Origin of the sequence: Ruegeria sp. Ofav3-42 (assembly GCF_022347725.1) — a bacterium.
Classification (GTDB): domain Bacteria; phylum Pseudomonadota; class Alphaproteobacteria; order Rhodobacterales; family Rhodobacteraceae; genus Ruegeria.
In genome coordinates this window covers 1-56444 of record NZ_JAKRGB010000013.1, presented here as the reverse complement: position 1 = coordinate 56444, position 56444 = coordinate 1, and the positions used below count along the sequence as shown (strand labels likewise).

Here is a 56444-nt window from a genome sequence, read left to right as displayed (position 1 = left end):
TACCCCTTTCCCGGAGTTCCACAGTACGAATTGCGCCGTGCCAGAGGTAAACAATATGTATTGGCCGGTGGCGCTGTTGAAAATGTCACGCTGGCGCTGGCGTCTGACATCTGCCGAAGCAGTGGAGAGTTGGGGCGCAACCTGATGGATCATCCCTACATGATGACCTGGGGCTCGGCGCCTGAACCTGTGGGGCCGTTCCGTGGCCCGGGATCGACATCCAGTTATGCGAATTTCAGGGATGGAACCTTTCGCGACAAGACGGCGGCGTTCCGGCTGGAAATCGGCAATTGGGGCTGGAAGTTCGCTGCGGGTGCGCCGAACTCGGATGTTGAGCGTCTGGTTGAGCAGGAAAACCTTTATGGCAAGGCCCTGCGAGACAAGCTCTACCATGACGTCCAACGGCAGGTCCGGATTGGCACCCTGGTTGAACAGCTGCCGCGTGCCACGAACCGTGTCACCATCGACCCTGCCTATCGCACACCGATGGGCGAGTTTCGTCCGGTGATCAGCTACGATCTCGACGATTATTCGCGCGCCGGACTGGCCGCATCTTATGACACATGCGCGCAAATATTCCAGCGATTGGGTATCAGGAACCACACGGCCTACAACCCCTCGGATGCGGGGTACTTCACCTACGAAGGCCGGGGCTACACGTTCTTTGGCGCAGGCCATCTGGTTGGCACACATCGGATCGGGACGGACAAGCATAACTCGGTAACCAACGACAAGATGCGGGCCTGGGATCATGAAAACCTGTGGCTGGTTGGCGCGGGCTCGATGCCAACGATTGCCACGTCGAACCCGACGCTCACATTGTCAGCTATGGCCTACCGAGCCGCAAGAGCCATCAAAACGGCCGTTCGGAAAGGAGGTGCGGCATGACTTCGAAAGAAGAAAAGTTGCGCAAAACACGCAAGAAGCTGTGTGAATTGCTGCAGGACGCCTTGATGCTGGAGCTGACGACCATCCCGCCCTATGCAACGGCCTGCTATTCCATTCTGGAGCAGGGGCAATACGACCGGTCCGAGCCGACAATTGTGAATGCCGAGCCGATCGAAGTGATCCGTCAGGTCATGGTCGAGGAAATGCTGCACATGGTATTGGTGGCAAATGTCCTGAACGCAATCGGAGGCAAGCCCGAGCTGAACAACCCCGATCTGCTGCCCACTTACCCCGGAACACTGCTGAAAGGACGTGGACCAACCGTGCATCTGCGCCGGTTTTGCCCTGAACAGATCAAAAGCTTTCGTCTGATAGAAACGGCGCCGAAGGACACAGGCCCTGCGAAGAAAGGAGATTATCGCACGATCGGTGGGTTTTACACGTTCATCATGCTCAAACTGGAAGAAGCCTGCGATGTATTCGGGGACGACAAGATATTCACAGGTGACGCGAAGCGCCAAATCTCGAACGATGATTATTTTGGTGCCGGGGGTGAGGTGATCGAGGTAATTGGGACATCAACGCAACGTCGTGATGCGGCAATGGCAGCGATAAGAAAAATCATGGAGGAAGGCGAAGGTGCCGACATGGGAGACAGGGCAGGGGACAAAGACATCATTCCCGGCCCCGAAGGTCGCGAGGATGTCGCGCATTACTTCAAATTCAACGAAATCCTGCACAGCCGCTACTATCACCCCGACGACAGTGTGAATGAGCCGCCAACCGGAGGTGACCTGATCGTTGATTGGAGCGCGGTCTCTCCGATGCAAGACGATCCGTGCGAAAGCAACTACGAGAAAGCACCCGAACTTGCCGCATTGTCTGCTGAGTTCAACGAAGCCTGGACCGGTCTGTTGGACGGTTTGCATATTGCCTTCAACAAGGACAAATCTGCCCTGCGGGCTTTGGTCCCGAACATGTACAACATCAAATTTCTGGCGCAGAAACTGATGCGCATTCCTTTGCCAGACGGGTCTGGTGAAACTGCCGGGCCGACCTGGACGTATCTCGTCAAGAAATAGGGAGCTATTGGGGGTTTGTCGCAACAGAGATGGTTTAGCGGAGATTGCCCAGGCGCATTGCAGAGCATACCAAGTTTGGGCAAATAACCATCGCGACAATGCTGCTTCGCGATGGCCGAAACAGGAGCGCTCTGTTACAAAAAGTTGAGCAATAAGCGTTTTTTAGCTGAGACCATGCCAGACACCCCAGTTCCCTCCGTGACCCCGCGCAAGGCGGCACAGCAATTGCGATCCCAGAAAAAGGTTCAGACCATTCTGGATACGACCCTGACAATGCTAACAGAGGGTCCTGCTGACCAGATAACAACAAATGCAATAGCCGCCCGTGCCAAAATCAGTATCGGCAGCCTCTATCAGTTCTTTCCCAACAAAGAGGCTATCTTTTACGAACTGTTCAAACGCTGGTTGTTTCAGACGTTGAACGCGCTGGATGAAGCAGGACAAGCGCTTGAGGATGGGCTGTCCAAGGAAGAGTGTATCGACGCAATTCTTGAAGCTTTGGCTGGTCATCCCGAAATCAATTCGCGTGGACATTGGCAGTTGCGTCGTGCCATGGGCAGCTCTCGTGAATTGGCCGAACTTGAGGCGCAACACCTGCAGCAGATCCTGCAACGCATAATTGGGCTGCATGCAAAAATCAGCAGTCAGCCACCTGCTGAGCTCGGACAGGAACTGGCATTACTGCAAAACCAGGTAACCATCGCGTGTTTGCAGGTTCTGGCCATGACTGATGAATCGGCAAACCGAGCGCGAATTCTGGGTTGGTGCAAAAAAATGTTATTGCTGGCCTTTGATTTTCCCGAGCTTGACAGGAAGTGAGTGTATAATATTGGTGTAAAACCAATTGGTTAAATCAATAATATGAGCCAAAGCTCATTTTTCTTGTAAACCTGAGTAATTCTGTCTAGTTTCGCCGCGTTTTTAACGTTCAAACAAGGCGTTCGGTCAGAAATGTCCAGGTTCAATACAGCCTCCTCAGCGAACGGCGCGGTCACGCCAAGGGCGTCGTATCCGTTGGATAAGCAGATTTGGATGGCGCTTGTGGGCCTCTATGTTGCGCAGGCCATTCCAATCTATCTGGTTGCTGCCGCCCTGCCGCCTATTCTGAGGGCACGCGGCGCGGATCTGTCGTTGATCGGAGGGTTGGGGGTCCTGATGCTCCCCTGGGTCATCAAGCCGCTCTGAGCGTCTCTGATTGATCGGCTGTCGTGTCATCGCGGGGTCGGCCGCAAGGGTGTTATCCTGGGAACGCAGTCAATTGTTCTGTTGACGATCATCGCCCTGTCGCAGCTTGACCCGGTCGCGGACATAGGTCTGTTTTTTCCGCTTTTGCTGATCACTGCGTTTGCTTCCGCGACGCAGGATATTGCAACCGACGGGTATGCGGTCGAGCATCTGCCACCGCAATACCAGTCAGGCGGCAACGCCATTCAAAGCGGCGCGGTTGCCGCCGGCGTTTTGATCGGCGGATCGGGCACCTTGTTTCTGTATGACATCGTCGGATGGCAAACCGCCGTCCTGACTGCAGGGGTTTTGTCGTTCGCGGCTGTAGCCGTTTTTCTGGCCATTCCCGAGGCACTGGGAAAACGAGAGGCCGAAAGGGAACAGCAGAAGCCCGGGTTGCGCAATTTCTTCTCGCGTCCCGGCGCCGTGGCGATTTTTGCGTTCGCTCTGATCTTCCGGCTGCCCGAGGGGCTGATCAAGGCATTGGAACAGTCCTTTCTGGTTGATGCAGGGCTGTCTCTGTCCATGATCGGGTTAATATCAGGCGGATCCGCCGCTGCCGTTGGTCTCATGGGTGCCTATGTCGGTATGGTCGTGATCAAACGCCTTGGGCTGGCCCAATTCTTCACGGCCTTGATTGTCGCGCGTACACTGATCTTCGCGCTGTACGGAACTGCCGCCCTGTACGGTATGCCGTACGAAGCTCTGATCAGCCTGTCCATGCTGAACACCTTTAGTCGGTACATTGAGATTGTGGGCCTGTTCACCGCCTTCATGCGCGTTTCGTCGCTGTCGCAGGCGGGGACCGATTTTACAATTCTCTCAAGCGCCAATCTGCTGGTCTACATGGTCGGATCATTGGTGACCGGTATTGCAGCTCAAGCACTGGGATATGCCTTTGTCTTCTGGCTGGCTTGCGCGTTGTCAATCGTCACAGGGGCCATTGCCCTTGTCCTTCTTGCAAAATCACAGATCGGGCAGGTCGCACCCACCGAAGATCCAAATACCGCTCAGGTGCCCACAACAAGCTGAATAGCTCACACACAAAAAGGAACAATCCGATGGGACAAAAACGCGTGCTGCGCGCCAGCACCGCACTGACAGCTATGCTCTGTGCTGAGACAGCCATGGCGCAAGACAACGTAACAGAAGAAGACCTTCTGACGCTGGAACCGATTACGATTTCGGCCTATCGCAGCAACGCCGATGCCTCGACGATCCCAGGGACCGTGCAGGTGATCACATCGACCGATATCGAGCAGCGCATTCTGCAGGGAGAGTTTCTGGAACAAATCCTGTCGGATTTCGTGCCGGGCCTAAGCGTGTCGAACGGTACGGTTTCGGGGGCCAGCCAGACGCTGCGCGGGCGCAATATCCAGATTCTGATCAACGGTGTTGCGCGCACCAGTGAACTACGCGGATTCGACAGGGAATTGGCGTTATTCGACGTGAATTCCGTGGAACGGGTCGAAATCGTCAAAGGTTCGAACGCACAATACGGCAACGGGGCTACCGGCGGTACGATCAACATCGTGACCAAGCGGGCAGGTGATGTTACGCAATCCACTGTCTTTACCCGTCTGTCCGCGCAAGGTGAAAGTGTTTCAGACACATTGGGCTGGGAAGTTTTCGCATCGCATGATCGGCGCGTTGAAAACTTCGGCCTGCGGCTGGAATTGAGCGCCGAGAGCATCGGCGACCGCTATGACGGTGCAGGACGCCAGCTTCCGTCCGATCCGCTGGTCGGGCAGGGCGGCGGCGACAACAGCGATATCTACTCGCTGGGTCTGGCTGCCGACTACGAAGAAGGGTCACATCGGTTCGATCTGCGGTTTGATGCCAACCGGTTCAAACAAACCCCGGACTTTTTCACCAACTATCTGACTGATCCCGTCAGCGTCGACCCGACGCAGCCTTACACCGGTCAACCGGTCGAAGATGAGACAAAGGCGCTGACATTGCGGTATCTGAACTCGGATCTGGCCATCGGTGAGCTGGAAGTTCAGGGCTACTACACAGACAACAAGCGAACCGCAGCTTTTGTTCCGGCCGGGATCGCGAACCCGTTGTACTATCCGACTTCCCCGACCAACCCGAGGCAGAACCCGGAGGCTCAAACGCGTCTGGACACTACCACCTACGGTGTTCGCACAACGGTGCGCAGCGACCTTAGCCAACTTGCGGCTGGCGCGAAACTGACCTGGGGTGTTGATGTCGGTAAGGACGACGTTAGTCAGGCGCTATTGGATGGAACCGAAGTGATTGCACCGATGGGCCAACGCAGCGTGGCCGCCTTTGCTCAGCTTGACCTTCCAATTGGTGAGAAATTCGATTTTTCGGGCGGCGTTCGCTATGAGCGGTTCGACCTTTCAGTGAAGAACTATATGCGCCCTGACGTTGTTCAGCTGCGTCCAACAGGCCTGCTGCCATTGCCGGCCGTGAACGTCACCGGTGGTGATTTTGATTATGACGCGACAGTCTTCAACTTTGGTGGCGTCTATCACCTGACCCAAAGCACCGAGATTTTTGCTGGCTTCTCGCAGGGCTTCTCATTGCCGGATGTTGGCGCTTTTACGCGGCGCGCGATGGCACCGAGCCCCACTTTGCCCGGCCAAACCGTTTCTTTCGCAGCAATAGGACCCGAGGCGCAAATCGTCGACACCTATGAGATCGGCGCGCGTCACACCAGCGGGGCGTTCAGAATTGAAGCGTCGGCTTTCTTTGCGACCTCGGATGAAGGAACCGTGTTCAATTCGGCTACAAACGCCATCACGCAACAGAAAGAAGAAACCTGGGGCGGTGAGATCATCGTGGATTATCAGGTGAACACTGCTTTCAACCTTGGCCTGTCGGCATCCTTCACCGAAGGACGTTTTGACAGCGACAATGACGGGAAAGTTGACAGCTGGTTGCCTAACAACCGGATTGGTGCTCCGGTCAAGGCGACGCTGTATGGCGATTACGTCTTTGACAACGGTTTGCGGTTGGCAGGCGAGGTCGTCTACACCGGTTCCCGCGACAACAAAGGCTATACCGTTGTCCAGGACACAACCACGGTCAATGCGCGTGTGGCCAAACAGATTGGTTTGGGTGAATTCAGCTTTGCGGTCGACAACCTGTTTGACGCCGATCAGTTGAACCCCACAGCCAGCTCGGTTCGAACGAACCCGCTGACCCGGCAGGACATCCCGGTTGCGGCCGAAGGGCGCAGATTCTGGGCCGGTTATTCGGTTACGTTTTGATCTGAAACCCGAAACCAAAGACGGACCGTTGCTTGGCGCCGCGGTCCGTAATTGTGCGCTCGGTTCCAGCTTGTAATTCCTGAGTAAATTTGTCATGTACCTGATGGCCTAGTCAGATTCTGTGGAATCACGCCCGGCCTTTCCGGCAATCGAACCTTTTTGGCCAGCCCGACACGGCTGGCGTCACGACACAGGCACCGGGGTAAAAAGGCAATGAAAAACCTCATGAGCAATCTGCTGGCAACGGACAAGCTGGCACGGCAATACGGATGCAAGCTGAAACCCGAACTGCGCGCAGCGATTGAGGCTGATCTTCGGTTTCCGGCGCATGCGGCGTCGCCCATTCCGCAAGAGGAACGGACACTCGGTGAATTGCCAGAGAACGTTGTACGGATTGGCGTATCAGCAAAAAACAAACAGAGGTTCACAGCATGAGCGTAACAAACCTTGCCGAACCACAAGACTGTATGCAGGCCATTGGCAGCTATCCGTTTGATACGTTCGAAACCGGATTGCTGGTCGTCGCGCGGCATCATCTGGACGCGTTGCGGTGCCCTGAAACGCAAGCCTGGCATCTGGCATATTCCATCGCCGCCGAGCGATGGGGCGACAGTATCGGTTTGCCCGCCGCGCATTTGTTGGCGCGATTTGTCAAATATGTCATGCAATGCCGAAATGACGGTTTCGACTATAACGACCCGTTTTGCGAGCACAGCCGGGGTCTGGTGACTGTAGATGAGGCTACCCTTTTAAACGCGCTGCACTTCATGCGCCGCGACGACACTTCAGCCGCCCGCGACGCGGTCGAAAGCTTGACCAAAGGCCGTCTTGACCCGGATGTCATTCGGTCAGGTTTAACCTTTGCAAACCGGTTTCCTGCCGGAGCGTCATCGCAGATCGCAACTCAGTCAGGCGCCAAACTGCGCGTCGTTCGCTGACCGACGGCCGGATGGGGGCCGTTCAGCCCCATTCCGGTTTCAATGAGCGTGTCCTGTCGTCAGCGTGGCGCCAGCCTGATCAAAACGGAAAATCCAAACTTGTTGCCCGGCAGCTTTTTCGGCGCCTTCGGGAATCGACCAGCGCGGGCTACCGCTTTCATGGCAGCTTCGTCCAGCGCAGCGATGCCGGAAGACTTTCGGATGCGGTACCTCAATAGCTTTCCGTCGCGTGACACGTGCAGTTCCACTGTAACACCTCCGCTATCTTTGACGCCGCGCGGAAAGCGTTTGCTTCGGTCAATGCGCGCCCGGATTTTTGCGCCCCAAACGGCCTGCAACTTGGCGTTTTGTCCCGGATTGCCTGTTGTTGCCTCGGCATGTCCGAGGCCGGCCTGCGTCGCACCGCCCGAGCCTGCCGCAACCTCTTTCTTGCGACCCGCCGTCGTCTGTTTGGCCTTCTGGGCCTTTTCTGGTTGTGGCTCTGGTGGTCGGGGCTTTGGCCGCGCATTCGATGACACACTGATTTCAGGTTCCGGTTCAGGCGGAGGCGGAGGCGGAGGCGGCTGAACCGCGTCTATTTTGAACTCGTCTAGAGCTTCTGGTTGGGACATGGCCAAACGCATTTCCGGCCGCGATGCTGGATTCAAATCAATCTGCGGAACTGTCATCGCCATAGAAATTGGGACCTCTGGCGTGGCCAGTGCCGGTTGAACTTCTGGCACCGTGACCGGAGGCCGTTCCCAGGTTTCGACCATCTCAGCTACAGTGGCGGCCGCTGCCTGTATGGACACAATCGCGTCACCGCCGCTGCCGCCGGATTGCAGCCCCGACTCCGGCTTTTGAGCAAAGACCAGAACATGTACCCCCAGTGAGAGGGTGACAAAGACGAATATCTCCAACGCCCGTTTCATTGCGTTGCCACAATCAACTCGACCCGGCTGAAGCCAGCGGCGGTCAGGTCCTTCAGTAACTTGGCCAAAACGCTCGCTTCCAATTCGGCATCTGCGCGAAGTTGAATTACGGAATCCGTCTCGCTGACGGCAGCAATGGCCCTCAGAGCGGCCTCTCCTTCGACCCCGTCGAATGCGGTTCTGCCGGTTTTGTCCACGTACAGGGTGCGTTCCACTTCCGGTTCAGCTTCTGAGCTTGCCTGGGGCGGCGTGACATCGAACGGTTCGGGTGTGGCCAGGTTCGAGGTCATCAGGAAAAAGATAAGCAGCAGGAACACAACGTTGATCATCGGAACAATGGATTCAGATCGCTGCCTGGCTGGAGGAGGTGAGAAATCCATCATGTCACTCGACCAACACCACTGAAACAAATCCGGCTTGCCGCAGGCTCTCGGTTATCGTGACGATGCGTTGCAGAGTCGCCCCATCCTTGCCGCGAAGCACCAGCATGTCCGATGGGGACTGCACCAACGGTACCAACGCCTGCGGCAGGTCGGCGGTCGCGACACGATTCAGGAACACCCGGTCCGGATAGATGTCGATGAGGCGCGGCGGACCGTTGTATTCGCCTCCTGAGCCAGCCAAGGGCAGCGGCAGTATGGCATCCGCCCCAAAGCGGGATGCAAGCATGAAAAACACGAGTAACAAAAACACTACGTCGATCATGGGTGTCAGGCTTGGTTTTCGCCGGGGTCTTGGTGGCGGGGCGAATTGCATCGACCTACTCCGCTACCAGCCTGATTTCTTCCGGTTGCGGCGCTACAAACAACCTCGTAGCGCCGTCCTCGACATCCTGGCGAATGCGGTCAATCACCGCCTCGAACCAGGTGAGGGCGGCCGACGCAGGAATGGCAACTGCCATACCCGCAGCGGTGGTTAACAGCGCTTCCCAGATCCCGCCAGCCAACAGGGCCGGATCGGCGCGATTGCCTGCCTGCTGCAAAGCTTGAAACGCTGCGATCATACCTAGTACTGTTCCCAGCAGGCCCAACAAGGGAGCGATGGTTGCGATCAGTTCAAGAGCACGCAGCCCGGTGCTGGCTTGCGCAATTTCGCGCTTGGCGACCCGCGCTGTTTCCTCGCGGGAACGTTCCTCTGGCATGTGCCGGATCGAGCGGATCGCATGGGCCACCACTTTGGAACGGATACCTTTGCGGCCGTTGACGGTTGATAATGCCGCCTCTGCGTCGCCAGCTTCGAATTTGGCGATAGCTTGCCCCGCCTTTCCCCGCGACCATGCGCCGATCAGTGCAAGTCGCCAGATCTTCCACAAGATCAAGGCCAAGGTAATTACTGAAAGAGCAGCAATGGCCCAAATCGAAGGTCCACCATTCTTCAGGAACTCGGTTGCCTTGCCGGATGCATTCTGAGCCGTCAGCCACAGATCGGCCTCCTGCGGTTTGGCCAGCTCTGCGCTGTGGGCAAGTGCTGTTGGTTCTGCACCCTCGAATTCAAGTGTTGAGGCCGGAGCCAAGGGATCGGCTGTCGGTGCATCCGTGGTGAAGTCCGGCGCAACACCCTCAGCTGGAGTTTGCGGATCCGCCTCAAGGGCCGGCGCAGGTTGCGGAGACTCGGGAAATTCCGGTGCTGTTGGAGGCGTCGCATTCTGGGCAAAACCGGCCACAGGAATGGTCAGAAAAACTGCCAGAATTATAGAGTTCGTTTCCATAGGCGGCTCCATAAGGCCGAAGTGTATTTCAGGGCGGCAAAGTCACTTAGGACCGGCAGAGTTACCCCGGATGACAGCGCAAGTGAGTGCGGAACAAAAAATCCCGCACGGCATTAATTGGGTTTTTGTGAAGTGGCTGAATCGCGATGCGAAAAGGCGCAATCTGGCTCAGGGCTTGGAAACCCGTTTCTACACTGCCGTAAAATTCCTGTGCGATTTTGTCAACATTGGTAAGCCCTACAAGTTCATGCAAACTCTGTCTGTTCGGGAGGGTCAGTCTGCGACGCCGGATTTGCTCCAATAAGCCGCGATATAAGCACGGGCAGGGTCGCCACTTTTGGCCTTGTATGCCGCGCGCACCCGCTGAGCATCCGCTTTATCGCAAGCGAACCACAGAAAATGATCTTGGAATTCTTCAAGTGCCCTAAGGGCAAGTTCCGCCAGACTGTGCCCGTCGTTGCGATCCAGCCACATGACAGACACACCCGGTGGCGCGGTCAGCGGGTAGGCGCAGTTGGCCCCGTTTTCCGTAAGCGCCGTTACGTGTCCCAATGTGTCTGCAGGCAGAGCCTCGAGTATGCGAGCCAAAGCAGGCAACGCAGTCTCATCGGCGTACATCAAGATGCGATTGGTGTCGGGAATCCCGCCACCACCCGGTCCTACGATTGCGACTTGCGAACCAAGTTCAACGCTCTGGACCCACTCCGTCACGCGCCCACCTTCGTGGACGAATACATCGAAATCCATCAACCCCATTGCATGGTCAATCCAACGAGTCGTGTAGGCGGGCCGATGCAGAGCATTGTCGCCATTTGGCCATACCGTCGAGCCGTTCTCAGACACATGAGGCCATTCGGCATCCTCTGTGCCTTTGGGAGGCAAAACGATGCGGAAATGGATGGCGTCATCCTGAAAACTGGACAACCCGCACGCTTTCACCCTGACCCGAACAAACGATGTGCCAACGGGGGTCACCTTCTGAACCGTGGCGAATTGGAAATTGGGCGGCAAGCTGCCGGTCTCTCCTGCATCGGACCAGCGCATTTTTCCGACGGCGTCTGGCAGGAAATGAACCAGATGCTCGATCAATTGCTCCTTGAGCATGAACAGCCAATCCTGTTTGGCAGCAGTCACCTTGACGGTAACGCCAGATTGGGCGGCCTCGAAACTGTAACAACCAAACGGAGTTTCCAGTGAAACCCGCGTGTCCTCGTTTTCGAGAACTGGCAAAGCGTGTTCTTTCGCTTCATGTAGCATTAGCTGCCTTATAACGTTGTAGTCCAGCTCCGGAATGTGCGTTTCCGCGATCAGTGAAAAATCGGGCCGGATGGTCATGTGAAACTCCTCTCAGGCCGGAAAGACACAGGGTGGGCCGTGAACCGGACCGGCGGTAATGTTGCAGGGCAGAGCACAGACGCTGTCAATGATCGCCTCTTCTATCGTTGCCGCGCGCCAATCGGTGATCGGTTTGGAAATGATCATGTTGTTCGCATGAGGTGCTGTTGCATAGACCGTAGGTTTTTTTCGCGCGTCGCGCGACTGCTGCCTCTACCGAACGATCCTTAACGTTGTCGCTTGAAATGGTCGCGTCGCCCTCGAATGTAACCGGCTTCGGCGGGACCTCTTGCGATGCGCTTTGCGTATCCACAGGCTGGGCAACCTCGCCTGCTTTTCGCAAAAGTGATGTTGTTGCCAGATCCTTATGCCGCATCGGCTTTTTCCGTCTCCAAGTGCCAGCGGGTCCTGCCAGCGCGCAATGCCCCAAAAGAACACACCGAATAACCTGGGTGTTTTCACCTGTGGGTGGGCTCGCTGCCCTTCATTTTCTGGCTGGACGGATCGTCGCTGAACGGGCGACAAGGTCTTGCTTCTTCACGTGTATTTCACGCTCTGTCTGTTGCGTATGTTTTCAAAGTTTTTTTGTCAAGATTCAGCGAGGTAACTCGATTGCCTGGATCGCAGCGGGAAACAGTTGTTCCGGAACCTAAGTCATTGTGCTGACCGACGTGTATAGTGATCGAAACCTGCTTAAGCGGTCCAACAGCATTGGGGTGGCTTCGGGCACAAATCTGTCGACCTGAGCTGGCTGCACGGCGAGATCACGGATGCTCAGTGCGCCTTGGCCGCAAGCCGCCAACCTCGCCGCGCCGAATGCTGGACCGGAATCCGACCCGGCGGCTCGGGTGATCGGTTTATCGGTCGCGGCCGCGATCAGTTTCAGCAAAAGATTGGACCTGCTGCCTCCGCCTATTGCGGTTAAATCGGGCAGGTTTTTGATGGTATCGCCAAAGCTCTCGGCTGCATCAGCAAAGCAGAAAGAGATCGACTCGACAACAGCGCGGCAGACCTCCGCACGTGTCGTTGCGTCTTCCATCCCAAAAAAACCGGCCCGAACATGGGGGTTCCCGTGCGGGCTTCGCTCGCCGGTCAGGTATGGCAGGAAAATCGGGGTTCGGTCGCCTTTGGCCGTTTCTGCCAGCGCGACAACTTCGGCAGGTGACAAGCCGAGCAACCCTCCGATCCAGGAAATTGGGCGGGCACCGTTCAGCATCGCAGCCATTTGGTACCAGCGGTCCGGTAACGTGTGCGCAAAGGCGTGCACGTAGCGTTCAGGATTGGGTTTGTAGTCGTGGTCTGAGACAAACAGTTGCCCCGATGTGCCCAGTGAAATGAAGCCTCGGCCGGGTTCTGTCGCGCCGAGGGAAATCGCACCCGTTGCTGCGTCGCCGCCCCCTGCTACGACGTGCGTCCCAGCTTGCAGCCCGGTTTCCGACGCGGCTTGTGACATCACGGTTCCGACAATCTGGTGTCCGTCGAATATAGGAGGAAGCCAATTGGGTCGTACGTGGGTGGCTTTAGCCACCTGAAGGCTCCAATCGCGTGCGGCTTGATCCAACCACAAGGTGCCAGCAGCATCTGAAGTGTCTGTGGCCACTTCTCCGTGAAGGCGGAGGCCGATGTAGTCCTTCGGCAATAGAACATGAGCGATACGGGCATGGTTTTCAGGCTCATGTCGCCTGAGCCATGCGATCTTTGGTGCCGTGAACCCGGGAAGGGGAAGAACGCCTGCGATGAGGCCAATCTTTGGAAGAGTTTCACGCAAATCCTCACACTCATGTGTCGCACGGCTGTCATTCCAGAGGATCGCCGGTCTGATCGGGCGCAGTTTTGCATCAAGCAGGACAGCGCCATGCATTTGACCTGACAACCCGATGGCCTTCACATCTTTCAGCGAGATCGCTGAGTTCAACTTCTGGAGAGCCTCGCATGTGGCCCGCCACCAAATTTCTGGGTTCTGTTCTGACCAGCCTGGTTGAGGTGAGGACGTTTCCAGATTGACGGAAGCTGACGCAAGGATCTGGTCCACATCTGTACAGACGACCTTGACAGCTGACGTTCCGATATCGATCCCAAGATACATTGAACACTCATTGCTTCTGGCCAGTTGGGCGGTAGGTGTCTGGCTATTGATTTTTTATCGCGCGTAAAGAATATGAAAAGCGATGGTAAGATCAAGGCGGCAGGACTCCGCAAGCGGGAAGGCATGACCAAAATAAAGAACATGGAAGAATTCGCAGCCCTGAGTGGAATCTCGAGGCCGACGGTTTCCAAGTACTTCCACGACCCGGATAGCGTTCGGCCCACAACCCGGGCCCGCATCGAAGAAGCACTGGAACGGTTTGACTATCGTCCCAATATCTACGCGATAAATCAAAACCGAAAGCTGACCAAGAATATCGGCATCGTGGTCCCATACCTCGCTGATCCATTTTTTGCCGAGATCGCTAGGTACCTGGAGCAAAGCTGTATTGCCGCCGGATACCGACCTTCGCTTTTCAGCTCACATGGTGAACAAAAGCTTGAGAACGAAATACTCGACAGTTTGCGTTCTCTGAAACCGGCGGGCGTATTGCTTGCCCCTTTGGGACGTGCGTCGGATCGAGCTCAGATCGAAAAGTTCTGTGCCAATGTACCCACCGTTCTGTTCGACAGTAACCTAGATGGTCTGGGTGCAGCTTTTGTTGGTTCGGACAATTTTAGTTTTGTGTCCCAAACCGTGGAATACATGACCCGGACAGGCGAACCGCCGTCCTTCTTCGAGATGCGTACTCCGGCAAATCCCAATGCCAACAAGCGAAGGAAAGCCTATGTCGAAGTGATGGAGCGCCTTGGGTTCGAGCCTCATGTCATCAAAATCGATGGTCAGGGTTGGGCTTTCGAAGAGATCGGCCATCAGGGGGCTTTGAAAGCTATAGAAGAGGGCACACTCCGGACGGACTCGGTTCTGTGCAGCAACGACCGCCTTGCGATCGGGTTTCTTGCGGCCTGTTACGAACAGGGGATTCGGGTTGGTCGAAAGGACGATTGCTCCCTTCGCGTCGCGTCCAACGACGATCATCCCTTTGCCAAATTTACCTGCCCTTCGCTGACAACAGCCGCACATGACTACGACAATGTGGCTGGACGCAGTGTGGAAACACTTTTCGAACTTATTGAAAGTGGTGGGAAATTTAAAACTCGGACGGAAACCCTATTCCCGGCCAGGCTTGTACTAAGGGAATCTGCCTGAAGCTTAAATTTAACGCGCGTAAAGTTTTTATTGACGGCGCGATAACTTCTGAACTAGGCTCTCTGCACAGCATCCAAGCTCAGGGAGGACAGGGATGTATCTGAAACACGCACTTCGTGCGGCGACTGCACTGACATTCGTCGCCACCGCAGCAGCCCATGCGCAATCCATCACGATCGCGACTGTGAACAACGGCGACATGATCCGGATGCAGGGCTACACCGATAAATTCACCGAAGCGACCGGCGTTGACGTCGAGTGGGTGACATTGGAAGAAAACGTGCTGCGTCAGCGCGTGACCACTGACATCACGACCAAGGGCGGTCAGTTCGACATCATGACCATCGGCATGTACGAAACGCCCATCTGGGGAGCGAATGGCTGGCTGGTGCCACTGGAAGGCATGTCCGCAGAATATGATGTCGAAGATATTCTGCCCGCTATGCGCAACGGGCTGAGCCATGAAGGCACACTTTTTGCAGCTCCGTTCTACGGCGAGAGCTCGATGGTTATGTACCGCACAGACCTTATGGAAAAAGCTGGCTTGGAAATGCCAGACGCACCGACCTGGCAATTCATCCGCGAAGCGGCGGCAGCGATGACTGACCGCGACAATGATATCAACGGCATTTGCCTGCGCGGCAAAGCCGGATGGGGAGAAGGTGGCGCGTTCATCACCGTAACAGGCAATTCGTTTGGTGCCCGCTGGTTTGACGAAGACTGGAAACCTCAGTTCGATCAACCCGAATGGAACGAGGCGTTGACCTTCTTCGTCGACATGATGGCGGAATCCGGACCTGCAGGCTATGCGACAAACGGCTTTAACGAGAATCTCTCGCTATTTCAGCAAGGTAAATGTGGTATGTGGATCGACGCCACCGTTGCGGCATCATTTGTGACCAATCCCGACGACTCGACGGTCGCGGACAAGGTCGGGTTTGCGCTGGCTCCGAACTCGGACGGCGTCGACAAACGATCCAACTGGCTCTGGGCATGGGCGCTGGCCATCCCGGCGGGTACTCAGCAGGAAGATGCCGCGAAGCAGTTCATCGAATGGGCTACATCCAAGGACTACATTGAGTTAGTCGCGGAAAACGAAGGCTGGGCCAACGTCCCGCCGGGCGCGCGCACCTCGCTATATGAGAACCCTGAGTATCAGAAAGTGCCTTTTGCCAAGATGACGCTGGACTCGATCCTGTCGGCTGATCCGAACAACCCGACCGTAAAGCCGGTGCCTTACGTTGGCATCCAGTTTGCAGCGATCCCGGAGTTCGCGGGTATCGCCACACAGGTGAGCCAGGAATTCTCGGCAGTCTATGCTGGTCAGCAATCGGTAGAAGAGGCTCTGGAGAAAGCGCAGGCCTTCACCGCTGAAGAGATGGAAGCCGCAGGGTATTGAAGGCATCTCCTCGCGGGCGGGCAGAGGTCTGCCCCCCGCTCTAACCCTTCCACAACTCGCGTTTTTCTCGCAGGCTGGGACACGCCTGAACAGAGAGGGTTTGCGCAATGGCAACTCAACATTCCCGATCCGTCGCACGCCTGATGATGGCACCCGCAGTGATCTTGCTGCTTGGCTGGATGCTCGTGCCGCTGACGATGACGCTGTATTTTTCCTTCAAGAAATATCTGCCCCTGCGTGGCGGTGATCTGGGCTGGGTCGGGTTCGACAACTACGTCCGGTTCGTCTCATCCAGTTCCTTCTGGCCTGCGGTTCAGGCAACCCTGATGATCGTGGGCGGAGTTCTGGTGATCACTGTCATCTTGGGCATACTACTGGCGATGCTGCTGGATCAGCCGATGTGGGGGCAAGGTGTCGTCCGCATTTTGGTCATCGCACCATTCTTCGTAATGCCCACCGTTTCAGCGCTGGTCTGGAAGAACATGTTCATGGATCCGGTGAATGGCTTGCTGGCCCATTTATGGCGTTTCTTTGGAGCCGAACCGATCTCATGGTTGTCTGAAGCTTCGATGACGTCGATCATCATGATTGTCTCGTGGCAGTGGCTGCCCTTTGCAACGCTAATCCTGCTGACCGCGATCCAATCGCTGGACAGCGAACAGCTGGAAGCGGCCGAAATGGACGGCGCACCTGTGCTGAAACGTTTCTACCATATCGTTCTTCCGCATCTGAGCCGCGCGATCACCATCGTGATCCTGATCCAGACGATCTTCCTGCTGTCGATCTTCGCCGAGATCTTCGTGACCACCGGCGGCGCATTCGGCACCCGCACTCTCACCTATCTGATCTTCCAGCGTGTATTGGAAAGCCAGAATGTCGGTCTTGGATCAGCCGGAGGTGTTTACGCAATCATCCTTGCCAATATCGTTGCGATCTTCCTAATGCGCATCGTCGGCAAAAACCTGGACGCGTGAGGAGGAACGACCATGGCCCGCGCCGTCACAACCCGCCGCAAGTCATTGAACACCATCCTTGCCTGGGCAGTTGGTCTGCTGATCTTTTTCCCGATCCTCTGGACCATCCTGACCAGCTTCAAAACCGAGGCTCAGGCGATCGCCAGCCCGCCGCTGTTTCTGAACTTCGACTGGACGCTGGAGAACTACGCGATCGTGCAGGAACGTTCGGATTACATGCGGTTCCTTTGGAATTCCGTTATCATCGCGGGCGGATCAACCATTCTTGGTGTCATCATCGCGGTGCCTGCCGCTTGGGCAATGGCCTTCGTCCCATCCAAGCGCACCAAAGATATTCTGCTGTGGATGCTGTCCACCAAGATGCTGCCTGCGGTTGGTGTGTTGTACCCGATCTACCTTTTGTTCATTCGGCTGGGCCTGCTGGACACACGCGGGGGGCTGGTCGTGGTGCTGATGCTGATCAACCTGCCGATCATCGTCTGGATGCTCTACACCTATTTCCGCGAAATTCCCGGAGAGATTCTGGAAGCAGCCCGGATGGACGGGGCGACTTTGAAAGAGGAAATCCTTTACGTTCTAACGCCTATGGCCGTTCCCGGGATCGCTTCGACCATATTGCTGAACTTCATTCTGGCCTGGAACGAAGCGTTCTGGACACTCAACCTGACCGCCGTCGACGCAGCCCCGCTGACCGCCTTTATCGCGAGCTATTCCAGCCCCGAGGGCTTGTTCTTTGCAAAGCTTAGCGCGGCCTCAACCATGGCGATTGCACCGATCCTGATCCTCGGCTGGTTCAGCCAGAAACAACTTGTCCGCGGCCTGACCTTTGGCGCTGTGAAATAAGGAAGACACTTCATGGGACGCATTCAACTCAAGTCCGTGACTAAAAGCTTCGGTGATGTCGAGGTTATCCCCCCACTGGACCTGACAATTCAAGATGGCGAATTCACTGTCTTCGTCGGCCCGTCCGGTTGCGGTAAATCTACCCTGCTGCGCTTGATCGCTGGGCTGGAGGATATCACCTCCGGATCCGTCGAGATCGACGGCGAGGATGCCACCGATGTACCCCCGGCCAAGCGCGGGCTAGCCATGGTGTTTCAGTCCTACGCTCTCTACCCGCATATGACGGTGCGCAAGAATATCGCCTTTCCACTGCGCATGGCCAAGCTGGATCAAGCCGAGATTGATCGTCGCGTCGAAGGAGCTGCGCAGGTTCTAAACCTGACGGATTATCTTGATCGTCGCCCCGGTCAATTGTCTGGCGGTCAGCGGCAAAGGGTTGCGATTGGCCGTGCGATTGTCCGCGAGCCGGCAGCATTCCTGTTCGACGAACCGCTTTCGAACCTCGATGCAGCATTACGCGTCGGGATGCGGCTTGAGATCAGCGAGTTGCACGAACGCCTCGCCACAACGATGATCTACGTAACTCATGATCAGGTCGAGGCCATGACTATGGCCGACAAGATCGTTGTTCTACAGGCCGGTGTGATAGAGCAGGTCGGTAGCCCTCTGGAGCTTTACCGGACGCCGCGCAACCTGTTCGTCGCGGGGTTCATTGGTTCTCCGAAAATGAATTTCATCGAGGGTGATGAGGCAGCAAAACAAGGCGCGCATACTATCGGTGTGCGCCCCGAACATATCGCGGTTTCTGAAAGCGAGGGGACGTGGTCGGGCGTCGTCGGTGTGTCCGAACATCTTGGGTCCGATACGTTTTTTCACATTCATGAAACTGGACTGGCCGAAACGATAACGGTCAGAGCTGATGGCGAAGTTGGGTTCCGACATGGCGACCGCATTCACCTGACGCCACGCTCGGATGTGATTCACCGCTTTGACGCACAGGGGCTGCGGATCGAATGAACAGGTTGGAGGGCAAAACGGCACTTATCACCGGTGCCGCACGAGGGATCGGCCTGGCCTTCGCCAAAGCCTATGTCGCCGAAGGTGCGCGCGTGGCCCTTGCCGATATCGATATTGCCCGGGCACAGGACGCGGCCTTGGAAATCGGCACCTCGGCCATGGCGGTTGAAATGAACGTGACGGATCAGCAAAGCATAGACGAAGCAATTGCGCGCACCGCCTCTCGGTTCGGATCCATCGACGTGTTGATCAACAATGCCGCTATTTTCACGGCGGCTCCGATCACTGAAATCGACCGATCTGACTATCAGCGTGTTTTTGATATCAACGTTGCTGGCACCTTGTTCACGCTACAAGCCGTCGCGCGGCATATGATCGAGCATCAGGTCAAAGGTCGGATTATCAATATGGCCTCGCAGGCTGGGCGTCGTGGGGAACCCTTGGTCGCCGTTTATTGTGCCAGCAAGGCGGCTGTTATCTCACTGACACAGTCAGCGGGACTAAACCTGATCGCCCAAGGAATTAACGTGAACGCCATCGCACCAGGTGTGGTGGATGGAGAGCATTGGGACGGCGTTGACGCATTCTTTGCAAAACACGAAGGCAAGGAACCTGGCCAGAAAAAACGTGAGGTCGCAGCTGCGGTCCCTTATGGCCGTATGGGACGCGCAGAAGATCTCACTGGCATGGCGGTTTTCCTGGCTTCGGACGATGCAAAATACATCGTTGCGCAAACCTACAACGTCGACGGCGGAAACTGGATGAGCTGATGGATCCGTTGGCAAGCGCACATACACCAGTGGAGTTGCGGCTTGACCGCCTTGCAGGCATTCCAGCGAGCGTAAAAACACCCCTTTACGGACGCGAGATCTTATCGCCGGGTATAGTTCACATAGGTCTTGGCAATTTTCATCGCGCACATCAGGCATGGTACATCCATCAACTGATGCAGTCTGGGTTGGCGCACGACTGGGCCATCATCGGGGCCGGTGTGCGGATATATGACTCCGAAATGCGGGAGAAACTGATCCGACAGGACTGTTTGACCACTTTGGTTGAACTCGACCCGTCCAGCATCACAGCCGAGATCATCGGGCCGATGATCGACTACCTGCCAATCGAGCCGGGTAATGCATCTTTGATCAGAAAGATGTCTGATCCGGCAATTCGAATTGTTTCCCTCACCGTTACTGAAGGCGGGTACTTCCTTGATGCCAAGACCGGTGATTTTGATGTTGATCACGAAGAAATCCGCCACGATGCGCAAAACCCAGAACGGCCCATCACGGTGTTCGGTGCCTTGGTGGCCGCGTTAAAACATCGACGTGCTGCCGGGCTCCGACCGTTTACTGCGCTGAGCTGCGATAACCTACAGGGCAACGGGACCATTTTGCAAAGCTGCGTTGTCGAACTGGCGCGCCTGTCCGATCCTGATCTGGCGGATTGGATAGATTGCAATGGTGCTTTCCCGAACTCGATGGTGGATTGCATAGTTCCCGCGACCACGGATCAGGTCCGGGCACAGTGCCGCGCATTGGGAATTGAGGACCTCGCACCAGTCTCGCATGAAAATTTTCGGCAATGGGTGGTCGAAGACAAGTTCTGTGCCGGGCGCCCACCCTTGGAAAAAGTCGGTGTGGCGATAACGAACAACGTTCATGCCTATGAAACTCTTAAGTTGCGGATTCTGAATGGTGGGCACCAGATTTTGGCGAATGTCGGTGAAATTTTGAACGTCCCGACAATTTCTGATTGCATGCAGGATCCGGAAATCTCAAAGTTCTTTCGAAAGGTCCAAGCCGAAGAAATTTTGCCTCATGTCAACGGAGTTCCTGAAACAACGCCTGGTGAGTACCTGGACCTTGTGGAGCGCAGATTTTCGAACTCTGCGATCCATGACACGACGCGTCGTGTGGCCTTTGATGGCTCTGCCCGGCATCCCGGTTTCTTGCTTCCTTCGCTTCGCGATGCGTTGTCATCCGGCGCGTCCCTAGAAGGTTTGGCACTGGTTGAGGCACTCTGGTGCCGGATGTGTGCCGGAACGCGTGAAGACGGTACTGAAATTGCGCCGAACGATCCCATCTGGGCCGAATTGCAAGTTACGGCTCTTGCAGCCCGCGAGAACCCCGAACTGTGGATCTCGGCTGCAAACCTGTACGGCGACACCGGTCAGGTCGCTAGCTTTGCCACGGAGTTTACGAACTGGTTGCCGATGATTTGGCAACAGGGCAGTCGGGCAGCAATTGAATGCTATCTCAGGTCAGAGTGATGCGGTTGGCAACGGTAGGCAGGTTGGCGAAATGTGCCCGTCGATACCCATATTCTGTAGGGCAGGCTTGATGTTAAGGCTGTCGATCTACACGGCTCGTCTGTGCAGTCTATCGCCAGACAAACTGTGCTTGCCGTGCAATAATCGTTGATCTCATGTTTCTTGGGATCGAAACCATTGATGTCCTGTGCCTACAACCGCCCCCACAGGGCTTCGGTGTAGGCACGCGTACAACGCTCCTCAAGCACAAGAAGATAGGTGCGATCCTGTACTCCGCAAGTTGAAGCCAAAGATCGCGGGTTGGATCAAACAGAAAGGGGCGTTCCATGACGTGATATCTTGGAAATAAGGCGGCCCGAAACCACTCGCGCTAATCAAATAGCGAGGCGGAAATCGGAGTAGAGCCGCGATTGATATTGTTGGGCGACGCAGTTCCAGGCCTCGCGACGCCGGGCAGCGAGAAGTTCACCCGGCGCGGTGCATGCCGAGGCTATTCGATCGGCAAAAAAGTCTTAAGTATCAAATACATCGTGCGGTTATTCCTAATTGCCCGTTTGGATGCCGACAAGTGAAGCTTCTGTAACGACGGACGGTTCCCAAGCCTCGTTTGGACCCGCTTTCCCGATTATGCTTGGTGTAGACTAGAGCCCTGTAAAATAGCTCTGCTGATAAGGCCGTATCAAGTTCGACCGACGTTTCGTTACCCGCACCAGGTTGGTCATTGGCCCGTGGGTCCAACTTTCACATTACTCAGTTGTATTTACTGCTGTGCCAAGTTTTTTGATGGCCATCCGATGTGCCACCAAAAGTGAATTGGCTTCACTGGGTCGGCCAGCTCTGATGGTGATCGAAAGCGGGCTCACGTCGCAAAGGCCAAGCCAGCGAAAAAGTCAGCAACGATCAGAAATCCGGCGTCCCCCGACCAGAACCTTCTTGACGGGCCGGCAGGATTTAAGCAGACAGAAAGCGATGGTTCCCCACGCCATTGGGCCAAGGGGATGAAAAGGGAATTCGGTGCGGACATTTGTTCAAATCCGAAACTGCCCCCGCAACTGTAAGCGGTGAGCAATCCGTCAACGCCACTGGATCTCAATCGATCCGGGAAGGGACGGCACGCTTTGATCCGCGAGTCAGGAGACCTGCCATCGTTGAGTTGTAACCAACCGGGCGGAGGGCCCGAGGAGGATGAGATGGTGGATATCTTCGGGCTTGCGCGCCGCGCCAACCTGCCTCCTGCACAGAGGCAGAGATGGACGCATATATCTATCTGATTTCAGCAAGTTACGTCAGTCAGAAACGGTTCCGAGAGCTGTCTTGCGCTTTGCTGGATGCGGCACCTGTCGAGTCGCGCGCCGTCAGACTGGACGGGGCAGGGGACGGGCTTTGGCATGCGCTGGACGACCTGAAGACAGCAGGCGCCACCCGGATCGAGTTACGACCAATTGGATTGCCATTCTCGCAGAGCCTTGAAAAATGGCTGCCGAACGCCGCGTCCAGTTGGTTGGCCCGACAGGGCACGACTGCGCCCGCACTGTATTTTGCACATCCCTTGCAGACCGATCATAGCGTCATTCAGGCTGCAGCGACGGCCAAAGTCGCCTTGAAGCCACTGTCGCCGAAGCCTTTCGGCGAAATTGGTAATGGGTGGGACAGCCCACCTGCGTTTCGCCATCATTTGCTCGTCTGCGCCGGGCCAAGATGCCATCTGAAAGACGCACCCAACTTGGTCGATGCGCTGAAAAACGAGCTTGGCCGAGCGGGACAGAGCTCTGACTGTCTGGTCACCACCACCGGCTGCCTGTTTCCCTGCAACGCGGGACCGGTGATTGTGCACTACCCCCATGGCAATTGGTACCGGGTGGAAAGCCTGAGCGAGATTCGAACCTTTGTTTCGCAAGCTTTGTGCGCTGGAACCATTCCCGACACTCTTCTCATTCATCAAACAGGAGACATCCATGAACCTGCTTAAATATCTTGTGCCCCTGGGGTTCGTCGCCGCAACTGCTCAGGCCGCTCCTGTGACCGTGCAAAGTTGCGGTACCGAATTCACCTTCGAGAAAGCTCCGGCGCGGGCGATCACTTTGAACCAACAGGCGACCGAGGTGATGCTGGCGCTTGGGTTGCAGGAATCGATGGTCGGCACCGCCTATCTGGACGATGAAATCCCGGCACAGTGGCAAGAAGCATTCGTTTCGGTCCCGGTCCTCGCCGAGAAATACCCCGCAGCCGAGGTTGTACTATCCAACGAGCCGGATTTTCTGTTTGCAGGTTTTGGCTCTGCGTTTTCCGAGGACAATCTGGGGGCGGCGCAGAAATGGCATGATCTGGGTATCGGCACCTACCTGGTCGACGCGTCGTGCGGTGAAGCCCATCCCAAGAATGTACCGCTGACCATCGAGCCAATTCTTAATGATATCAAGGCAATCGGGAAGGTTTTTGATGTTAATGATCGCGCTGAAAAGCTGATCTCAGAAACGAAGGCACGTATTGATGCGGTTCAGGCAGATCCGGCTGGTGCGGGCCGATCGGCGTTCATCTACGATAGCGGCGACGAAACGCCTTATTCGATCGGGTGTTGCAGCGGACCGGCACTGGTTGCGAAAACCGCAGGTTTGAACAGCATCAGCGCTGACGTCGAGGGCACATGGGTCGATCTTGCCTGGGAACGCGTGGTCGAGGCAGACCCCGATGTGATCCTGCTGATCGAAGCGGGATGGTCCTCGGCGGCGGATAAGCGTGCGTATATGGAAAACGACCCGGTTCTGTCCGAACTGACTGCTGTCAGGGAAGGGCGGTTCGTAACGGTGCCGTTTTCTGAGACATTGCTGGGAATGCGCTTTGCTGACGGTGTGGAAAACCTGAACGCGCAGCTGGCAGACCTCAAGTAAATGCAATCCCGGTTTCTGGTCCTCTTTCCCACAGCGATGGTCGCAATGTTGTTGGTCGCCATCGCGGGTGTTCTGTGGGGCACCGCAGATATAAGCTGGTCGGATCGCTTTGCCATTCTGATACGTGCCGAAGACGCCCCGCGCGGACTTTCGCTGATCGTTTGGCAATGGCGCATTCCCCGTGTGCTGGCGGTTGGACTGATCGGGGCCGGGCTTGCCTTGGCGGGCGCGCTGATGCAGACGGCATTGCGTAACCCTATGGCGGACCCATACCTGATGGGACTGTCTTCCGGAGCGTCCGCCGCAGCTGTGGCCGCGATCATCTGGTTGCCGGCTTCGGTGACCGAAGTGTTGGGTGTTCCCGTGATCGCCTTCACCGGAGCCGCAGTGGCGTTCCTGATGACGCTAGGCCTGTCCCAACAACGCGGGCACCAGATTGATCCGCTGGTCGTTATTCTGGCGGGCGTTGCGGTGTCTTTGATGTTCCAGTCGGTGACGGCCTTTTTTCTTTATATCGGGGATCCGCATGTTACCCGTAACGCGTTGGGTTGGCTGATGGGTACCGCCGCGGGAACCGAGTGGAGAGAGCTGCCGCTTTTGGCGCTGTCGCTTGCAGTAATCGCCAGCCTCTCGTTGCTGCGTTCCGATGCCTTGGACGCAACATTGCTGGGGGAAGAGCACGCGCAGGCGCTGGGTATTCGTACTGGACGTCTTCGCGTGATGATCTTTGTGGCGACCGTTGTTCTGACAGGTCTTGCCGTTTCTATTGCTGGCATTGTGGGTTTTATAGGCCTGATCGTGCCGCATATGGCGCGGCTGCTGGTGGGTGCACGTCACAAGGTTTTGTTGCCTTTGTCGATGGTTCTGGGTGCGATTGTTCTGATGGCTGTCGATCTGTTGTGCCGCACACTACTGGCTCCGCAGGAGTTACCTCTTGGCGTTTTGCTTGCATTGTTCGCAGCCCCACCATTCATCATCATTTTGCGAGGGTTGCGCCGTGCAAGCTGATTTTGCGTTGAATATCCGTGATCTTTCGGTCGAAGTTGGTGGGCGGCCCTATGTCCGCGACGTTTCTCTGGCCATTCCAAAAGGTGAAATACATTGTTTGCTGGGTCCGAACGGCTCCGGTAAAACGACTGTCTTGCGGACGATCTATCGTGCCTTGCGCCCAAGTGCTGGCACGATCGTCGCAGATGGCCGGGGTATAGACGAATGCAGCCATCACGAGTGGGCGCAGAAAGCCGGGGCTTTGGTGCAGAGTTCGGGACTGCTGGCCGGGCTGACGCCCGAGGATATCGTTGAAATCGGTCTTTCTGTTCTGGGATTAAGCGGGGCTGACCTGGCCCGACGCAGAGACGAAGCGCTTGCACTGGTTGGGCTAAGTGAAAAGCGAGGCCAACCTGCCGACCGTTTGTCAGGTGGCGAATTGCAACGGTGTTACTTCGCCCAGCTATTGGCCAGTGATCCGGAAATCTACATTCTCGATGAGCCGACCAACCATCTTGATTTGCACTACCAACTGGTGCTTTTGAACGAAGTCAAACGGCGTGGCCGAACAGTTTTGATGACACTTCACGATCTCAACCTCGTTGCACGGTACTGCGATCATATTCACCTGATGAGCGGTGGTAAAATCGTTGACCGGGGCAAGCCCTCAGACGTTCTGACACGACAAAATCTGATGACCCATTTTCTGGTGGATGCATACTTTGACGCGCAGTCTTTGGTGATTGCCGGACCGGTTGTGACTTAATCACGAAGTGCAAGCGCAAATTTCATCGGTCTTCTAGTTCGTTTCTTGCTCTAACATTCTGATGCTCTTCATCACTTTCTCGACATGCGCGGGGCTTCGAAAGATTCCGGTCAGCATTCTTTCAACGTCCACATCGGGCCAGGATTTCTTCAACTCGGCATGTTTGCGCGCGGCGTCTTCGATGCGCCCAAGCTCAAAAAGGGCGGCCGTCTGATACACGAAGGACGGCGCGCTTATCGGGTCCCCGGAGTCTGCGGCTGCCAATAGGGACTCCAGAGATACCTTGTAGTTTCCCAGATGGAAGTTCGCAGCACCATAAATATTTCGGTTGGCTAAGCGCTTGTTGCTGCCGCCAGTGTTCATGGCTTTTTCGGCAACGCTGGCGGCTTCGGCGAAATTGCCCGAAAACAAGGCGATCGACCCGTGAACATCCAGGACGTTTTCGTCGTCGGGTGCAAAAGTCACCGCCCGGTTCGATATTCTGACAGCTTCATCATATTCTCGGTTCGAAAACTTGACCCAAGCCTGAGCGGACTGCGCCCACGGGTCCGTGGGTGCCAGACGCAGCGCGTTTTCAGCCATGGCCTGTGCCTCACCAACCAATGCGTTTTTCTCCGGGCCCGGAGGCGTCATGATTGCAAGCGTTGCAAGGGTCTGGGCAGCGCCTGCGTATCCGCCAAAATAATCCGGACCAAGCTCAATCGCATGACGGAATATTTCCGTTACCAGCTTTTGCCGGGGGCGGTCAAAAATGGGGAAAATCATACTTCTGGCTTGCTCCGCCAGATTGACGGCTTGCAGCGACGTCGCTGACTGTTCCCGCAGGGCCTGACGTTTCAATGAGTCATGCGACGGTGTCGACGACAAATCCTGAGCGCGGTCTTTGGTCAGGCTTGTCAGAGGGCCAAACCCAACAGCGACACCAATAGCGGTGCCGATCACAAAAGCCAACGCCGCGAAACCAATAGTGCGTTTAGATGAACCTTGGCTCTTGCGTTGAGGCGCCTCAGCCCTTTCGAAGCGTGGTCGGTACCCTCCTGTATCAACAAAAATCCTGACAGGGTCGGCGGAACCTGCCGTGTCGTAATAGTGGTCAAGGTTTTGCCTCAGCCTGCGCGCGTCCACCCTGACGACATTGTCGGTGTCGCCTGCCTCAGACGGATCGCGGCCATACACATCCTGGGCAATTGTCTTGCCCATGATGAGGTCGCCGCGACCGGCCAGTTCTTCGGTCACTACATATGTCAGGAAGGCGCAAAGCCGGTCCAAATGGGAAAAAAGCTCACTGTCGCAAACAGATTGCAACGCCTTTACTTTGTCAGCTTCCTGAATGCCGGTTTCCATGAAAAACCTGTATTTTTAAGGCACTACGAACACATGCACGTATCATGATGCACTGAATTCTATCGTGAGTCACCCCTGTGTCACGGTGAATCCGTTACCGGCGCATAAGAAATGCGGAACACTGGCTTTGCATCGCAATGGATGTGCGGTCGCCATCACAATAATTCACTTTCGAGCATTCCGGCGACTTTGGCGAAATGGGAGAGCAAGAAATGAAAAGGCGAAATCAGCTATTGAAATACTCAGCTTACCTGGCGGCCGGGATAACCTTTGGCATCTGGTTGGCCGCCCCGAATGGGGGGATAAAAATCCTTGGCGAAACCTTTGGCCCTTCTATGGCCTTGGCTCAGGAGGCGACTCCCGAAGTGTCCCCGGTCAAGGCGAGGGAGAGAGATACGTATTACCCAAACAGTGAAGACCTTCAGCCCGACGAAATGCGGGTGATTGCTTGCGGGACGGGCATGCCGACCACACGTGCGGCGCAGGCCGCGGCTTGTTTCCTTGTCGAACTTGGAAACGGCGACAAGTTTCTGTTCGACATTGGATCGGGGTCAGCCGAACGGATCTCCTCGCTTCAGATTCCGTATAACTACCTGGACAAGGTGTTCATCGGTCATTTGCACACCGATCATTTCGGGGCATTGCATGACCTGTTCATCGGTGGAGCTTTGATGGGGCGAAATGTACCTTTGCGTGTCTGGGGGCCAAGTGGCGCTGTCCCGGAACTGGGGACGGCCTACGCTCTGGACCGCATGCAAGAGATGCTGACTTGGGACCTGGCAGGTCGGGCCGGAAACGTCGATTTCCGTGGGTACGTCATGGATGTGACCGAGTTTGACTACAAACTTGAGAACGAACCCATTTACGAGGATAATGGCGTTGTCATTCGGACGTTTCCGGCCATCCACTCGATCGATGGCTCAGTAAGCTACGCGCTGGAATGGAACGACCTGAAGTTTGTTTTCAGTTCGGACACTTACCCTAATAAATGGTTCGTCGAATACGCCAAGGATGCCGATTTGGTGATCCATGAATGTTTCATCGCGGTGCCTGAACTGGTCAGCAAGATGAAATTTACACCGGAATCGGCTCTGCAAGTGGGAACTCAAGTTCACACCGCGCCAGAGGCGTTCGGAAAAGTCATGAGCGAGATCAAACCCCGAATGGCGGTTGCCTATCACTTCTTCAACGACTTCGACACCGTCAACGGTGTGTATGAACGCATTCGGTCTACCTATGACGGTCCTCTAAGTCTGTCCGAAGACTTCATGGTTTGGAACGTGACCAAAGATGACATCCGCGTGCGGATGGCTGCGACTGAGGAACGGACATGGGCACCACCGCTGGCGGCACCGGCAGAGGCCCCAAAGGCAGAAGACAAGACGGAGATGGCTGAAAGTCTTGGTGTGGAAACGCTCGACTTCAGCGACTTTGTTGCGGGTGGCGTGCTGGATGTCGACGACGTATTGCGGCCGATTTACGAAGAGGCCAGCGAAGCCGTAGGTCAGGAATTTCCATACCCGGAAAAGTCGGAACCCAAATGATCCCAAGTCAGCTAACCGGTGCCTGATGGCACGCCGATCCGGCACCGGTCTCTGTGCTTCTTGTTACAAACACACCCTCGGGTTCGGAGCGGGAAGCACAGAGCAACTCTGTTCAGGAGTGTGTCCGAATGAAGTATCTCATGCGATGGGCTGTATTGGCTGTTGTGACGATCTTGCTGCCACAGACGTCTCAAGCCGACCTTTTGCCGGCAAATGGCGCAGAGACGGCTGCAAACTTTGCCGAAATCTCGGTACTCGAAGACAGGGTACGCATCGCGCTGGAAATCGATTTTGATGACATGCCTTTGTTCCTGGCGCGGGCAGAGCAGGGTACGGGCCCGGCGGACAATCTGTCGGAACGGTCGGGTAAGGCATTCAAAGTGTTTGCCGACGGAACGGCACTTGTTCCAGAAACCCGGTTGGTCGAAGTCCGGCCAAGGAAAGAGCGTGTCGTAGCCTTCAGGCCAAGCTACGGGCTGTCGCCACAAGATCAACGCTCACCCCAGGTCGTCTATGTCGTCCTGGAGTACGGGTTTGAGCAAAAACCACGGACGATCACCTTCACACCGCCACTTACGGACAAAGGTGTGCCGACTGCGGCGATAGGCGTCATTTTCGATCATCTTGGTGTGGCTGTCACAGACTATCGCTACCTGTCCCGATCAGAGGTTTTTTACCCAAACTGGAAAGACCCCTGGTACAGCAAGTTCGAGAACCCGAACCTGACCCGGCACCACAAATCCGCGCTTATGTCCTTTGTTACGGTCGAGCCGCGTGAAGTCCGGCACGAGGTCATCTTTCGCCTTCGCGATTTGGAGGCCTGGACTGACGTGGAACTTGGAGATGCGACCTCACTGAACGCCACCACGATGGAGCACATCAAAAAACTGGCTATTGGTCTGTTTTCAAAAAGCAATCCGCTGATCATTGAGGGTCAAGCCGCTCGGCCGGCCTCGGCCCGGGTTGAGCAACTGTCTGTCGGTGTCGACGGATTGAAGGTCCTAGATCAACCGGCGCAAACGGACCGCGCAACCGCTATTCTTGGCATCATACTTTCGTATCCCCGCGATGCGTTGCCTCAAAACCTGTCGATGGCGTGGAATTTGTTCACGGAAGATTCAGATACCGTACCCGTCCAGATTTCCGATCCGGCAGGCGCTGTACCCGGCCAAGTAACCACAGGCGCGCCAGAAATCTCTTGGACGAACTACATCCTCAATTGGAGCGATCCCGGTACGCAACCAATTGTAATTCCCATATCGCAGTCAATCGATGTTCCACTGCTCTCATTAAGCCTTTTTGCGCTCGCGTTGCTAGCCACCGCAGTCGCGCTAAGAAAGTACCCTCATCATTGGAAAGGCTGCGCTGCGGTCCTGCTAACAACCGCCATAATTTCTGGTGTCTTGAGGTCGAGCACGGTCGAATTCAGCCTCCCGGTCAAAGTTATTCCCGATGGCGCAACGGCGTCACAAATCACCGAAGCCATCGTTTCAAATCTGGCCGCCGCACGCCTTGAAACAGAAGATTCGAAAGTTTCGCACGCCCTGAGCAGCTTTGTTGCTTCTCAGCACACGCAAGAAATCAAAGTGGAATTGAACCGAGGCCTGACAGTCGCGTTGCCGTCCGGTGCGAATGCTCGGGCCAAAGACTTTGGCAACATTGTCGTTGAGGATGTGAAGCCGTCAGCGAACGGCGGCGATCAGATATTAGCCCGATGGGACGCATTGGTCAGTGGCGGTCACTGGGGGCACATGCACCAGCGAGTTGTTTCGTACCGGGCCGTTCTGGACGTCGAGCAAATTGAAGGCGCGTGGTTCCTTTCAGGGCTGACGATCCTTGAGGCCCGAATGAAAAATCAGGCTTTTCTGCAAGGAGGCAATTCATGAGACCGTTTGTTTTCCTGATTGCAATGGCCTTTCTGTCGGCCGGCAACGCCGCTTTTGCGCATTTCAAGCTGAACCAGAACGTGCGGGTGCATCATGTTGTACATACTGACGAGGGGTTGGATGTCTTTCTGCGCCTGCCGATGTCCTATGTCGCCGCCGAGTTGGTCGGGCCAGAAGGTCCGGACGGGCAGCCCGCACCTGCGCCCTACACACATAATCAGATCGAAAACGGCGTGCTGATGCACTACGTGGATCAGGCAGCAGTGCAGAACGATCCGAACGGGTTGGCGGCGCTCGCCGAAGGCACGCTTACGCTTACGGTAGACGGGCAGGCACGGGCCGCTTCGATACTGACATTGAGATTGCATCCTCTGGGATCGGAGCCGGGTTTTGCAACTTTGGCAGAGGCGCAGAGCGCACTGGGCAATGGGGATGTATTCGCCGCTGCGGATGAAACCTATGTGGGCGATGTAATGGTGGACCTGCATCTGCGCTATTCCACCGGGCCGGTCAGTACCTACAGCCTGGCCTATACCTCAAATCCCGGTCTGCCGGGGCAGGAGGATACGGCGAACCTGATATTGGATTACGACGGAGATCAAACACGGACATATCGCGCCACGGGCCTGATGCATGACCCGGTTGTTGTGTCAGGTTCAGCCGCTGCTGCGGCCTCGACCTTTTTGGTTGAAGGCACCCGCCACATCCTCGAAGGCCCCGACCATGTGCTGTTTGTGCTGTGTATGATCATCGGTGCGATGAACCTGCACAGTCTGTTGGCGCGGGTCACCGGCTTCACTCTTGGTCATACGGTGACCTTGATCCTTGGCTTCTTTGGCATTGCGCCCAGTGGTGCCTGGTTCATACCAACGGTTGAACTTTTGATTGCCCTGTCGATCATCTATGCCGCCGTTATGGCCGTCCGACCGCCAGAGCAGGGGCACGGAGATCTGAGGGCCTTTGCCATCACCTCGGGTATCGGATTGCTGCACGGGTTCGGTTTTTCCTTCATGCTGCACCAGATCCTGCGCGTGGATGCACCAAATGTCTGGCACAGCCTGCTGGCCTTCAATGTCGGTGTCGAAGTCGGGCAGTTGTTGATCGTGCTGCTGGTCTGGCCGTTGGTTCTGTTCTTGCGCAAGCAGCCGGGGCCTATCTGGACCGGTTCCCGCGCCGTCGTCGCCACCGTCGCCAGCCTGATCGCGATGATCTGGGTGGTCGAGCGGGCGGAGTTCTTCCTGTGACGTTCTGCCAGGGCAAACACTGTGATTGGATTTAGAAGCGGTCGGATTTGGCTATCATGCTTGTCCTTCCGAAGGCTGCCACCGCTCAGCCGCCGGTTCGCAAACACGAAGTTGATCGACGGCGCGGGCTGCTATTTGATCGACGATACCGGATATATCGCGCAGTCCCAGATAAAACGGAGGAACCGGGGGCATAATAACTGCGCCCATTTCCGCAGCGAGGGTCATGTTTCGTAGGTGCGCGAGCGTCAATGGCGCTTCGCGGGTCAACAAAACCAGAGGCCGGCGTTCTTTAAGTTGCACACTGGCCGCGCGCGTCAACAGGTTGTCGTCCAGACCATGCGCGATCGCGGCCAGAGATCGCATGGAACAGGGCGCGACAATCATCCCGGACACAGGGACCGAGCCTGATGCGATGCTCGCGCCGACATTTTGATTGGCATGGCAGCGGGTCGCCAACATGCAAAGTTCGTCAAAAGCATCAGCGCTGCATTCCTGCGCCAGTGTGAGTTTTGCGGCCGGACTGACAACCAGATCCGTTTCGACATTCTGCGCCAACAGCAATCGCGCCACTGCCAGACCAAGGACGGCTCCCGATGCTCCGGAAACCCCCAATACGATGCGCGACGAGGTCATTGGCGCAACTCTGGCAGAACGCGTTCGATCAGCGTTTCGGCAAACGCGAAATCCGCATCCGAGGTGTGCATGACCTGCCCCCAATCCCTACTCGTTTCGCTGCCGATTTTTGTGGTGGCATCTATGCCCATCTTGCCCGCCAGTCCAGGCTGGGGGGAGGCGAAATCGAGATAGTCCATGGGGGTACTCTCCAGTAACATCACGTCCCGGGACGGGTCCATGCGCGTCGCCAGCGCCCAGGCAATGTCGTCCCAGTTTCTGGGGTCGATGTCGGTGTCCACTGCCACAATCAATTTGGTGTAGCTGAACTGCGGCAGCATTCCCCAAAGCGCCATCATCACCCGCCGCGCCTGTCCCGGATAACGCTTGTCGATACTCACAACCGCTATGCGATAGGAACATGCAGCCGGCGGCAGCCAGAGGTCGTGTATCTCCGGGATTTGGGCGCGGATGGTGGGCAGGGCGAGGCGGTTAAACACCTCTCCGATGATCGCGGGCTCGTCCGGTGGGCGGCCGGTATAGGTGGATAAATACAAGGGCGCTTCACGGTGGGATATTGCGCTGACATGCATCACCGGAAATGGCTCTGCGGGATTGTAATAGCCGGTGTGATCGCCGAATGGGCCTTCGGGGGCGGTCTCGGTTGGTGCCACCCAACCTTCCAGAACGATTTCAGCGTCCGCCGGGACCAGAAGCGGCACGGTCTTGGCGGGCACCATCCGTGGGCGTGAGCCGTTCAATGCGCCTGCAAAGGTCATTTCCGATACGTTTTCCGGAAGCGGCAGCGCCGCCGAGAGCAGCGTCGCCGGATTCGCGCCCAGAACGATTGCGACCGGCATCTTTTCGTTGTGCGTTGCCCAGCTGCGATGATGCGCGGCCCCGCCGCGATGTGGCAGCCAGCGCATGATCAGGCGGTTTTGGTCAAGTACCTGCACACGGTAGATGCCCGCATTGTAACCGCTAACGTTATCCGCTGCGCCAGCATAGGGGCGGGTAATCACCACCGGCCATGTAATAAGCGGCCCTGCATCGCCCGGCCAATGCGTCTGAACCGGAACCATCGATAAATCAACGTCGCTATCAATGTGCACTACGCTTTGAACGGGGGCCAATTTGATGATTTTGGGCCGGGTCGCGAGCGCTGCTTTCAGCATTGGCCAACGCGAAAAAGCATCGCGTAGCCCATCAGGTGGGGTAGGGGCCCGAAGCGCGGCCAAGAACTGTCCCAACCCGTCCAGCCCGTCCAAATTTACACCAAGTCCGGCCGCAACACGTGCGGTTGTTCCGAAAATGTTCACAACGACGGGGATGTCGGATCGTACGTCTTGATTGATCAGCGGGTGATCAAACTGCAAAACCGGCCCTTGCGCTTCTAACACGGCCCGATGCACTGCGGTCATCTGATGGCGCACCGAAACCGGATCGGGAATTGTGCGGAACTGATCCGTTGTTTCGCACCAGCTCAGGAAATGGCGAAGCGCGGGGTATGGCGGCAGAGTGCGAATGAGAAAGCTCCGTAAAACTCCCGCCCTCCTAGCAACAAGATCGCGGGGCAGAATTGACAACAGTCAATTCCCCCAAACAGCGCGCACCGTAGGAAGGCAGCCATAGTCAGCTTTGTTGAGGCAGCAGGAGGTCTGTTTGTCCGATCCTCAAATTCCGATGCCGTATTGTCCTGCCGTGTTGGCGGCGGGCCTGCGCGCATTGCCGCTTGCACCGTTGTCGCTTTCGCTGACGGTGTTTGCGCGCAAAATCGCAAAGAGCAATCCCGGCCTGTTCAACCGCCTTGGCGAATATGACCGGACGGAGTTCGTTCTTGATCCGGTCGATCTGCCGATTGTCCTACGCCTCAATCCAAATGGCGGGCAGCCGAAAGTAAAACTGACCAGGCGACACACGGTTGCGTCCGCCCGGATATCCGGCCCACTGGCGGCGCTGCTCGGGTTGGTGCACGGCGCATTTGACGGAGATGCCCTGTTCTTTTCACGTGACCTGGTGGTCGAGGGCGATACGGGTGCAGTGCTGGCTTTGCGCAACGCCATAGACGATGCGGAGCTGGATTTGGCTGCAGAGGCGGCCTCGCTGTCAGGACCTTTTGCGCGTCCCGTACAAAATCTGATTGCGTTTGCGGAAAACCGGACGGGCCTTTGCCTGACGCGGCCAGAGGATTCAGCGATATGGTAATGGAAATCGTCTGCCCGGCAGGCACCCCCGCTGCTTTGCGCGCCGCCGTTAAAGCGGGGGCGCATACAGTCTATTGCGGGTTTAACGATGAAACCAATGCGCGCAACTTTCCCGGTTTGAATTTCAATCGGACGGAATTGCGCGATGGGGTGAACTTTGCGCATCAGCACGGCGCAAAAGTACTGGTTGCCATCAACACGTTCCCACGTGCAGGCGACGAAGGGATCTGGCACCGCGCGATCAACGATGCCGAGATCTGCGGCGCAGATGCGGTCATTCTGGCAGATCTCGGTTTGCTGGATCATGCGTCCCGTAATCACCCGGCACTGCGGCGACACCTTTCAGTGCAAGCAGCGGCTGCCAATGCCGATGTCATAAATTTCTATGCCGAGACGTTTGGTGTCAAACGGGTGGTCCTGCCGCGCGTCCTGTCTGTGCCCGAGATTGCTGCGATCAATACTGAAACCGATGTTGAGACCGAAGTTTTTGTCTTTGGCGGGCTATGCGTCATGGCCGAGGGGCGTTGTTCGCTATCGTCTTACGCCACTGGACTATCCCCGAACATGAATGGCGTCTGCTCGCCCGCCAGCCATGTGGATTACACCGAAGATCATGGCGTATTGGACGCCCGCCTGGGTGGGTATCTCATTCACCGTGTCGACAAGGGTGAGCCAGCGCCATATCCGACGCTGTGTAAAGGGTGTTTTTCCGCGGGAGAGAAGACTGGGCATCTGTTCGAAGACCCGGTCAGCCTCAATGCTGAAAAGCTGATCCCGCAATTGCAAAAGGCTGGTGTGACGGCTCTGAAAATCGAGGGGCGGCAGCGGTCGAAGTCTTACGTCGCGCAGGTGGTCCGCAATTTCCGTGCAGCTGTAGACGCATTGGATGCAGGACGTCCGTTGCCCGAAGGTATGCTCGCGCGGTTGTCCGAAGGGCAAGCCATGACGACTGGCGCTTACAAAAAGACGTGGAGATAGCCCTATGGAACTGACCGTCGGACCCGCTCAATTCTTTTGGTCCGCTGAAACCTGGAGCGAATTTTACACTGACCTGACACAAGCGCCCGTAGACCGCGTTGTGGTAGGTGAACTCGTCTGTTCCAAACGATTGCCGTTCTATCAGGACCGAATTCCAGAAGCGCTTTCCAGACTTGCAGATGCCGGGAAGGACGTTGCCCTTACAAGCCTCGCTTTGGTGACCCTAAAACGTGAACGCAAGCTGACTGCGGAACTGATCGAGATGGGCGTCACGATTGAAATCAACGACCTGACGACGCTGGCGTATCTGCCTAAGAACACCAAGTTTTCCGTTGGGCCGCTTGTGAATGTCTACAATGAAGGCACGCTGCGGTGGCTGGCCTCTTGCGGCGCGCAGCGCGTTTGCTTGCCCCCGGAATTGCCCATTGCTTCGGTCGAGGCTCTGGCGAAAGTTTCTGCCGAATTGGATCTGGCGGTAGAGGTTTGGGGTCATGGGCGGCTACCCTTGGCGATTTCCGGGCGCTGTTATCACGCTCGGTTGCACGGTCGCACCAAGGACAACTGCCAGTTTGCCTGCGAAGATGACCCGGATGGGTTGGACGTGCAAACCCGCGATGGAAGGCCCTTTTTGGCGATGAATGGCGTGCAGACACTGTCTGATACCTATGCGTGTACCGATCATCAGATTGAAAAACTGCGAGCTGCCGGGGTCGGTGCCCTGCGCCTGTCGCCGCAATCACGCGGCTTTACGCAGCTTTGTGGGCTGTATCGCCAGCGTATCGATCAGAACCTCGCACAAGGAGAGCTGGCACGTGAAGTGCAATCCGGCGACGCGAACATCCGTCTGAGTGATGGGTTTTTGACAGGAGCCTGCGGCGCGGACTGGACCGGTGCCGACGGTCAACGCTCGTAATGCCTGTGACGTCGGCGGCAAACGGTACGCTGTCGCCACGTTGCGGTTATGCGGTGTGATCCGGTTTTTTGAATTGGCAGGCGGAATGATTGCCGAAGCTTTGACTTGAATTTTGACGGTTGTTCATGCGCCGGTGAAAGCAACGAGCGCGCTCGAGAAAGGCAAATGCTTCGATCAGCGGCTTGGTCGAAACAAATGTTGGGAGGAATTCCTTCATTCAGTATCTGCGGGTCAAAGACGCCTCATTGCGATGGCCCCATTTGACCGGGGTTGTGCGATGATCCAATACAGCGTGGCCACGCCGTTTGGGCCGGCGTCGGTATAGGGCGCAAAATCATCCTCCGCATGTCCTGTGCGACTAAGCCAATGTTGCGGTGTGTCAGGTTCTCGACCCAATACCGGACCACGGCATAGCTTTGTTTTCCGTAAGGCAGGCGGGTCAATGCAGAGTTGGTCGTGAGCCAGCGTCCTTGGCAAGAAAGTAACTGTGGCAGGGCGACCGCCGTCCGGCATCGACACCACGACATTCGATAGGAACTGTTCTTTCCCAACAGCTTGTCCGTGGCTTTGACCAGCCCTGATCGTGCAGCCCATTGCGATCAGGCTGGAATCCACATGATAAACTTGCGCTTCATCAAGTCCTCCTATCGACTTGGCTGGGCCTAAATGAGTAAGCTCGGATCCAGAGCAGAGGAGTTTGTGCGTGCCCCAGGTTGATCTTTGGCAATGGTCTCTGGACGTCCCTGAGGAGCATCTGCACCAAATCAGCGAGTCTTTGTCGATTGAAGAAATGCAACGCGCGAACCGATTTGTTAAGCCGCGCGACAGGTGCATGTATATCGCGGGCCGCACTCAGTTGCGCAGGATTTTGGGTCGATATCTGGGTCGCGATGCAAATTCGATTGAGTTTACCTACGGAACCTACGGCAAACCTCTTTTAAAAGACGGCCCTGGCTTCAATCTTAGCCATTCCGGGGGACGGGCCGTTCTGGCAGTGTGCGAGCAAACCGATCCGGGGCTTGATATCGAAAAGATCCGACCAATTGAAAACGCCGTTGCGAGGCATCACTTCTCTCCTGCTGAGTACGCCAAGTTGTCGGCCTTGCCGAACTCGGAATGGCTTCAGGGTTTCTTTCGGTGCTGGACCAGAAAGGAAGCTGTTCTGAAAATGCTCGGACATGGTCTTCACATGCCACTTGATTCCTTTGACGTGACACTTTCGCCGGACGTTTCGCCCCAGGTGACCCGGATCGAAGGCGACGATCCGTCCCGCTGGTCGTTGTTTCATCTCGAGCCTTGCGCCGGTTGGGTAGGGGCGTTGGCCCTGCGCGATGTACTCGGGTCCACCAAGCTTGTCTGGCGACAGGGTGAATCAGCGGGGCACCTTTATTCACGACATTCCAAGATTTAACCCGTGCTCGTGCTTGGCCCCAAACCTAGATGTGTTGAGATCACATGGCTTGACCGCGACCCAGGAAACATCAGAAGGGGTCATGCGACAAATGCTGCCAGCGGCTGCGCCCCGCTCTGCTCCAGAATTGCCCCCATCAATCTCCTCGTATGGGGGGGGTAAGGAGGCGCTTAAACTTGCGCCGAGGAGCCGATCGCGCAGATACAGCCTTGATACAGGACAGCCACCCGGTCGGATACTACGCGCACGACAGCAGATCGCGACTAACAAAAAAGGAAGAACGGCCGATTCCCTTTTGCAGTCGGGTCAGCAAAGCCAGCATCGCCGCCCGGCCGACACGTTCAACGCTCTCGTCACTTCATCGCAACGCGCAGCTACGGGATTGTCGGCAAAAGCGCATGCCTCTCCGACACGTTCTTTCTAGCCACCCGATAGCTGACGGGTAAAACGATCGAGATAGCGCTCGGGAAGCCGCAGGGCTTCTGACAGCCTCTTGGCCTTGTCCCGAGCTGCATGGCTCTTGAGGCCAAAATAGAGTCGAAGGGGCACGGCCAGAATCTCGCCGATCGACTGCATGAGGTTCAGCAAAGCTTCGACGTTCAGAAAAATCATATGAACCCTGTGCAACGTCGCGCGGCCGCGGTGACTTAGCGAGTCGCAAAGATTTTGCCGCATATCTGCATGAACGAACGGGCCTATGTACCGAGGAATGATGGGTGCTGGTCGTGTGCAGCCGATTTCCTTCGCCACAGAAAGGGCGGCATCCGCATTGATATCCGCGCATACGACGGTTGCGCCTTCATGCGATAACCGGGTCGCGAGGCCTTTGCCAATGCCGTTGGCCGCGCCGGTTACGACCACAGTCTTACCATTCAACTTCATCCAAAACTCCATTCAGGCGTTTAGGAATGCATCGTAAGGCATTGGCGATTAGAGAAAAGTCCCAATCGCACAGTATTTTTTACATAACATCTCTTATGCGCGTAACAATACCTTAAGGTTGAAGGGACCGTTTAATGGACAACAAACAACAGCCGAAGGAAGTAAGCAACCGGAACGCGGACAAGCGGAGCATCTGTGAGATGCTGAACGTAGTAGCGGGAAAGTGCATCCCCGCCGCTAACGAAACCGACAACGCAAACGAAATGATTGCCCTGCTGAATGCAAAGGACAGCATTCTGCGCTTGGTGAAGAAGCTGGAGCGCATCTAATGCGACAAGTGGTCATGTACTTTGCGCAGCGACTGGCGACGGTCGCTGTCGGCTGGATAGGCGCGCAAGTCATGCTGACGGCAGATCAGCAACATGCGCTTGGCGCGGCTCTGATCGCAATCATTCTGTTCTACTTCGATGCCGCAATCGACTGGTACAAAGGAAGGTCGAACTAATGGTATTCTCGCTAATCGGATCGATATTTGGGGCGCGCTCACAAAGCCGCGCAAACAAGCGCAACATCGCATCGCAAGAGCGCATCAATCGAATGAATATTGATGAGGCGCGGCGCGCGGAAGGCGTGAGTATACGCGAAGCGCACCGGGCACAAGCACTGGCGCGCAGATTTGCGACAGAGGACGCGCACCGGGCGCGATTGCAGACGCTTGCGGATCGAGCGGACCACCGGGCCTATAACGACCCGGCGGCTGTCCGGGCGCGTTTGGAAGCGGCGGTAATAAACCCGTTATCCGGGTCCGATGGCTCGGGGGGATTTGTGGCGACACCGGCAATAGCCGGGACCCCTGCCCTGCCCGGTGGTCAAGGTCGAATGGCCACGCTCGGGCGGCACCGCGAACAAGCCTTCACCGGCTGGGGCGATGCATTTAGCGAGGTGACGCAATACGTGGCGCAACACTCGCGCGTGCAGCAGGAAAATCAAAAGTTGCGCGAACGAGTTCGCAAGCTTACAACTAGACCACGTGTTCCGGGGATTTACGGGGATAGAAATGCTCGATCTGATACTGGACCTATTCACAGCGCTAATGGTTCTGCTGGCGGTGGCAGCGGTGATAATAGCGATATCGGTTCTACTCACGGCATAGCGCCGGGACGCGAAGTCGAAAAGACGAAATATTCGAGCGGGCCGGGATTCACAGAAATTTCCAACAGACTTGGAACGATGGTCGTTCCGGGTGCGGATGGCGAGCCGTGGGGAATAGACGAAGTAATAACGGCAGCGGCTGCGGTGCCGTTTAACGCAGCCTATTGGGCTGGCCAAAAAATCGGCAACTTCCTAGACAATCGACGGTATAACAACGTCGTGCGTAGCGCGGCACGCGCTCAAAAAGGCTATCAAACAAAAAGACGGTACAACCACGCAGGGCGTTCACTCGCACCGACGCGCTCAGAAATTGACGCGTATCGGATGCGGCGTCGTGTTCTGAACGGACTTTAACCTAACCAACCACAGAGAAGGAAAAGCAATGAAAATGCGTTCCATGTACATGGACGCGACCAATCGTCGTGTCGAATCGATGACCCTTGGGGGTCGCTTCAGAGGGGGCAAACTGGTCCCGGTCGGCTGTGTGCCGTTCTTGCAATCCGAAGGCGGATTGACCCGGCAAACGGTGTCGTTTGAACTGGACAAAATCGCGGGACGTGTCGCCACGGAAATGGTGGCAGAAGTCGTCTGTGTGTTTGTCCCTGCCCTCGCAATCGAAATGCTCAAAAACCCGGATGCGGAACATTTGGGCAACGAGCAAATTTTGCGGGAAAAATACCTCGCAAACGAAGCGGTGTTCGGTCTTGAAGGTGAGACGGAAATCTCCATGCGAATGGGCGTCGTGCCGCGTTCGGTAGCGGGCGTGAAGCAAGTCAACGAAATGGCCCGATTGGCGCATAACGCCGCAATCAATTTCCTCCGTCGCCGTAAGCACGTGAAGGCCACACAATTGCTGGCCAGTAATACGCAAAAAATGCGGGCGCCTTGTGCGCCGCTGTCCATTGGCTGGCAGGGTCAGAATATGATGTGAACTTAGGCTTGACTGGCGAGGCAGCACCAAACGCGGCCTCATCCAGGGTTTCCAGATATTCCCGAACAGCACGCGGTGCGGTCTTGGCATCGATCTGTGCAGCATCCCATTCCTCTTGTGATGCTGAATTCGACGGATTTATCTGACCTTTGGCTGGTGTAAATTCCTGCTGAGTCAGCATTATCCCGCAGTGTTCGTTTTCATCACCCTGAGGAACATGGTCTGCAATCGACCTAAAGCTGCCGAATGCATCCGCCGCGCCTACGGTGAGCAGCAATGTCGGCAATGGGCTGAGGCTGTGTGAAAACTCTGACTGTCCGGCGAAATATGCTGAAAACAGCCTCTATGTGCGCTCCCTCGCAATTCTGAGAGAGCTTTTGCACAGGTGCCGAAAACGAGCGCGACGAGAGGGCTCGTGGGCCGGAGTTTTCACACACCCTCGGCTCTAAGCATCAGTCGAAGCGCGCCACAGAGATTGGCTTAAGTAAGCCCAATTCTTCGCTCTGTCTGTGGCTTTGCCCACTTACTGATGACCGCGACACGGTCTTTTTCGTCTCGGCACCGCCACTTTTGAATAGCATCTGCACTTCCAAATACTTCTGAGATGCTCCTGCGAAACTTTGATGCGTTTCGGAGACTGCGAACAGCGAATTGGTATTGTTGCCAAGGCCAATCGACATTGCCAGGCGGCAATTCTGGTCTGGTCTTTCCAAGAAATTTCCACGGGCGCGTTGCAAGCTGCCATGCCCTGACAAGTTCAGGTGGGTCCAGCCAGACCAGCGCATCAGCTTTCCCAACTGCTTGAAACAATAGACTCGGCCCACCTTCAAGTATCCATGCTTCCCTTTCTAGCTCCATGGCCAGAGCTGCATCTATCTCTGGCCGTGGGCGTTGCTGCCACCCTGTCCGTAGTTTGATGGCGTCAAAGGAAACCACGGGAACTTCTGGACGGGCTGAAGCCAACTCTGACGCGAAGCGGCTTTTTCCGACACCATTTGCACCTGTGACGATGATCTTCCGCATTCATGCCTCGCTTCTGCGCCTCTGCGATGCGGAGCTTAGCGAGTGAGGCTCCGGTCGCCAACACATCGTTGTCCACCCGCTGCGCTCCTTTGACCCTCACTGTCATTCCGGAATGGGCTCATTCTATCCACAGATAGAATGTCTCAAATAATTACTGCTTAGTGCCGGTACCGATAAAAAGCTCGGGCTAGAGTGTGTGATCACATGTGCTTTTGGCTCTCTTGTGCTCGACAACGGAGTGAAGATGTTGAAATCTCCGAACGTAGAGTTTTTAGATTAATTGACCATCTGACAGAGTGTAGTTTTGCGCCAAATTATTCGATATCTTTCCCATCCGCAGGTCTTGATTGACCCTGCCAACCCCATTCCGAACTGGTCACTGAACGATCAAGGTATGAAACGTGTTGCGGCGCTTGCCGCATCAGGTGCGCTGGTTGGGACAAAACATGTCATCAGCAGTGCCGAAACCAAGGCAATTGAAACCGCGTCGCCACTGGCGAACGCGCTCGGGTGCCGGTTTGAATTTCGTGAGGCCATGCACGAGAATGACCGCAGTGCAACGGGGTTCCTCCCTTCTGAAGAGTTTGAAACTGTTGCTGATCAGTTCTTTGCCAACCCGGAAAAAAGTGTGAGGGGTTGGGAATCTGCAAAAGCGGCGCAAACCCGAATAGTGTCAGAGGTTCAAAAGTGCTTAAGGGCGTGTGAGACAGGTGACGTTCTATTTGTCGGTCATGGCGGTGTCGGAACGCTCTTGTTTTGTTATCTTTCCGGCTTACCGATCAGCCGCCAATTCGATCAAGGGCCCGGTGGCGGCGGGTGTTTCTTTGAGTTTGAAGGCCCGGGCTCAAAGCCGCGGTCAGGATGGCAACCGCTGGAAAATCTGATCGTTTCGGACAAACCAGATGAAACCGCTCAGCATCTTTCGGTGTCAACGCATTAGCTTATACAAACTCTTTTTAAACATTGGGAGGGTGTGGCATTGGCGGATAGATTCATCCTTCTGACGGGTTGTTCGGGCGGCGGAAAATCAATACTGCTGAAGGCGCTTGGTGCGCTTGGCTTCGCAACCGTCCCGGAACCTGGTCGGCGCATAGTCGCGAACGAAGTCGCCGGGGACGGCAAGGCGCTTCCTTGGGTGGACATGAAGGCGTTCGCTCTGCGCGCCGTCGAAATGGCGAAATCCGACCTGAAAGAAGCTCAGCGCGTGGAAGGGCCCATCTTTTTTGACAGGGGTCTGATCGATGCGGCTGTCGCTCTTGAGCACTCAGGCGGCCAATCTGTACGAGAGACGCTCGGCGAAAACCGCGCCTACGCGAAGCGCGTGTTCGTGGTCCCGCCCTGGAAGGAGATTTTTGTTGAAGACGCCGAGCGCCGCCATGACTTTGAAACCGCGGTTTAGGAACATCGTCGAATTACAGACGCTTTGGATGCCTTTGGATACGACATGGAAGTGTTGCCGCGCACATCGGTTGATGAGCGGGCGGGAATTGTATTGCGCGGGTGTGGCGCGCTGTGATCCCATTGGCGGTTTTGGAGCACCGCTCGCAGTCACGTCTCTGAAGGCTAGGTCTGCATTCGACGAAAAGCTGTCGAATGTAGCCGCCGCACCCAACTTGTATGTCAACGACCGGTTGGGATTCTTAGCCATAGATGACGGTTACCGCGCGGGCGATGGCCGAGAGGAAGATTTTGGGGCATCTGTCGTATCGGGTGGCCACACGCCTCCAATCCTTGAGCCGGCCGAACATGATTTCGATTAGATTGGCCGATATTGAGGCTGGTCTGTCGAATGCCGGATTTGCTGCTCCCTACAACTCTGGTTGTGCGCTCATTTTACATTCTTTGGGTGTTTGATAGGTTTCCCGTGATTGGTTCAAAAGGAAATTGCATGCGCTGTCTTGTTGTCGGTGGAACGGGCTTTTTGGGTGGCGCAATTGTTGATGCGTTGGTGGAGGGTGGCCATTTGGTCTCGATCCTCTCACGCGGGATAACAAAGGCTTCGAGTATACCGGGCGTCGAAGTGATCCAGGCCGACCGATATGAAGACCTGACACCGCTGGAAAACAAGCCATTTGATTGGGTCTTCGATACCTGTGCCTTTACCCCTGAGGCCGTAGAACGGTTGCTGAAAGCGATCGATCCGGCGATCACAAGGTACGTTCTGATTTCGTCAGTATCCGCCTACGGGACGTTCATCGAAGATGGTCAAGATGAAACTGCGACCGTCCCGGACGCCAAGCCATCAGATTTTGAAACCGCTGCGAGCCTATCCTCTGAAGATCGTGCATCCGCGTTTGCCTATGGAGCTTCCTATGGCCCTCTCAAACGTGCCTGCGAACGCAAGGCCGATGAGATGTTAGGTGAGCGCGCAACCTCTTTACGAGTTGGGCTTTTAGTTGGTGCAGGTGACTACTCTGATCGGTTGACATGGTGGGTACGCAGGTTGGATCAAGCACACGACGTACGCCAACGCGTGCCAGCACCTGCGCCCAAAGACCGTTTCGTGCAAATGATAGATGTCAAAGATGTTGCACAGTTTGCCGTACGATGCGGGAACGAAGCACTGACCGGAGTTTGGAATGTGACTGGCGAGCCCATCCCAATGGCAGAGGTCCTGTCCCAAATTGCGGAGGTGAGCAATTCCGAAGCAGAGATTGTGTGGGTCGAGGAAAGTTCCATCATGGCGGCCGACATTGCCCCATGGTCGGACATTCCACTTATGGCACCGTCGTTACCAGAGTTTCGGTGCTTTCTATCCATTGGGACTGAAAAGGCGAAATTGGCGGGACTAACCTGCCGACCGTTGCGGGAGACAATACTACCCTTGCTATCATGGGATCGAGCGAGGAGGCATGTCCCGCTTAAGTGCGGAATGAAGACCGACCAGGAAACACAATTGCTCGAAGCAAGCCCATCGTGAGTTGTGTTTGGCCAATGTTATTTGGAGGGAATTGATGAATGATCATATTTCTCGCCAAAGCGCCGCTCTTGGCTGGATAGTCGGGCTATTCGAGAAGCATCTTATCTCTTATCAGGTCGTGGGAGGGCTCGCCGTTCTCGCCTATGGCGGGACGCGTCCACTGAACGATATCGACGTATACATCGATTTTTCCCAAGCGAGTGACGCATTTTTTGAGGAAATCCGAGAAACCATCACTTGGGGTCCCGAAGCGATCAAGGAACTCGGTTGGGATCTAACATATCTCAAAGCCAATTTTCGTGGGCAGAAACTCGAAATTGCGGACTCTGGGACGAAAACCCGTATTCAAAATAGAAGCACTGGAGAATGGGTCGAACTGCCAATTGACTATGAATCTTCAGTGCGCCGGAATGTTCTTGGATATGAAATATTGGTTATGCCAGCGTCTCAGTTGTCGGCCTACAAGACTGTTCTGGGCAGGCCTTTCGACAAGCAAGATGTTTACGAACTTCAATCCCATCATTGAATGACTGATCGATGGAACAAATCAGGCTACTGCCGACCTTTGACCCAGTGCAGGAAGCGTCAAAACACATTGCCTTTTGGCGACAACGATAGTTGCCTGTTGGAACAGTGAGCCAAAAAAAAAGCAGTCATTTTTCAGAAGGCCATGCCAGTTCCTTTGCGCCCTCCAGCCGATTGCTAAGTGGTGCTGAACGACCGGACCGTGCGGTTCGCGACGCGCCGCACGAACAATGGGCTGAAGCCTTGCCGACGGCGGTTTTGGGCTCTTTTGACCAGTCCCTGCGATCCGCAGAGAACGACCGCTTCGAGCCCTTAGCACCGATGCGGTTCACACGGTTAAATCTCAATTGCATGAGTTGCGTGTTCATTGTTGATCCGGGAAAACCCAATAGCCTCATAGAACTCGTTTGCATTTTGATCAGGCGTGCGAAGCCTGATGGTGCTAAACGTGGCTTTGCTATGCTCCAGGAGTTTTTTCACCAGGTTACTGGCGATCCCTTTTCTTCTGTAAGAGTCAAGGACATAAACATGCCGGAGACGTCCAACTTTTCGGTCTGTAAATGGATCAAAGTTAATCCCACCACATCCCACCAGCACCTTACCGCTGTATACGCCAAGAAAGCACTCGCCTGTTCTGCTGAAATTGTTAGCGCCAGATTTAGCATCATTGATGAGGCGGTTAAAAAACGAATAGCCTTGCTCCGCCGCCTCAATGGCTAGCCGTTCGAGTTGATCTGAACTTGGATTCAAGGGGGATATTTTGATCGCGTCCGACATCAATCCCAACTACCACTATAATTGGTGAATGACAGCTTTTTCCGCGTCTAACCAGTTCGTGCACCGAACGGCAAAAGGCGGTCCAGCCCAGAACAGTCGTTCATGGATCTCGCGGCGAAGGTGCCGGGAGAGCCCTACCTGTTTCTTGGGTTTTCTCACTGCGCGCATGCGGCACGAAAAATGCGGCGCGAGCGAAAACCGCTATGCTGTCGCGCGGCGCAAGAACCGGCCAATCATTTACCGCGCGGCGATCATCCAGACTCGGTGTCAGTTCCAATAGATAACCCAACTGAACAATAATTGATGCGACCGGTGAGCGCCCCAAAGGCAAAAAAGGCCACGGAGCCGACTTTCGCCGCACGCGCAGCCTAGCCAGCATCGCATGTCCGCTTTGCGCAGAGATTGCTTTGCGGAGTTGAGGTTTTGGGGAATGCGCAGACTGGTTAAGGTATTTCCAGATTGGACGCAAATCGCGAGCCGCAGCTCGCTCATGGCTGTTGTTGCTTTTAATCTCTGTCAGTGGGGTCAAAGCTCAGAACCTGCTCGAGTTCGCTCTTCAACTCTGCTGGGCGCCCCTTCAGAATGTAGGTGCAACCAATTTTCTCAGCCTCAGCCGAAACTTCGGAGTCTCGATGTACCGAATATATGATCACCTGGCGATCTCGGTAGCCCATGTTTCGCGCTTTATAGGCCACAAAAAGCCCGGGATACCTCTGATAAACGGCACCAAGCTTTCCAGCTGCAGCAGACAATTCTGTTGGCATTGGAACATTCAAATCAAGTATCAGCGCGCGGTATACTTCAGCCGAAATCATTTGAATTGCTTCGTCTGCACTAGATGAAGGAAGTGGATTGTATCCTTTTGCATCTAAGTAGTCGATCAGCCATTCGATGTTGAACAGCTCGTCATCTAGAACAACTATCGTTTTGGTATCAGTTGTTTTCGCCAAAACTAGTCCCTCCAAGCACCGGGAAGTTTGAGTGTGAAGAGTAGCGCATCGCCATCTCTTTGAACAGATATTGAACCGTTGTGTTTAGTCTTGAGGAGGTGGTTGCAAATGTGCAGGCCTAGGCCTGTTCCAGACGCCACCATCTGCTTCGCGTTTGATCCTCGAAAACCAAGTTCGAAAATACTTTTCAAGTCCTCATTTGAGACTTCATGTTCTGGGAAAGAGCGTACGGTTATTACTGCCTCACTAGTTCCATTTTGGATCCACTGGCGCACCAAAACTTGCGATCCAAAGCGACTGTATTTGATGCAGTTATCAAACAAATTCATTAAAACTTGCTTAAGTGTTTCGGGGTGACCAATTACCTTGTTCTGGACCTCTCGATTCTCAAGGTCAATCGAAACTTTTCTCCTTTTGCCCTCCTCCTGATAGAACATTGCGGCCTCGATAATCACTTGAGGAACCACTATCTTCCTTTCAACTGTGGAGCTGAATGCGCTTTGTCCCGAGGCTAGGTATGCAAGGTTCCGGACCAAAGTAATGCAGTTTTCTAATTGCGCGCGCGCAGCCGCGGTTCTTTGTTCTCTTCGCTCCGGTCCAATTGTTCCGTCGATAAGGTTGTCAAGAGTGCCTACAACCCCGTTCAACGGGTTAATAATTTGGTGAGTGAAATTTGCCAGCAAGGTGAGATCTATTTCATCATCTTCTGATTTTGTCGCGTTTTGGTCTTTGTCCATATCGTTAGTCCCTGATTCGAACACGTACACGGCCATCAGGTTCCTCAACGATGTCATCGCATCGAAGCCAATGGGAAGAGTTCTTCAAGTTTTTCTGCAAGTCATTCGTCGCACCAACGCGCATTTCCTCGAAGGAGAACAACCAATCTTGCCCGTTGAATTCCGCATGTACGATTTTGCACTGCCTGAAGTGACGCATTAACGCCGTGAGTGCACGAAAACTCACGTCCTCAGGGTCAGCATAAGATCCGCTTATCTTCAACCAGGCTGGAATGCTGTTTCGAGGCAGTAAAGGGCCTTTTTGAAATTTTCCGTGCTGATTTAAGTCGCGGAGCCGGTGCTCGAGGAGTTCTGCCAAGGCAGAAGCTGCTTCTATAGCTGTTTTGGATGTGCTGCCGAATTCAATTGCGCCGTGAGCGCTTTGAACTAGCTTTGCCAGCTCTGAGGCGAATGCCGCCCCTAGACCGTTGGCCTCTCCGTCTGAATCAAGGATGCCGTGGGCAACTGCTATGTCGCGGTTGGACCGCAATATGCTCGGAAAATTATAGCCCCTCCAAACTCGTATTGCAGGTCGACGCCTTTGATTATTCCAGTCGGAAATTCGGTCTTCACACTGAGGTGACGGTGTTGAGTTGGTCACGAGAAAAAGCACGTCGGCACCAAGGCCGTCCGCATGAGAAATTTTTTCCCAAACTGTGGTCCAATTGATCGCTTTTTCGTATCTTTTGCACTCGACGTGCCATTTTTGGACACTCTTAAACCCAGTTGGATCAGAGGTGTTTAGGTATGCCTCAATGTCGCGTCCACCGTCCGCTCCAGGCGTTCGCCAGACGATATTCTGAAAGCCCAAGGAACGGACAACGTCGAACACTAGGTTTTCAAACTCCGTTGGTGTTCGATTTGAGATTTTCTCTAAGATTTCTGACTCTTGCACTGGTGTCACGCTTATCCATTGCTCAGCTGAGCTATGGTAGCGACCGAAACAACTAGGCGCAACCTATGCCAGAAAACCGCTCATCCTGACTCCCCCTCTCCAGTGCTACTGATCCGGCATGGACCTCCTACAATATACACACAAATCGTAAAAGAAATGACCGGATGGTCGTGCACAAACTTGGTTCGTGACGATGAATTTTAGGTCCGGAACCTGCGGTTCGCGTCTTGCTGTATAGGCAAAGTCACAAAGCACGACTAACGGCCGGTAAGGGCTCATTTTAGCCTCTGTCGTCTAGAACCACCGAAGGGATTAACTAGAACCACCGAAGGGATTAACTAGCTATACGCTCCACTTTATATCTACGAATACATAAGTTGATAGTTTCTAATCGTGACGGATTGACGTTGTTCAGATGCGACCGATAGATGCCAAAGTTGGGCAGTGGGTCGCCGATATCTGGACCAGTGAACCCATCATGACGAGCAATGGATCTGCCATCCAACTTGACGTCGGCAAAACCGTCACGCTGGGTACTCCACTTTACGATCACTTCAAGAGTGTGCCATCTGTTCGGAATCACTGGTTTGCCTGAGCGAACCTCACGAACTCTTCCATTGCGAAATTCGAAATCTACTTTAGGACCTTTACTCCGATAATTTTTTGGCACCTCGACAGTCAGATAGGGGTTAAACCCAACTCCTCGCTTATCACGTGGCTTAAGTTGAAAAAATATAAACTTGGCTTCCAGCCGCCCATCTGGATCATCAATGTTAGGAAGCATGAATTGGAGTCGATAAATTACAGTTCCGCGTGCACTACTTGAGTAATCTCTGAGCTCTTCGCGTTGGCGACCAGAAGATTCCGCGGCAATTTCACTTTCTCGACCATCTGGGGGTAACGTGAATTGCCAAGCTTTTTCGCCCTCAATTCGAACACGGCGGCTTTTGCCAACAGAGTTGCTTGCTCGTTTTAGTTTTTGGCGGATTTCTTGAGCAAATGCCGAAGATGGAAACTGACCGGCAATACCCACGACGCCTAAACACATCGCCTTAATGAACACCCTTCGATCCATAAATAAACTCTCCTGAACGCTATTAAGTACTCATTTAGAAATCCAAAATCTGATCTGGCAACCTTTTACCTCAATGTATGTCAGGTGCGAGCAATCATATCACGAACCAGCCCCGCTCCATATCGAGCGGCAGCATTGATCGGTTCGCGATTTGCTGCGCGAGCGAAGCAACAGAGGATAGCGAAGGTCTGTTAAGGGCTCGAACCGGTCATCTGGCGGTTTCAGTAGGTCATCGGGTCGGTTCAGACGGTTTGAAGGCCTGTTATGCGGACATAGCCGACGTTAGCTTTTTGCCAATCGGTTTCGCACCAGTTCAGATTTCATCCAATGTGTTTCGCTTTGAACATGATCGGCACGCACATATTTCCCCATACGACGTGGCATCTCGTTTTCATTGAAACCCAAAACGTCGCGAACAACAAAACCTTCTTGTTTCGACAAGTCCAATTGCTTGGCGACGCCTTCGAAAAGCCGTTCAGCATATGGGCCGCGATAGATTTCCGTAACCGGTGTAATCCCCAATTCTTCGAACCTTTGGAGGGTGTCATCCCACGGTTGGATGTGCTCATCAAGGATCCAAGAAAATCCCATGAAGTAGGACGGCAGCGCACCGTAAGCCACTGAGTGTTTTGCATAAAGGTTTTCACCTACTATGCGCTCTCCATTCTTGAGTTGCGGAGAAATACCCGCTGCGAACGCTTTGATCCAGTCACGCGAGGGATGGTAGCGACTGTCGGGGCTGCGGGCATGGGTTCCAGAGCTATGGATCGTCGTGTTTTCGCCGTCCATTTTTTCTGTGATGATGAGATCATCGACCATAAGACCATCAAGTGAAGACATGACTTTGTCGTCACTTGTTGTTCCGGGTGAGATTGGCAAATGGAATGTTCGGCCATATTTTTTCATGGCTACGCCATAGCGTGTCCGAGTAGTCGGCAGCAAGGTAACTTTGGGCTCATTGCAGACAACCGATCATTTCACTCAGACAATTGACGGACACTTGGGGTCCAAGGTCTGCAATGTGTTGTAGGCGGCCTAATGCACCCGCAGCAGCCAATTTAGGGAGCGACGGCGGCTTGGGGCTCATCTGCTTGCCCGAGCTCGCCGCAGAGAAAGTCGGTAGTGAGCCCAAAGATACAGCGGTTATAGGCCGTTATGTTTGAGCTTTGGTTAGATCTCGCGCGTGCTTTCAATCATCCACTCAAGATATTCACCGTTGGCTTGGTCAACATCAATCGAGAGAATACCGGGCGTCTCATAAGGGTGCATCCTGCGGATCGCTTCAACGACTACGCCAAAAAGCTCTTTTCGGGTCTTCAGCAGAAGTGGGACCTCCCGCGCGGTTACGATTTTTCCCTTCCAGAGGTATTTACTGCTAGTTGCAGTGTAGCGGTTCGATGAGGAAACCAAACGCTCTTCAAGAAGCCTGTCCGCGATCTGGTCAGCGACTTTCTCGGATGGGCAGTTGACCCAAATTTTGACTATCATCTGCAATCTCACAAACGCGAAACCTGAGTTCTTAGTCTAACACGGGTCCATTCCGACACCATTGTTACTCCTGCAACGTATCGCCACCTGGTCGTGCCGTTTCTGCAGCGGTTCGCGACTTGCCGCATGAGCGAAAGACCGAGGTGTGATCAAGGTCCGGTAAGGGCTCGATGTGTCAGTCGGAACACACCGCAGAGTATGACGGCACGAGCCATCTACCGGCATCTGCGTCGCGGCGAATGTCCGTAAAGTGAATTCTTCATCCGACGCTGAGCAAGGTTCGAACCAATGCGGTTTGCGTGTTCACCCCCGTCTTTGTGTAGATACGGGAGAGATGTGTTCTGGCTGTATTCACGCTGATCCCGAGCGTATCCGAAGCAGTTGTTAAGCTGTCACCACTTACAATGCGATGCGCCAGAAGCATTTGTCCTTCCGAAAGTCCAAAGACAGATTTTGCAATGCTCAATCGTTCATCGATATCATCGTCGTTTTGCGTTTCAACGAAAGTCAGCCCGTCTCTCACAAACAATACGCAGACTGCTACGCCGCCTTCATCAGTTTCCCCGAAAACGATTGGAAGTCGAAAATTCCGTCCGCTTTCAGTCATATACTTGTAATGCTGGAAGTACCCGTGCTGTTCGGCCGCTTGTTTCAAGCCAGTTTGGAGGATTTTGTCCCACGCAGGTTTTGAGCCACGCAACCTGTTGTTTGAGATTTGAAGTCCTGGATGCCTCTCAAGATGTGATCGTGCCTCCGTTGGTGCTCCCAGAATTTGCCCCTTGGCATCAACGGCCAGCCTACTTGCGTCGACGTATTGATGCCCGCGCAACACAAACGAGGCGTATAAGATGCGCCATGTGCCTTCAGTTCGCTCTAATACACGAGTTTCAAACGTATTTTCGATCCTCCCATAGGCGTTCTTGGATGTTTCATCAAAAACGACGTGAGCTAAATCACCGCTAATGGTAATAGCGACGTTGGAACGCTGAACGTTTGAAATGTTACAGACTGAACCACCTTCAATTACTTCACGCATGTAAGAACTGAGCTTATCCCATCCTTCGTGAACCGTTGCACCGAAGGACGATGATACACAGACCTCTCGGGTACGCTCGTCGTGAACCCAACACGCGGCCCAATCATTAAAATCCTGCCGCAGGAACGCTGCGGTTTCGCGTGTGATAACACTCATTACAGCGGCATTCTGGTCTGACAATTCAATGGCTTCTGTCATAGGTTTCTAGCCGTCAATCCGCTTTTTCATATTTTGTGGAGCATAGTCTAAATGCGGTTGTGGTTGCCAACCTTCGCCGCCTCCAAATGCGGAAGAATTGCAGCCAGGTACAGGAATGTCTGCAATAGAACTCATCTTCAGTTGGTGCCTTCTTGGAAAACACATCTGACGCTACCTTAACTAGTAAGGGGTCCATACATAGCACTCCGGTCTATCATCGCAGTACCTGAGATTTTGGCAGATATGAGAATATGATGTTGTCACCCGAAGTGACTACGTGCCACGGTTTTTTTGTCTTGCTACGGCCAAGCCAGACATATGCAGAAAGCTCGTGAAAGGCCGCTGCTTGCGCTCTACTGCTATTCGCCACCAGGAACTGAACGTCCGAAATGGGCCGTTTGCGACTTGCTGCACGAGCGAAGCCTCAACGTACCATTAAGGTCCGGATTGGGCTCAAACCGCCTGCTTAAAATTGGCGCAGCGGATGACTGTCTTGAGCCCAACCCGGCCATCTCGAATTTGTGCTGCGCACGCTCGCCGCATGAAAGTCGCTGCAGTCGCACTAGTCGGGACGCTGTCGCGCAGCAGGAAAACCAGTCGTTGAGGATCAGCGCAGCGAAGATCTTGGGGTAAATTACAGGTCACGGATCGAGCGCACGTTCCCTCGATAACTCAGTTAACTTAGTTCACCGCTCTGTGCGTTTGCACGGTCGATCCAGACCGAGGCAAACTCGACGAGAGCCCGATAGTCGCAGATTTTGCATTGGGCGTTGCCAAAAACTTTGGATGAAACAGTGCCCGCGTTTCCAACGCCGCACCCACTGCTGGAAATAGCCGATTCATGTCATCAGCCACATCAGGTGTTTCAATCCACGACCCATCTATGGAGCCCTTCTTGAACCGCCGGGTCTTGATCCGCCTGTGTGTCGCAAGTGTCTCAGCAGTATGAAGGGCCGAGCATCGGTTCCAGCCTACTCCTATGAGCAAGATTTTCATCGACTCGCGATCTCTGAGCTTTCCAAGAGGGGTTTGCTCTCCTGTCGCCCATTCTAGACTGTGTTCTTCAAGAAAATTATTTGCTTCCCGACCGTTAAGACAGATCGAAACTGCCGGATGGCCGCTGCGCTTTGTTCCTGGCCAAGTTATGAATGTCTCCGCAATAACCCCCATGCCCGACGTCGGCGACTTCACGCTGTCGAACCCAAGCACTGAATCTTCGATTTGGGCGATCTCATCTGGCCTCAGTGTAGACCGGTCCATTTCAGCCGGAAAGTATGCATCTCCGGAAAAGCCAGGCATTCCGACCAGTCCGGTTTCACCGACCGCTCGCAGAAGCGCTTCAATGACTGTTCTTGGGCCACCTACGACCGGACCAACCGCCTTCATTGAACCGTGTACAAAGAGCCCGTCGCCTTTTTGAACACCAAGCGAAACGAGATCAGAAACGAGGCTTTCTAATGTGTGAAAATTTGAATCCATGCTGTTGATTAACACCAACGCCGCAGATGCAAAATCAGCAATTTGGGCTCTTCGTGGTTTGATGCTCACGCAGCAAGAGACGCGGCTCAGGCATCGCGGAACCGGTCATAGCGGGCATGGCTAAGCCATTAATCTTTTGCAATTTCGTTGAACCCGCGGTCATTGGCGGAACAGGAGCCATCGTTCATGCTGCCGACGGCGAAATCTGACTGCGAGCCCTCTTTACCAGATGCTGCGCAGTCAACGAATGGCCGCTCCTTTGGTATTCATCCACCATTTGTTTTCGTTTTCTCGTTTCTCAGGTAGGGAACGGCTTGCAAATGCATCCTGGACGTAGATCACCGGTTCTTCATAAGAGTGAAGACGATGAATGACGCTCATTGCAGCATCCAACAAGTCACTGTCCTTCGTAATTGAAAATGACAGCACTCGGGCTTGTCTGCTCGTCGCGGACTCCATAGGCCCGCTGGCGGTGCTTTCTGCGCCTCGAAAGAACTGTGTCCCGATGGCAGTTTCAAGGGACACATGGTCATAATCCCCGTAGGTTAGGCGTACCTCGTCGCATAGAGCCTGCCGGATACAATCGTCATCTTCCGGTCCAAGCTCCACATGGATTACCCAGACCGGCTCCAATCGACATGCGCTAACTTGGATATGATCCAGTGATTCAGCTTGCATCGCATACATCCTGCATTTGGGCGAGGAGTTTCACAGTGGAGGCCAAAGCCGTGTCATCAATTCCAAGATGCGTGACCCAACGTTGCCGTTTTGAATTGCCGGAGATACGTATCCCGGTTTCTTTCAGAAATCCTGAAAACTTGCTCTGAACAGACGCATCCACATCGCAGAACAACATGTTGGTTTGCGGCGCTTCAACGGTAAGGCCGGGAACACGTGACAGGGCAGCGGCAAGCTCTGCGGCCCGCGCATGATCAGACTTTAATCGTGAGACATTGTTCTGCATCGCATATAGGCCCGCTGCGGCAATGATCCCGGCTTGCCGCATTCCGCCGCCCAGCATTTGCCGATGCCTGCGCGCTTTCTCGATCACCTCCGCAGACCCGACAAGGACTGAGCCAATTGGTGCGCCAAGCCCTTTGGAGAGGCAAAAACTGAGTGTGTCGCAGTAGCTGGCAATTTTCGAAACTAGACAGCCTAGCGTGGCGGCTGCATTGAAAATGCGGGCGCCGTCCATATGGATTCTCAGATCGTGTTCTGCCGCTAACTGCAAAACACTGCGCAAATAATCCAGCGGTAGAACCTTGCCGTCTATAGTGTTTTCGACCGCAATCAGCCGAACTGGCGCAAACAGGATAGAGGCTGGGAAAAGAGAAGCTTTGATGTCTTCCAGCTTCAATGTGCCATCACCTTGGTTCTGGACGACCTGCGGCTGCACCCCGGCAATCATGGCCGCACCTCCCAACTCGCGCAGATAGGAATGAGAGAGATGCCCCACGATATAGGCCTCTCCGCGCTGGCAGTGAGACATGACTGCAATCAGGTTGGATTGAGTACCGGAAGGCGTCAAAAGTGCTGCTTCTTTTCCAAAGAGATCTGCGGCGAAACATTCCAGTTCCTGAACCGTCGGATCATCATGGTAGTAGTCATCTCCCACCTCGGCTTTGGCCATGGCATCGCGCATTCGCAAGCAGGGTTTGGTGACTGTATCGCTTCTAAAATCTAGTTCGAGTTTCTGTTTCATATCGTCAGGGCCTTTGTTGATTTGAACTCAAACTGCCCGATAGCCTATGAAATAGGTGATTGAAGTTTGCGAAGTTTTGCAATCTGATTGCAATTGCATGCAATAAATGAGCAAGCGACCATGGATCGTATAGACCGCAAGATACTTAGCCAGCTCCAGAAGGACGCATCTATCGCGAACAACGATCTTGCCGATCTCGTTGGTCTGGCACCGTCAAGCTGTCTTCGGCGTGTTCGTCAACTCAAGGAAAAGGGTGTCATCACAGGTGTGATCGCTCTCACTGATCCCAAGAAAATGGATCGACCTCTCAAGGCGATTGTCACTGTCAAACTGGCTGATCACGGTGTTACCGCACGAAAGCAATGGCTGGCCGACATGAAAACGGAAGCAGCGATCTCTCAAATCTATTCAGTCTCAGGCGAAACGGACACCGTTGTCATGATGAACTTGGCTGACATGGAAGAGTTTCAGGACTTGAGCCAGAGGCTTTTCGCCGAAGACGGAAATGTGCTCCAGTATCAATCGCTATTTGTTTTGGAACAGCACAAGTTCGACTTGGCACTTTAGGCGCGACAGTAGTCATTGGTTTGCTCGTGGCGAACGGAAACTTTGTCCGCGTTTTATCAGTTCGCGGTGGATAACGCGGATGGTAGCGATTTCCGACTGACCTGAGCCCCAAGTTTCCTCCAACCTTCGGAGAGTCCTTGGGTTCGGTTTGATGGCCTTACGCGGCCAGTTTGTCCATGTTCATTTTCTCTGCAAATTCCATTGGCGTTAGGTTGCCCAACGC

The 56444-nt window shown here is 54.9% G+C and carries 58 protein-coding genes, 2 pseudogenes and 1 riboswitch (1 of these 61 running past the window's edge); of the genes and pseudogenes, 35 read left to right on the top strand and 25 right to left on the bottom strand.

The features are described from left to right. The 8 genes from MHN28_RS18000 to MHN28_RS17965 all read left to right on the top strand — a co-directional run. On the top strand, positions 1–888 hold the end of the coding sequence (locus MHN28_RS18000) for a GMC family oxidoreductase (RefSeq protein ID WP_239343958.1). It extends 1017 nt beyond the left edge of the window; the window shows 888 of its 1905 coding nt (coding positions 1018–1905); its start codon lies beyond the left edge, outside the window; the stop codon is at positions 886–888. After that, a complete protein-coding gene (locus MHN28_RS17995; protein WP_239343957.1) occupies positions 885–1970 on the top strand; it encodes a ferritin-like protein in 1086 nt (361 codons plus the stop codon). The genes MHN28_RS18000 and MHN28_RS17995 overlap by 4 nt, the downstream gene beginning before the upstream one ends. A gap of 174 nt (positions 1971–2144) precedes the next feature. After that, complete coding sequence (locus MHN28_RS17990) at positions 2145–2789, top strand: TetR/AcrR family transcriptional regulator (RefSeq protein ID WP_239343956.1); 645 nt, start codon at positions 2145–2147, stop codon at positions 2787–2789. Between the two features lie 213 nt (positions 2790–3002). Beyond that, entirely contained in the window at positions 3003–3155 is a 153-nt protein-coding gene (locus tag MHN28_RS17985) for a hypothetical protein (RefSeq protein WP_239343955.1), read from the top strand. Between the two features lie 6 nt (positions 3156–3161). Continuing rightward, positions 3162–4226: an MFS transporter gene (locus MHN28_RS17980; RefSeq protein WP_370645749.1), complete on the top strand. Its 1065-nt coding sequence runs from the start codon at positions 3162–3164 to the stop codon at positions 4224–4226. 29 nt (positions 4227–4255) lie between these two features. Further along, entirely contained in the window at positions 4256–6436 is a 2181-nt protein-coding gene (locus tag MHN28_RS17975; RefSeq protein ID WP_239343953.1) for a TonB-dependent receptor, read from the top strand. 225 nt (positions 6437–6661) lie between these two features. Beyond that, a complete protein-coding gene (locus MHN28_RS17970) occupies positions 6662–6871 on the top strand; it encodes a hypothetical protein (protein ID WP_239343952.1) in 210 nt (69 codons plus the stop codon). Further along, the gene (locus tag MHN28_RS17965) at positions 6868–7374 is read left to right on the top strand and encodes a hypothetical protein (RefSeq protein ID WP_239343951.1); all 507 of its coding nucleotides are present in this window, start codon (positions 6868–6870) and stop codon (positions 7372–7374) included. The genes MHN28_RS17970 and MHN28_RS17965 overlap by 4 nt, the downstream gene beginning before the upstream one ends. Before the next feature lie 59 nt (positions 7375–7433). Here MHN28_RS17965 and MHN28_RS17960 read toward each other — a convergent pair whose 3' ends face one another. The 7 genes from MHN28_RS17960 to xylB form a co-directional block, all read right to left on the bottom strand. After that, entirely contained in the window at positions 7434–8285 is an 852-nt protein-coding gene (locus tag MHN28_RS17960; RefSeq protein ID WP_239343950.1) for an energy transducer TonB, read from the bottom strand. Then, complete coding sequence (locus MHN28_RS17955; protein ID WP_370645745.1) at positions 8282–8668, bottom strand: ExbD/TolR family protein; 387 nt, start codon at positions 8666–8668, stop codon at positions 8282–8284. The genes MHN28_RS17960 and MHN28_RS17955 overlap by 4 nt, the downstream gene beginning before the upstream one ends. Before the next feature lies 1 nt (position 8669). Continuing rightward, a complete protein-coding gene (locus MHN28_RS17950; protein ID WP_239343949.1) occupies positions 8670–9041 on the bottom strand; it encodes a biopolymer transporter ExbD in 372 nt (123 codons plus the stop codon). A gap of 4 nt (positions 9042–9045) precedes the next feature. Further along, complete coding sequence (locus tag MHN28_RS17945) at positions 9046–9993, bottom strand: MotA/TolQ/ExbB proton channel family protein (RefSeq protein ID WP_239343948.1); 948 nt, start codon at positions 9991–9993, stop codon at positions 9046–9048. Between the two features lie 273 nt (positions 9994–10266). After that, on the bottom strand, positions 10267–11328 hold the full coding sequence (locus MHN28_RS17940; RefSeq protein ID WP_239343947.1) for a siderophore-interacting protein: 1062 nt from the start codon (positions 11326–11328) through the stop codon (positions 10267–10269). 12 nt (positions 11329–11340) lie between these two features. Further along, entirely contained in the window at positions 11341–11475 is a 135-nt protein-coding gene (locus MHN28_RS24880) for a hypothetical protein (protein WP_255733347.1), read from the bottom strand. 502 nt (positions 11476–11977) lie between these two features. Then, positions 11978–13414 (bottom strand): xylulokinase, encoded by a 1437-nt coding sequence (gene xylB / locus MHN28_RS17935; RefSeq protein ID WP_239343946.1) that lies wholly within the window; start codon positions 13412–13414, stop codon positions 11978–11980. A 123-nt stretch (positions 13415–13537) separates the two neighbouring features. Between xylB and MHN28_RS17930 the strand changes: the two genes are divergently transcribed. From MHN28_RS17930 to MHN28_RS17880, 11 genes are all read left to right on the top strand, one after another. Continuing rightward, positions 13538–14563 (top strand): LacI family DNA-binding transcriptional regulator, encoded by a 1026-nt coding sequence (locus MHN28_RS17930; protein WP_239343945.1) that lies wholly within the window; start codon positions 13538–13540, stop codon positions 14561–14563. A gap of 94 nt (positions 14564–14657) precedes the next feature. Beyond that, positions 14658–15962 (top strand): sugar ABC transporter substrate-binding protein, encoded by a 1305-nt coding sequence (locus tag MHN28_RS17925; RefSeq protein WP_239343944.1) that lies wholly within the window; start codon positions 14658–14660, stop codon positions 15960–15962. Positions 15963–16069: 107 nt separating this feature from the next. Continuing rightward, positions 16070–16936 (top strand): carbohydrate ABC transporter permease, encoded by an 867-nt coding sequence (locus MHN28_RS17920; RefSeq protein WP_239343943.1) that lies wholly within the window; start codon positions 16070–16072, stop codon positions 16934–16936. Positions 16937–16948: 12 nt separating this feature from the next. Then, positions 16949–17779: a carbohydrate ABC transporter permease gene (locus MHN28_RS17915; protein WP_239343942.1), complete on the top strand. Its 831-nt coding sequence runs from the start codon at positions 16949–16951 to the stop codon at positions 17777–17779. Between the two features lie 12 nt (positions 17780–17791). After that, complete coding sequence (locus MHN28_RS17910; RefSeq protein ID WP_239343941.1) at positions 17792–18796, top strand: ABC transporter ATP-binding protein; 1005 nt, start codon at positions 17792–17794, stop codon at positions 18794–18796. Continuing rightward, complete coding sequence (locus tag MHN28_RS17905; protein WP_239343940.1) at positions 18793–19566, top strand: L-iditol 2-dehydrogenase; 774 nt, start codon at positions 18793–18795, stop codon at positions 19564–19566. The genes MHN28_RS17910 and MHN28_RS17905 overlap by 4 nt, the downstream gene beginning before the upstream one ends. Continuing rightward, complete coding sequence (locus tag MHN28_RS17900; RefSeq protein ID WP_239343939.1) at positions 19566–21065, top strand: mannitol dehydrogenase family protein; 1500 nt, start codon at positions 19566–19568, stop codon at positions 21063–21065. Before MHN28_RS17905 ends, MHN28_RS17900 begins: the two co-directional genes overlap by 1 nt. Before the next feature lie 953 nt (positions 21066–22018). Next, positions 22019–22227: riboswitch (cobalamin riboswitch) on the top strand. Between the two features lie 87 nt (positions 22228–22314). Continuing rightward, positions 22315–23034 (top strand): ferredoxin, encoded by a 720-nt coding sequence (locus MHN28_RS17895; protein ID WP_239343938.1) that lies wholly within the window; start codon positions 22315–22317, stop codon positions 23032–23034. Next, the gene (locus MHN28_RS17890; protein WP_239343937.1) at positions 23021–23953 is read left to right on the top strand and encodes an ABC transporter substrate-binding protein; all 933 of its coding nucleotides are present in this window, start codon (positions 23021–23023) and stop codon (positions 23951–23953) included. Before MHN28_RS17895 ends, MHN28_RS17890 begins: the two co-directional genes overlap by 14 nt. Further along, on the top strand, positions 23954–24961 hold the full coding sequence (locus MHN28_RS17885) for an iron ABC transporter permease (protein WP_239343936.1): 1008 nt from the start codon (positions 23954–23956) through the stop codon (positions 24959–24961). Further along, complete coding sequence (locus tag MHN28_RS17880; protein ID WP_239343935.1) at positions 24951–25706, top strand: ABC transporter ATP-binding protein; 756 nt, start codon at positions 24951–24953, stop codon at positions 25704–25706. The genes MHN28_RS17885 and MHN28_RS17880 overlap by 11 nt, the downstream gene beginning before the upstream one ends. A 33-nt stretch (positions 25707–25739) precedes the next feature. On the opposite strand, the gene MHN28_RS17875 is transcribed toward MHN28_RS17880, so the two are convergent. Continuing rightward, complete coding sequence (locus MHN28_RS17875) at positions 25740–27050, bottom strand: hypothetical protein (protein ID WP_239343934.1); 1311 nt, start codon at positions 27048–27050, stop codon at positions 25740–25742. Positions 27051–27262: 212 nt separating this feature from the next. On the opposite strand from MHN28_RS17875, the gene gntH reads away from it, so the two are divergent. From gntH to MHN28_RS17860, 3 genes are all read left to right on the top strand, one after another. Beyond that, positions 27263–28594, top strand: a complete 1332-nt coding sequence (gene gntH, locus MHN28_RS17870) for a guanitoxin biosynthesis MBL fold metallo-hydrolase GntH (protein WP_239343933.1) — start codon at positions 27263–27265, stop codon at positions 28592–28594. 128 nt (positions 28595–28722) lie between these two features. After that, positions 28723–30480, top strand: a complete 1758-nt coding sequence (locus tag MHN28_RS17865; RefSeq protein ID WP_239343932.1) for a hypothetical protein — start codon at positions 28723–28725, stop codon at positions 30478–30480. Then, on the top strand, positions 30477–31724 hold the full coding sequence (locus MHN28_RS17860) for a HupE/UreJ family protein (protein WP_239343931.1): 1248 nt from the start codon (positions 30477–30479) through the stop codon (positions 31722–31724). The genes MHN28_RS17865 and MHN28_RS17860 overlap by 4 nt, the downstream gene beginning before the upstream one ends. Before the next feature lie 54 nt (positions 31725–31778). On the opposite strand, the gene MHN28_RS17855 is transcribed toward MHN28_RS17860, so the two are convergent. Both MHN28_RS17855 and MHN28_RS17850 read right to left on the bottom strand, forming a co-directional pair. Further along, positions 31779–32360, bottom strand: a complete 582-nt coding sequence (locus MHN28_RS17855; protein ID WP_239343930.1) for a UbiX family flavin prenyltransferase — start codon at positions 32358–32360, stop codon at positions 31779–31781. Next, positions 32357–33865, bottom strand: coding sequence for a UbiD family decarboxylase (locus tag MHN28_RS17850; protein WP_239344030.1), 1509 nt, complete (start codon positions 33863–33865; stop codon positions 32357–32359). Before MHN28_RS17850 ends, MHN28_RS17855 begins: the two co-directional genes overlap by 4 nt. A gap of 136 nt (positions 33866–34001) precedes the next feature. Here MHN28_RS17850 and MHN28_RS17845 point away from each other — a divergent pair, with 136 nt between their 5' ends. The 4 genes from MHN28_RS17845 to MHN28_RS17830 all read left to right on the top strand — a co-directional run bounded on the left by MHN28_RS17845 (position 34002) and on the right by MHN28_RS17830 (position 37845). After that, entirely contained in the window at positions 34002–34544 is a 543-nt protein-coding gene (locus tag MHN28_RS17845; RefSeq protein ID WP_239343929.1) for an SCP2 domain-containing protein, read from the top strand. Beyond that, complete coding sequence (locus MHN28_RS17840) at positions 34544–35521, top strand: peptidase U32 family protein (protein ID WP_239344029.1); 978 nt, start codon at positions 34544–34546, stop codon at positions 35519–35521. Before MHN28_RS17845 ends, MHN28_RS17840 begins: the two co-directional genes overlap by 1 nt. Before the next feature lie 4 nt (positions 35522–35525). Beyond that, positions 35526–36434 (top strand): U32 family peptidase, encoded by a 909-nt coding sequence (locus MHN28_RS17835; protein WP_239343928.1) that lies wholly within the window; start codon positions 35526–35528, stop codon positions 36432–36434. Positions 36435–37137: 703 nt separating this feature from the next. Beyond that, positions 37138–37845: a 4'-phosphopantetheinyl transferase superfamily protein gene (locus tag MHN28_RS17830; RefSeq protein ID WP_239343927.1), complete on the top strand. Its 708-nt coding sequence runs from the start codon at positions 37138–37140 to the stop codon at positions 37843–37845. 420 nt (positions 37846–38265) lie between these two features. On the opposite strand, the gene MHN28_RS17825 is transcribed toward MHN28_RS17830, so the two are convergent. Beyond that, positions 38266–38727, bottom strand: a complete 462-nt coding sequence (locus tag MHN28_RS17825) for an SDR family NAD(P)-dependent oxidoreductase (RefSeq protein WP_239343926.1) — start codon at positions 38725–38727, stop codon at positions 38266–38268. Between the two features lie 134 nt (positions 38728–38861). Here MHN28_RS17825 and MHN28_RS17820 point away from each other — a divergent pair, with 134 nt between their 5' ends. The 4 genes from MHN28_RS17820 to MHN28_RS17805 all read left to right on the top strand — a co-directional run bounded on the left by MHN28_RS17820 (position 38862) and on the right by MHN28_RS17805 (position 40810). Continuing rightward, on the top strand, positions 38862–39056 hold the full coding sequence (locus MHN28_RS17820) for a hypothetical protein (protein ID WP_239343925.1): 195 nt from the start codon (positions 38862–38864) through the stop codon (positions 39054–39056). After that, positions 39056–39232, top strand: a complete 177-nt coding sequence (locus MHN28_RS17815; protein ID WP_239343924.1) for a hypothetical protein — start codon at positions 39056–39058, stop codon at positions 39230–39232. Before MHN28_RS17820 ends, MHN28_RS17815 begins: the two co-directional genes overlap by 1 nt. A 92-nt stretch (positions 39233–39324) precedes the next feature. After that, positions 39325–40233, top strand: a complete 909-nt coding sequence (locus MHN28_RS17810; protein ID WP_239343923.1) for a hypothetical protein — start codon at positions 39325–39327, stop codon at positions 40231–40233. A 28-nt stretch (positions 40234–40261) separates the two neighbouring features. Further along, positions 40262–40810, top strand: a complete 549-nt coding sequence (locus MHN28_RS17805) for a hypothetical protein (protein ID WP_239344034.1) — start codon at positions 40262–40264, stop codon at positions 40808–40810. Here the strand turns inward: MHN28_RS17805 and MHN28_RS17800 are convergent. Both MHN28_RS17800 and MHN28_RS17795 read right to left on the bottom strand, forming a co-directional pair. Continuing rightward, positions 40743–40940 (bottom strand): annotated as a pseudogene (locus MHN28_RS17800) (IS5/IS1182 family transposase); the annotation flags it as partial. The gene MHN28_RS17805 and the pseudogene MHN28_RS17800 overlap by 68 nt on opposite strands. A gap of 322 nt (positions 40941–41262) precedes the next feature. Further along, positions 41263–41634: a hypothetical protein gene (locus MHN28_RS17795; protein WP_239343922.1), complete on the bottom strand. Its 372-nt coding sequence runs from the start codon at positions 41632–41634 to the stop codon at positions 41263–41265. 503 nt (positions 41635–42137) lie between these two features. On the opposite strand from MHN28_RS17795, the gene MHN28_RS17790 reads away from it, so the two are divergent. Together MHN28_RS17790 and MHN28_RS17785 are read left to right on the top strand one after the other, a co-directional pair. After that, entirely contained in the window at positions 42138–42773 is a 636-nt protein-coding gene (locus MHN28_RS17790) for a histidine phosphatase family protein (RefSeq protein ID WP_239343921.1), read from the top strand. A 39-nt stretch (positions 42774–42812) separates the two neighbouring features. Beyond that, positions 42813–43232 (top strand): AAA family ATPase, encoded by a 420-nt coding sequence (locus tag MHN28_RS17785; RefSeq protein ID WP_239343920.1) that lies wholly within the window; start codon positions 42813–42815, stop codon positions 43230–43232. Positions 43233–43473: 241 nt separating this feature from the next. Here the strand turns inward: MHN28_RS17785 and MHN28_RS17780 are convergent. Then, positions 43474–43596: pseudogene (locus MHN28_RS17780) on the bottom strand (IS5/IS1182 family transposase); the annotation flags it as partial. A 26-nt stretch (positions 43597–43622) separates the two neighbouring features. On the opposite strand from MHN28_RS17780, the gene MHN28_RS17775 reads away from it, so the two are divergent. After that, positions 43623–44753: an epimerase gene (locus MHN28_RS17775; RefSeq protein WP_239343919.1), complete on the top strand. Its 1131-nt coding sequence runs from the start codon at positions 43623–43625 to the stop codon at positions 44751–44753. 34 nt (positions 44754–44787) lie between these two features. Beyond that, on the top strand, positions 44788–45279 hold the full coding sequence (locus tag MHN28_RS17770; RefSeq protein ID WP_239343918.1) for a nucleotidyltransferase: 492 nt from the start codon (positions 44788–44790) through the stop codon (positions 45277–45279). A gap of 335 nt (positions 45280–45614) precedes the next feature. Here the strand turns inward: MHN28_RS17770 and MHN28_RS17765 are convergent, their stop codons facing one another. The 11 genes from MHN28_RS17765 to ltaE form a co-directional block, all read right to left on the bottom strand. Next, positions 45615–46055 carry a GNAT family N-acetyltransferase gene (locus MHN28_RS17765; RefSeq protein ID WP_239343917.1) on the bottom strand — a complete coding sequence of 147 codons (441 nt, stop codon included), beginning with the start codon at positions 46053–46055 and terminating at the stop codon, positions 45615–45617. Positions 46056–46561: 506 nt separating this feature from the next. Then, on the bottom strand, positions 46562–47005 hold the full coding sequence (locus MHN28_RS17760; protein ID WP_239343916.1) for a hypothetical protein: 444 nt from the start codon (positions 47003–47005) through the stop codon (positions 46562–46564). Positions 47006–47007: 2 nt separating this feature from the next. Then, a complete protein-coding gene (locus tag MHN28_RS17755; protein WP_239343915.1) occupies positions 47008–47742 on the bottom strand; it encodes a sensor histidine kinase KdpD in 735 nt (244 codons plus the stop codon). Positions 47743–47746: 4 nt separating this feature from the next. Next, on the bottom strand, positions 47747–48676 hold the full coding sequence (locus tag MHN28_RS17750; RefSeq protein ID WP_370645744.1) for a restriction endonuclease: 930 nt from the start codon (positions 48674–48676) through the stop codon (positions 47747–47749). A 334-nt stretch (positions 48677–49010) separates the two neighbouring features. Then, the gene (locus MHN28_RS17745) at positions 49011–49751 is read right to left on the bottom strand and encodes a heparin lyase I family protein (protein ID WP_239343913.1); all 741 of its coding nucleotides are present in this window, start codon (positions 49749–49751) and stop codon (positions 49011–49013) included. 282 nt (positions 49752–50033) lie between these two features. Beyond that, a complete protein-coding gene (locus MHN28_RS17740; protein ID WP_239343912.1) occupies positions 50034–50657 on the bottom strand; it encodes an RNA ligase family protein in 624 nt (207 codons plus the stop codon). Positions 50658–50921: 264 nt separating this feature from the next. After that, positions 50922–51239: a divalent-cation tolerance protein CutA gene (cutA, locus tag MHN28_RS17735; RefSeq protein WP_239343911.1), complete on the bottom strand. Its 318-nt coding sequence runs from the start codon at positions 51237–51239 to the stop codon at positions 50922–50924. Between the two features lie 259 nt (positions 51240–51498). Next, on the bottom strand, positions 51499–52473 hold the full coding sequence (locus MHN28_RS17730) for a DUF4440 domain-containing protein (protein WP_239343910.1): 975 nt from the start codon (positions 52471–52473) through the stop codon (positions 51499–51501). A 681-nt stretch (positions 52474–53154) separates the two neighbouring features. After that, positions 53155–54021, bottom strand: a complete 867-nt coding sequence (locus MHN28_RS17725; protein ID WP_239343909.1) for an AAC(3) family N-acetyltransferase — start codon at positions 54019–54021, stop codon at positions 53155–53157. Positions 54022–54192: 171 nt separating this feature from the next. Then, positions 54193–54630, bottom strand: coding sequence for a hypothetical protein (locus MHN28_RS17720; protein WP_239343908.1), 438 nt, complete (start codon positions 54628–54630; stop codon positions 54193–54195). After that, positions 54620–55654 carry a low-specificity L-threonine aldolase gene (ltaE, locus tag MHN28_RS17715; protein ID WP_239343907.1) on the bottom strand — a complete coding sequence of 345 codons (1035 nt, stop codon included), beginning with the start codon at positions 55652–55654 and terminating at the stop codon, positions 54620–54622. Before ltaE ends, MHN28_RS17720 begins: the two co-directional genes overlap by 11 nt. Positions 55655–55774: 120 nt before the next feature. On the opposite strand from ltaE, the gene MHN28_RS17710 reads away from it, so the two are divergent. Continuing rightward, complete coding sequence (locus MHN28_RS17710) at positions 55775–56221, top strand: Lrp/AsnC family transcriptional regulator (RefSeq protein ID WP_239343906.1); 447 nt, start codon at positions 55775–55777, stop codon at positions 56219–56221. Positions 56222–56444 lie beyond the last annotated feature (223 nt).

Excerpts from the sequence above, each read along its gene's own strand:
- MHN28_RS17945 (WP_239343948.1), bottom strand. The coding sequence starts at position 9,993 with ATGGAAACGAACTCTATAATTCTGGCAGTTTTTCTGACCATTCCTGTG.
- MHN28_RS17975 (WP_239343953.1), top strand. The coding sequence starts at position 4,256 with ATGGGACAAAAACGCGTGCTGCGCGCCAGCACCGCACTGACAGCTATG.
- MHN28_RS17865 (WP_239343932.1), top strand. The coding sequence starts at position 28,723 with ATGAAGTATCTCATGCGATGGGCTGTATTGGCTGTTGTGACGATCTTG.
- MHN28_RS17810 (WP_239343923.1), top strand. The coding sequence starts at position 39,325 with ATGAATATTGATGAGGCGCGGCGCGCGGAAGGCGTGAGTATACGCGAA.
- MHN28_RS17825 (WP_239343926.1), bottom strand. The coding sequence starts at position 38,727 with ATGAAGTTGAATGGTAAGACTGTGGTCGTAACCGGCGCGGCCAACGGC.
- MHN28_RS17915 (WP_239343942.1), top strand. The coding sequence starts at position 16,949 with ATGGCCCGCGCCGTCACAACCCGCCGCAAGTCATTGAACACCATCCTT.
- MHN28_RS17920 (WP_239343943.1), top strand. The coding sequence starts at position 16,070 with ATGGCAACTCAACATTCCCGATCCGTCGCACGCCTGATGATGGCACCC.
- MHN28_RS17740 (WP_239343912.1), bottom strand. The coding sequence starts at position 50,657 with ATGAAAAAATATGGCCGAACATTCCATTTGCCAATCTCACCCGGAACA.
- MHN28_RS17995 (WP_239343957.1), top strand. The coding sequence starts at position 885 with ATGACTTCGAAAGAAGAAAAGTTGCGCAAAACACGCAAGAAGCTGTGT.
- MHN28_RS17805 (WP_239344034.1), top strand. The coding sequence starts at position 40,262 with ATGAAAATGCGTTCCATGTACATGGACGCGACCAATCGTCGTGTCGAA.
- MHN28_RS17875 (WP_239343934.1), bottom strand. The coding sequence starts at position 27,050 with ATGGAAACCGGCATTCAGGAAGCTGACAAAGTAAAGGCGTTGCAATCT.
- MHN28_RS17900 (WP_239343939.1), top strand. The coding sequence starts at position 19,566 with ATGGATCCGTTGGCAAGCGCACATACACCAGTGGAGTTGCGGCTTGAC.
- MHN28_RS17820 (WP_239343925.1), top strand. The coding sequence starts at position 38,862 with ATGGACAACAAACAACAGCCGAAGGAAGTAAGCAACCGGAACGCGGAC.
- MHN28_RS17940 (WP_239343947.1), bottom strand. The coding sequence starts at position 11,328 with ATGACCATCCGGCCCGATTTTTCACTGATCGCGGAAACGCACATTCCG.
- gntH (WP_239343933.1), top strand. The coding sequence starts at position 27,263 with ATGAAAAGGCGAAATCAGCTATTGAAATACTCAGCTTACCTGGCGGCC.
- MHN28_RS17720 (WP_239343908.1), bottom strand. The coding sequence starts at position 54,630 with ATGCAAGCTGAATCACTGGATCATATCCAAGTTAGCGCATGTCGATTG.
- xylB (WP_239343946.1), bottom strand. The coding sequence starts at position 13,414 with ATGTATCTTGGGATCGATATCGGAACGTCAGCTGTCAAGGTCGTCTGT.
- MHN28_RS24880 (WP_255733347.1), bottom strand. The coding sequence starts at position 11,475 with ATGATCATTTCCAAACCGATCACCGATTGGCGCGCGGCAACGATAGAA.
- MHN28_RS17815 (WP_239343924.1), top strand. The coding sequence starts at position 39,056 with ATGCGACAAGTGGTCATGTACTTTGCGCAGCGACTGGCGACGGTCGCT.
- MHN28_RS17985 (WP_239343955.1), top strand. The coding sequence starts at position 3,003 with ATGGCGCTTGTGGGCCTCTATGTTGCGCAGGCCATTCCAATCTATCTG.
- MHN28_RS17860 (WP_239343931.1), top strand. The coding sequence starts at position 30,477 with ATGAGACCGTTTGTTTTCCTGATTGCAATGGCCTTTCTGTCGGCCGGC.
- MHN28_RS17835 (WP_239343928.1), top strand. The coding sequence starts at position 35,526 with ATGGAACTGACCGTCGGACCCGCTCAATTCTTTTGGTCCGCTGAAACC.
- MHN28_RS17905 (WP_239343940.1), top strand. The coding sequence starts at position 18,793 with ATGAACAGGTTGGAGGGCAAAACGGCACTTATCACCGGTGCCGCACGA.
- cutA (WP_239343911.1), bottom strand. The coding sequence starts at position 51,239 with ATGATAGTCAAAATTTGGGTCAACTGCCCATCCGAGAAAGTCGCTGAC.
- MHN28_RS17755 (WP_239343915.1), bottom strand. The coding sequence starts at position 47,742 with ATGGACAAAGACCAAAACGCGACAAAATCAGAAGATGATGAAATAGAT.
- MHN28_RS17930 (WP_239343945.1), top strand. The coding sequence starts at position 13,538 with ATGACCAAAATAAAGAACATGGAAGAATTCGCAGCCCTGAGTGGAATC.
- MHN28_RS17965 (WP_239343951.1), top strand. The coding sequence starts at position 6,868 with ATGAGCGTAACAAACCTTGCCGAACCACAAGACTGTATGCAGGCCATT.
- MHN28_RS17895 (WP_239343938.1), top strand. The coding sequence starts at position 22,315 with ATGGACGCATATATCTATCTGATTTCAGCAAGTTACGTCAGTCAGAAA.
- MHN28_RS17910 (WP_239343941.1), top strand. The coding sequence starts at position 17,792 with ATGGGACGCATTCAACTCAAGTCCGTGACTAAAAGCTTCGGTGATGTC.
- MHN28_RS17855 (WP_239343930.1), bottom strand. The coding sequence starts at position 32,360 with ATGACCTCGTCGCGCATCGTATTGGGGGTTTCCGGAGCATCGGGAGCC.
- MHN28_RS17710 (WP_239343906.1), top strand. The coding sequence starts at position 55,775 with ATGGATCGTATAGACCGCAAGATACTTAGCCAGCTCCAGAAGGACGCA.
- MHN28_RS17770 (WP_239343918.1), top strand. The coding sequence starts at position 44,788 with ATGAATGATCATATTTCTCGCCAAAGCGCCGCTCTTGGCTGGATAGTC.
- ltaE (WP_239343907.1), bottom strand. The coding sequence starts at position 55,654 with ATGAAACAGAAACTCGAACTAGATTTTAGAAGCGATACAGTCACCAAA.
- MHN28_RS17925 (WP_239343944.1), top strand. The coding sequence starts at position 14,658 with ATGTATCTGAAACACGCACTTCGTGCGGCGACTGCACTGACATTCGTC.
- MHN28_RS17890 (WP_239343937.1), top strand. The coding sequence starts at position 23,021 with ATGAACCTGCTTAAATATCTTGTGCCCCTGGGGTTCGTCGCCGCAACT.
- MHN28_RS17730 (WP_239343910.1), bottom strand. The coding sequence starts at position 52,473 with ATGACAGAAGCCATTGAATTGTCAGACCAGAATGCCGCTGTAATGAGT.
- MHN28_RS17990 (WP_239343956.1), top strand. The coding sequence starts at position 2,145 with ATGCCAGACACCCCAGTTCCCTCCGTGACCCCGCGCAAGGCGGCACAG.
- MHN28_RS17775 (WP_239343919.1), top strand. The coding sequence starts at position 43,623 with ATGCCGGATTTGCTGCTCCCTACAACTCTGGTTGTGCGCTCATTTTAC.
- MHN28_RS17960 (WP_239343950.1), bottom strand. The coding sequence starts at position 8,285 with ATGAAACGGGCGTTGGAGATATTCGTCTTTGTCACCCTCTCACTGGGG.
- MHN28_RS17950 (WP_239343949.1), bottom strand. The coding sequence starts at position 9,041 with ATGCAATTCGCCCCGCCACCAAGACCCCGGCGAAAACCAAGCCTGACA.
- MHN28_RS17955 (WP_370645745.1), bottom strand. The coding sequence starts at position 8,668 with ATGATGGATTTCTCACCTCCTCCAGCCAGGCAGCGATCTGAATCCATT.
- MHN28_RS17840 (WP_239344029.1), top strand. The coding sequence starts at position 34,544 with ATGGAAATCGTCTGCCCGGCAGGCACCCCCGCTGCTTTGCGCGCCGCC.
- MHN28_RS17745 (WP_239343913.1), bottom strand. The coding sequence starts at position 49,751 with ATGGATCGAAGGGTGTTCATTAAGGCGATGTGTTTAGGCGTCGTGGGT.
- MHN28_RS17970 (WP_239343952.1), top strand. The coding sequence starts at position 6,662 with ATGAGCAATCTGCTGGCAACGGACAAGCTGGCACGGCAATACGGATGC.
- MHN28_RS17885 (WP_239343936.1), top strand. The coding sequence starts at position 23,954 with ATGCAATCCCGGTTTCTGGTCCTCTTTCCCACAGCGATGGTCGCAATG.
- MHN28_RS17765 (WP_239343917.1), bottom strand. The coding sequence starts at position 46,055 with ATGTCGGACGCGATCAAAATATCCCCCTTGAATCCAAGTTCAGATCAA.